Source organism: Lysobacter sp. Soil_N_23 (assembly GCF_057656135.1).
In genome coordinates this window covers 57672-113611 of sequence record NZ_JBDGKY010000015.1, presented here as the reverse complement: position 1 = coordinate 113611, position 55940 = coordinate 57672, and the positions used below count along the sequence as shown (strand labels likewise).

Genomic DNA, 55940 nt, shown 5'->3' with positions numbered 1-55940 from the left:
CAAGCTCGCTCCTGCCCCTGCCCGCAACCACATGCCATTGACGCCCGCGGGCGGAGGATGAACTTCCCCGTTCCCCCGCGGGCCGAAGATGAACACGCAGCCACGCCGGGTGGCGGCCTGGGTCTGGTTGTGGGCGCTACTGCTGGCGGCCCCGGCCCACGCCGTCGGCAGCTTCCATCGCTGCCAGGCCCGCGACGGCCAAGCCGTCTATACCGACACTGCCTGCGCAGCGCTGGGTGCTGCGCCTGCGCCGATGTCGGTCGAACTGGTCAATCGCCTCACCTTTGACGCGTCTTCATCGGCCAGCCTGGGGCTGCTGCAGGGCAATCCGCGCGGTGCCATTCCGATCCGCCGCCCGGCGGCCAGCGGCTGCGCGCGCAACGTCGGACAACTGTCGCTGGACCTGATGGGCGCCTTCGCCATGGGCGACGTCAATCGCATCGCCGAAAGCTTCCACTGGCCAGGGCTGCAGCACCAGCAGGCGCAGCTGGTGATGAATCGCCTGCAGCATCTGGCGCGGCAGTCGCTGGTCGACGCCAGCTTCTGGCCGTCGCTGGCCAGCGCCGACGATGGCGCCGGCGCCATGCAACTGGTCTTCTCCGAGCCGCAGCAGGTGCTGGAACTGGGCGTGGAGCGTTCTTCGGGCTGCTACTTCGTCCGCTTCTGAACTGCGGCCGGTATTGATCGGACTGCGATGGGCGTATCGTCGCGTTCCACCTGCCCCAGCTAGTCTGCACCGATGCCGATGTCGAAATGCCTGCTGATGACCGTGCTGCTCGTCGCGGCGGCATGGCAGCCCGTCGCCGCGCAGGTGCGCAGATGCACGACGCCGGAAGGCATGGACATCTTCACCGACCGACAGTGCCCGGATGTCGGCGCCGTCGAGCAGCCGCCCAAGGTCGCGCCGGCGGCAGGTTCGCGAGAACGCAGTGGCGGCTGCGCGCGCAGCCTTCGCGACCTGGTCCAGGAGCTCAACGGCGCCTTCGACGCCCGCGACGCCAATCGCCTAGCCGGCGTCTACAACTGGAACGGGATGTCGGGCAGCGCCGCCTACGCCGCGCTGGAGCGGCTCGATGCGCTGGTGCAGCGACCGCTGGTCGGCATCTACCCGGTCATGCCAGACGAGCCCGGCGACACGCCACCGGCGGAAGCCATCACCGAAGCCATCACCGAAGCCATCACCAGCGAGGATGGCACCGAGCCAGCGCCACCTCCCCGGCCCAGGCAGGCGCCGGTGGCGCTGCGCGTGGAGCAGACGCTGGCCAACGGCAGCACGCCATCGCGCACCGTGTTCGGCCTGCAGAAATACTTCGGCTGCTGGTGGATCAAGGGCTGACGCCTGGCGAGCGCCCAGGTCGCGACTTGGGCCCGGGACCTCGACGCAGGCACAATAGCCGTCTCCCCCTGACGGAAGACCGGCGATGCAATACCCCGAATGGATCTGGCAGAACGGCGTCATCAAGCGCTGGGCCGAAGCCACCACGCACGTGATGGCCCACGTGGTGCACTACGGCTCGTCGGTGTTCGAGGGCATCCGTTGCTACCAGACGCCTTCCGGCCCGGTGATCTTCCGCCTCACCGACCACAACACGCGCCTGTATGCCTCGGCCAAGATCTACGACATGGCGATTCCCTATTCGCTGGAGCAGATCAACGCCGCCTGCCGCGAAGTGCTCAAGGCCAACGACAACACCACCGACTACCTGCGTCCGGTGGCCTACCGCGGCCTGGGTGGCTTCGGCCTGTCGGCAGACACGCCGACCGACGTCGCCGTGGCGACCTGGAAGATGGGCCAGTACCTGGGCGCCAGCGTGCTCGACCAGGGCATCGATGCCTGCGTGTCGAGTTGGCAGCGCTTCGCGCCGAACACCCTTCCGGCGGGCGCCAAGGCCGGCGGCAACTACCTGTCGGGCCAGCTGGTCGCGCGCGAAGCTCGCCGCCTGGGCTTCGGCGAGGGCATCGCACTGGCCTCGACCGGCCTGCTCTCGGAAGGCGCCGGCGAGAACCTGTTCCTGGTGTTCGATGGCGCCCTGCACACCACGCCGGTCAGCGCCGCGCTGCTCAACGGCATCACCCGCAACACCATCATCACCCTCGCCCGCGACGCCGGCATCGAGGTGATCGAACGCGATCTTCCGCGCGAATACCTGTACCTGTGCGACGAACTGTTCATGTGCGGCACCGCCGCCGAGATCACGCCAATCCGTTCGGTCGACGGCCGCCAGGTCGGCAGCGGCAAGCCGGGCGCGGTGACGCGCCGGATCCAGGAGCTGTTCTTCGGTCTGTTCGACGGCAAGACGCCGGACAAGTACGGCTGGCTCGAGCCGGTCTGACCCGCACTCTTTGTAGGAGCGAGCTTGCTCGCGAAAGGCATCCCGGATCGCCGAGGTCCTTTCGCGAGCAAGCTCGCTCCTACATCCACAACGCGGACCTGGACGCGCGCGACGTCCATATCGGCGAACGCGCCGCGTCCTCGCCCGCATGCCCGGGTGACAAAGTCACTGACGCACTCCACGCGCCCTCCTATCGTTCGCTCCGACTGTCCGCGCGGGCATTTTCCCATCGGGCAATCCTTCGGACGAACTCAGAGGATGCAAGCATGTTCAACAGGAATGTCGGGGCGGCGGATCGTACGATCCGTCTGCTGATCGGAATTGCGCTCATCGCGCTGGTCTTCATCGGACCCAAAACACCGTGGGGCTGGATCGGAGTCATCCCCTTCGCTACTGCGTTGATTACCTGGTGCCCGCTGTATCAGCTTTTCGGCATACGCACCTGCGCCAGGAACGCATGCAAGTCATAGCTTGCGCAAGCCGCGTCGACAAGCACCCTGGGCGCTGGCTATAGCGTCCTGGGTGGACGCCCGGACCGGCTGGCCAGAATCATCGCCCCCAGCGGCAAGCGTCCTGCGGCAATTGACCGACGTCAGAAAGGCGGATCAGCCGCCTCGCAGCCTCGGGCCAGGAGGTCGTCCTCTACCGCGTCTCGCCTGGGGAGGCCTGTGCGATCACCAACGCCTGCGTGCTTGGCAAGCAGGTGTATCCGGTGGACGGCCATGCGGAGAGCGACATATCGGCGCTGGTTCTGCTACCGGACGTATTTCAACGCCGACTCAGCGAAAGCGAGCCGTTCCGTCGCTTTGTGTTCCGCGACCACGCCCAGCGCCTGGGGCACCTGATTGGACGAATCGAAAGCATCACCAGCGAACGCATCGACGTGCGCCTTGCACGTTGCATGCTCGCGCGCGCTGTCGACGGTGCGGTCATGGCCACTCATTGCCAGCTGGCCAGCGACATCGGCAGCGCGCGAGAAGTGGTAAGCCGGAACCTCAAGCTGTTCGAGCGCCAAGGTGGCGTGCGGCTGCATCGCAACTGGATCGAGATCCTCGATGAAGGATCCCTACGCGCTGTCGTTTCCAGCGGTTTGTAACGGGCAGGAGCGAGCTTGCTCGCGAAAGGGCCTCGGCGATCCGGGATGCCTTTCGCGAGCAAGCTCGCTCCTACAACCAGGTTGCCAGCTCAGACGTGCGGGAAGACGTCGTCGGCGAACGCGAGCGTGGCGACCACGCCGCGCTCCTCGCCCGGACGCACCTGCACTTCCCAGCCATACAGCGCGCACAGGCGGCGAACAATCGACAGGCCGATGCCGCCTCCCTGGGAATGCGCGGCATGCGTGCCGCGATAGCCGCGCTGGAACAGCTTGGCGGCATCCTCGGCGCTCAGTCCCGGACCCGAGTCGATCACCGCGACCGACTTCCTGCCCAGTCGCACCACCACTTCGCCTTCGTTGCTGTACTTGACGGCATTGCCGATCAGGTTGCCCAGCGCGACCGAGACGGCTGCTTCCGGCGCATCCACCATCAGGCCCTGCTCGCCTTCCACGCGCAGCTCCAGCGGCTTGCCGCCGAGCTGGGCACGGTGGGCGTCGAGCAACTGCTCGGCGACCCGGGCGACATCGGTGGCGCCATGGCCACGTTCGTTGCGCGACAGCAGCAGCAAAGCGCTGATCAGGTCGGTGCACTGCTGCTCGGCGCGCTGGATGCGCAGCAGGCGGTTGCGGGTCTTGTCGTCGACATCCGGGCGCGACAGCAGCAGTTCGACCGCGCCCTTCACCACCGCCAGCGGCGTGCGCAGCTCATGGCTGACGTCGGCGTTGAATTCGCGATCGCGCTGGACCACTTCGGTCAGGCGCTCGGCGTAATCGTCGAGCGCCTCGGCGAGCTGGCCGACCTCGTCGTCGGGGAAGTGCGATGCCAGGTTCTCCGGCTCCGAACTTCGCCCGGACAGCTTGAGGCGGTTGGCCAGCTCCGAGACCGGACTCATCACGCGTGAGGCCGACCACCAGCCGACCAGCAGCGACAACACCGTGAACAGGAACACCGACGCCCAGATCGCCCGCTGGAACTGGGCTTCGCCGCGCGTCGCCTGCGACATGTCGTAGGCGAGGAAGAACCATGCCTGGGGCGTCTTGCGCACCGCCAGCTTGTAGGAGAATGGCTCGCCGTTGGGGGCGACACCGGTCATGCCGTAGATGCCGTCGTTTAGCTCGTACCATTCCGGCCAATTGACGCGCACCGCGTCGAACTTGTCGGGCGTGTAGACGTAGGCGCGGATCTGCTCCACCGCGAAGGTGGTGTCGCCGCCTGCTTCGAACTGGCGCGCGGCCTGATCGATGTTGCGGTTCATCACGTCTTCGACGATCTGGTTCTCGACCCGGTTGCGGGTCCAGTTCGTCGCCCAGGCGAACAGCGCCGTCAGGCCGAAGCCGAGCAACACAAAGGCAAGGATGATGCGGCTGCGCAGCTGCCGCCGGAATCGGGTCCTGCGCGGCGGACGCTGGGGCTCTTCGGCGACCGCCATGGGCTCAACCGTTGTCTGGGGCGGCGATGCGGTAACCGATGCCATGGCGAGTCTGGATCAACGGAACTTCGAACGGCTTGTCGACCACCGCGCGCAGGCCATGGATGTGCACGCGCAGGCTGTCGGAGTCGGGCAGCTCCTCGCCCCAGACGCGCGTTTCCAGTTCCTGTCGCGTGACCACCGCCGGCGAGGCTTCCATCAGCGCCTGCAGGATCTTCAGCGCGGTCGGGTTGAGCTGCAGCAGCTTGCCTTGGCGACGGACTTCCAGGGTGTCGAGGTTGTATTCGAGGTCGGCGGTATTGAGCACGCGCGTCTGCACGCCGCGACCGCGTCGCGACAGCGCATTCAGTCGGACTTCGACCTCCTGCAGCGCGAACGGCTTGATCAGGTAGTCGTCGGCACCGGAGTCGAAGCCGGCCAGTTTGTTCTCGAGGCTGTCGCGCGCGGTCAGCATCAGCACCGGGGTCTGCTTGCGCGCTTCGTTGCGCAGCTTGCGGCAGACCTCCAGGCCATCCAGGCCCGGCAGGTTCAGATCGAGCACGATCGCGTCGAAGTCGTGGACCACGGCCAGGTGCAGGCCGGTGACGCCATCGGCGGCGAAATCCACGGTATGACCGCGGTCCTCGAGAAAGTCGCCTAGATTGGCGGCGATGTCCTGGTTGTCTTCGATGACGAGGATGCGCATGACTGGACCTTCCTGGGTAGTGGGGCTTTCGACCGTCGAACGTCTTTTAAGTTGCAGCGGCGACCAGGCGCCGGAGGGCCGCGGCGTTCCTGACTTAACGATCTTAACGATTCTGCCAGAGCCGTCGTGTGCTCCAGTCACCTGTTGCACACGCTGCGATGCGCGTCGCGCAGACAAACAAAGGCCCAAGCGCGGGGCCACCGCGCCTGGGCCAAAAGGGTATTGCCCCGATTACCGTAACCTGCATCGACCAGGTACTGACTTGGTAGAGCGGCAGTGCTGCGGTACCGACAGGCTACGCCGAATTCGATTAAACCGCTGTTAAAAACGCCCGTTAAAATTACGTTACGGGAAGGAGCGGCTTCCGATCTGTGTCGTCAATTTCGACAAATATCGGCCAATTTTCGGCCATCTCCCGTAAAAACACAGAATCAGCGCGAGGCAGCCTTTTTCGCGATTCTGCGTTTGAGCCGATCGGCGACGTAGCTGATGATCTCACCGGCCACGTCCACCCCGGTCGCATCCTCGATGCCTTCCAGGCCCGGCGACGAGTTGACTTCGAGCACCAGCGGGCCACGCGCACTGCGGATGAGATCGACACCGGCGACGCCCAGTCCGAGCACGCGTGCGGCGCGAATGGCGACATCCTGTTCGGCGGCGCTGGCGCGAACGCCCTTGGCCGAACCACCGCGATGGAGGTTGGAGCGGAAGTCGCCCTTGGGCGCCTGCCGCTTCATCGCCGCCACGACCCGACCGCCGACCACGAAGCAGCGCACATCGGCACCGCGCGCCTCCTCGATGAATTCCTGGACCAGGAAGTTGGCATAGAGGCCACGCAGGGCCTCGATCACGCCGCGCGAGGCCGACAGCTTCTCGGTCAGCATCACCCCTGCGCCCTGGGTGCCCTCGTTGAGCTTGATCACGTGCGGCGGCGCGCCGAGCATCGACAGCAGGTCGCCGGTGTCGTCGGGGTTGTCGCCGAACACCGTGGTCGGCAGGCCGATGTGCTCGGCCGCCAGCAGCTGGTGGCAGCGCAGCTTGTCGCGGGCACGCAGGATCGCGTCGGAGGAATTGGGCGTGACCGAGTTCATGAGCTCGAACTGGCGCAGCACCGCCGACCCGTAGCGCGTCACCGAGGCGCCGATCCGGGGGATCACCGCCTGGTAGCCGGCGATCGGCCGGCCCTTGTAGTGCATGCTGAATCCGTCGCTGGCGATGCGCATGTAGCAGCGCAGCGGGTCGAGCACGCGCACGCTGTGGTTCTGCTCACGCGCGGCCTCGACCAGGCGCCGGGTCGAGTAAAGCTTGCTGTTGCGCGACAGGATCGCCAGTTTCATTGCATTGATTTCACGATGGGCACGATCGCGCCCGAAATGGGCAGGCGGCCGTGCAGGAATGAGCGCGCGGGATCGACGGTGAACACCCTCGCCAGCGCAGTACGGCCCAGCAGCATCGGAAACAGCATGCCGCGCCGATCCGACAGATTGATTTCAACCACGCGCTCGACACCGGCCAGCGACAGCACCGTGCGGACGAACACCCGCCGGGTGCAGTGGCCGCCGGAATCGGTGACCTCGCGCTCGTCGTAAATCGGCGCAACCGCCTCGATGATGCCACCGCGCTCGCCCGGGCTGATCCTGAAGCCGACCCACGGCGCGCCGCCCTCGGAAAAGCGCCACTGCGCGTCCACGTGCAGCGCCGAACTGCGCGCGCCGCTGTCGACCTTGGTGCGCAGGCGCGCGATGCCAAGCTCCGGCAAGGAAGCCCACTCGCGCCAACCCAGTACGATCTTCGTTGCCATCGGGCCTCCGGGGCGGGCCGCTGGAAGGCAAAAGCGGCGGCCACTTTAAAGCAGGCCGCCGCTGCGAATGTTTGGAGCGGGTGATGGGAATCGAACCCACGCTAGCAGCTTGGGAAGCTGCAGTTCTACCATTGAACTACACCCGCGTGGCGGCAAGTCTATGCCGCGTCAGGATGGCGAGTCAAAGCGCTCGCGCGGGGGGCGACGGCGGGAGTGGGGAGCGGGAATAACAAGCGGGAAGAGGGAATGGACGGCAGCCGCAGCCAATGGCACCGCAACGCCGACACGCTACCGTTCCCTATTCCCTATTCCCGCTCTACAACCTCAGAACCCGCCACCAAGGCTGACGAACACGGTCGCGTCGTTGCCGCCCTTCTGACCGACCGTCACGCTGGTGCCGATGTTGGTCGCCAGGCCGAACAGCTGCGTGCGCGCGCCAAACACCAGCGTGCCGTAGTCCTGGTCGTACCGGGTACCGGGGACGGCGAACGGCGCCACGCCCGGCATCGAGCGCAGGCTGGCGAAGACTTCGTCGTCGTTGTCCTCGAACTCGTGGTCGTAGGTCAGCCTGGCGTACGGGCTCAGGTGCTCGTTGATGGTGTAGTCGACCTGCCAGCCGACGCTGCCGATCAGCGAGTCGTAGTCGCGGTCCATGAAGGTCAGGGCCGTGGCCTTGGTACTGTTCTCGTCATAGCCGTCGACCTCGATCGTCTGCGACAGCACCTGCACCACCGGGCCGTGCTTGAGCGAGCCCTCGCCGAAGTTCCAGCCTGCCGCGAAGCCGGCGCTGAGGTTGGTGCCGTCGGGCGAGCCGGTGTGGGTGCGCGAGGTCGGGCCAAGCTTGATCCGGCGCTCGACGTCGTAGGAGACCCAGCTGTAGCTCAGCTGGCCGTTGATCCACGCCGAGCCGCTGGTCCAGCCCAGGTAGCCGCCGAGGGTGGCGTCGTCCTGGTCGAACTCGCCGCGGTTGTTGCCCCAGTCCATCTTCTGCTGGCCGTAGCCGGCGAAACCGCCGTACACCAGGTCGCCGCTGGCCCAGTCGAGGCCGAAGCTCAGCGCCGGGCCCATGCCGTCGTAGTTGTCGCCGTCGCCGTAGCGCTGGAAGTCGCCGCGCACGTCGCCCCACCAGCGCATGCCCTCGCCTTCCGGACGCGCGCCGATCTGGGCGGCAACGCGGTCGGCGCGGGCGCGACCGATCACGGCTTCCGAATGCGGCAGCACGGCCAACTGGCGCGGGCCTTCGAGGATCGAGACGGCGTAGTCGCCGAGGATTGCGTGCGCCTTCGAGGACGGATGAACGCCATCGGCGAAGGCATACGTGTCCGGCGCGTTCGGCGCGGCATAGGAAGCCGGATTGCAGAACAGCGACGAGTCGCCAGCCGGTGCCGGTTGCGTACGGCAGGCCACGCCGGTGACGTTGGTGATGCCGTAGGGCGCCGGGTTGGCGATGATCTCGCCCAGCAGGTGGAAGGTGTCGAGCGGGATCACGCGCAGGTTGGCCGTGGCCAGACCGTTGAACAAGGCGGTGTTGTAGGCGGTCGCCAGGGCCGTGCCCTGTGCCTGCGCGACGGCGCCGCCGGCGCGCGACTGCGGCGTCAGGCCGAGGTCCGGCACGGTCGGCACCAGCACGTAGCGGGCGCCGGCGCTCTCCAGCGCGGCGACGTTGCCGACCTGGGCGGCTACCGCGCCGCCGATGATCGCTTGTGCCTGTGCCGGCGCCATGGCCGCCGCGAACAGGTCATTGGCGCCACCCCAGACGGTGTAGAGGGCATTGCCGTCGGCGCTGCCACCATTGCGGGTGAGGTAGCTGGCGATCTGCGTGCTCAGCGACGGAATCGGACCGAGGCCGCCGACGGCGTTGGTGCCGGTGCGGGCACCGCCGACGGCATAGTTGCTGCCACCCTGGTTGTCGCTCGCTGCGTTGGTGCCGTAGTAGTCGGCCACGTACTCGGCCCAGACCAGGCCCGGGTTGGTGGTGAAGCGTCCCAGCAACGCGCCGGACGGCCCCACTGCCTGCACCAGCGCAGGCCGGAAGTGACCGGAGTCGGTCAGGCTGTCACCGAAGAAGACGGTCTGCGAATACGGGTGGCTCTGGGCGAAGGCCGGTGCGGCTGCCAGCGCCAGTGCGGCGGCCAGCACGGAGCGAACGGGTGTCATCATTGAATCCCCTGAGAAGGCATCGGAAGGCGTGGGAAAGCGGTAGTTGGATGGCGACAGCAGTAGGTCCGCGGAGCCCACATACGCCCGCGGATGGACGCATCGAAACATGCGCGCCTGACACACTCACGCCGCAGTGCGTCAAAAAGCGTGCCGACACTGGCCTGGTGCCGTGGCCGCGGCGACAATAGCACCATGGAAATTCTCTTGAACGGCGAGCCGCGCGCGATTGCGGCCGACACCACGGTGCTGCAACTGTTGCAACTCGAAGGCCTGGGCGAGCGCCGGGTCGCGGTGGAAATCAACAGCGAGATCGTGCCGCGCAGCCGCCACGGCGAGCGTGCACTGGCCAACGGCGACCGGGTCGAGATCGTGCACGCGCTGGGCGGCGGCTGAATCGCCCCCCCTGTAGGAGCGAGCTTGCTCGCGAAGAGCCTTTCGGGCCCGGCCAAGGCTGTTCGCGAGCAAGCTCGCTCCTACACATACACGCGGCGCATGCAGGGCGCCTCGCGCGCGACTGCTAAACTGGCGCGATGACCGCCCCGCACCTCAACGACCCCCTCGTCATCGCCGGCAAGCCCTACGCCTCGCGCCTGCTTACCGGTACCGGCAAGTTCACCGGCCTGGAGCAGACCCGCTTGGCCACCCAGGCCGCCGGCGCCCAGATCGTCACCGTCGCCATCCGCCGCAGCAACATTGGCCAGAACCCGGGCGAACCGAACCTGCTCGACGTGCTGCCGCCGGACCGCTACACGATCCTGCCCAACACCGCCGGCTGCTACACCGCCGACGACGCCGTGCGCACCTGCCGCCTCGCGCGCGAACTGCTCGATGGCCACAACCTGGTCAAGCTGGAAGTCCTCGGCGACCAGAAGACCCTCTACCCCGACGTGGTGCAGACCCTCGCCGCCGCCGAGATCCTGGTCAAGGATGGCTTCGAGGTCATGGTCTACACCTCCGACGACCCGATCCTGGCCAAGCGCCTGGAAGAAATCGGCTGCGTCGCGGTGATGCCGCTGGCCGCACCGATTGGCTCGGGCCTGGGCGTGCAGAACAAGTACAACCTGCTCGAGATCGTCGAGAACGCCAAGGTGCCGATCATCGTCGACGCCGGCGTCGGTACCGCTTCGGACGCGGCCATCGCGATGGAGCTGGGCTGCGACGGCGTGCTGATGAACACCGCCATCGCCGGCGCCAGGGACCCGGTGCTGATGGCCCACGCGATGAAGCTCGCGGTCGAAGCCGGTCGCGCCGCGTTCAAGGCCGGACGCATCCCGCGCAAGCGCTTCGCCAGCGCCTCCAGCCCGGTCGACGGATTGATCGGCTGATGTCGGACCCCAGCACTCCTGCGCCCAAGGGCAAGGCGCCACCCAAGCCGTTCACCATCGAGGAAGGCCACCGCAAGGTGCGCAGCTTCGTGCTGCGGCAGGGGCGCTTCACCGAGGCGCAGCAGCGCGCGTTCGACCAGCTGTGGCCGCGCTTCGGCCTGGACTACGCCGGCGCACCCCGTGACTTCAACGCTACCTTCGGCCGCCAGGCCCGACGCGTGCTCGAGATCGGCTTCGGCAACGGCGAGGCCCTGCGCTTCGCCGCACAGAACGACCACGAGCGCGACCTGATCGGGATAGAAGTACACGCCCCCGGGGTCGGCCGCCTGCTCAATGCCCTGGCCGAGGACGGCAGCGACCACGTCCGCCTCTACCACCACGACGCGGTCGAAGTGCTGCACAACGAGATCGCCGACGGTTCGCTCGACGAGATCCGCATCTACTTCCCCGACCCCTGGCACAAGAAGCGCCACAACAAGCGCCGCCTGGTCCAGCCCGAGTTCGCCCGCCTGCTGGTATCCAAGCTCGCTGTCGGCGGACGCTTGCACCTGGCTACCGATTGGCAGGACTATGCCGAGCAGATGTGGGATGTGCTCGATGCGACGCCCGGCCTGGGCAACCGCGCCGGTCCGCGCGGTAGCGTGGAACGGCCGCAGTGGCGACCGCAGACCCACTTCGAGACCCGCGGCCAGAAGCTTGGCCACGGCGTGTGGGATCTTCTCTACGACCGCGTTCCATCGCGTGCTCCCTGAAAGCACGCGCCCCCTAAAAGCATGAGTCGCTAACGCCCCGGCATGGATACCGCGCTGACGCTCACCACCGACATGAAGCTCGTGCTCGGGCTGGTGGGCTTCACGATGGTGATGTTCCTGTTCGAGCGCATCCGCGCCGACGTCGTGGCCCTGGTCGTGCTGGTGCTGCTGGGCCTGTCGGGCCTGGTCGAGCCGGACGAGCTGTTCAACGGCTTCTCCGGCAACGCGGTGATCAGCATCATCGCCACGATGATCCTCGGTGCCGGCCTCGATCGCACCGGCGCCCTCAACCGACTCGCCGGCTGGCTGCTGCGGCGCGCGCACGGCGTCGAGCACCGGCTGCTGCTGCTGACCAGCGCGGTCGCCGGCATCAACTCCTCGATCATGCAGAACCCGTCGGTGATGGCGCTGTACATGCCCGTCGCCGCGCGCCTGTCCTCGCGCACCGGCCTGACCCTGCCGCGACTGCTGCTGCCGATCGCCTGCGCGATAGTGATGGGCGGTGCGCTGACCATGGTCGGCAATTCGCCGCTGATCCTGCTCAACGACCTGTTGATCGCCGCCAACAGCAACCTGCCCTCGGGCGCGGCCACGATCGAACCGCTGAAGATGTTCGCGCCGCTTCCGATCGGCCTGGCGCTGCTGGCTGCATCGCTGGCCTACTTCCACTTCTTCGGCGACAAGAGCCTGCGCGACGAGGACGGCAAAGGTGCCACGCCTGCGCGCACGCAGAGCTACTTCGCCAAGGCCTACGGCATCGACGGCGACGTCTACGAACTCACCGTCACCGCCGACAGCCCGCTGGTCGGCATGTCGCTGGGCGAGGCCGAGGCATTGCACAACGCGCCGCTGCTGCTGGCGCTCAAGAGCGACAACGAATCGCGGCTGGCGCCGCCGGCGGACACGCGCATCTGGGTCGGCAGCGTGCTCGGCGCGATGGGCCCGCGCCAGCAGGTCAGCGACTTCGCCCAGAACCATTTCCTGCGCCTGTCCTCGCGCCTGAAGAATTTCGGCGACCTGTTCAATCCCAGCCGCGCCGGCATTTCCGAAGCGGTGGTGCCGGCGACCTCGAAGTTCATCGGCAAGAACGGCCGCGACCTGCAGCTGCGCAAGCAGATGGGCCTGAGCCTGCTGGCGATCAACCGCGACAAGGCGGTGCTGCGCGAGAACGTCCGCGACGTCGCCCTGCGCGCCGGCGACATGCTGGTCTTCCACAGCATCTGGACCGACCTGGCGGTGGCGGCCGAAAGCAAGGACCTGGTGGTGGTCACCGACTACCCCAAGGGCGAGCAGCGTCCGCACAAGTTCAAGATCGCGATGGCGATCTTCGCCATCTCGATGCTGCTGGCGCTGTCCTCGCGACTGCCGGTGTCGATCGCACTGATGACCGGCGTGGCCGGCATGCTGATCGCCGGCGTGCTCAACATCGACGAGGCCTACGCGGCGATCAACTGGAAGACGGTGTTCCTGATGGCCTGCCTGATCCCGCTGGGGTGGGCGATGGACTCCAGCGGCGCGGCGGCGTGGGTGGCCGGTCACACCATCGAACGACTACCCACGGGCACGCCGGTGTGGCTGATCGAGATCCTGGTCGGCATCTTCACCACTGCGTTCTCGCTGGTGATCAGCCACGTCGGCGCGACCATCGTGACCGTGCCTCTGGCGATCAACCTGGCGCTGGCCGCGGGCGGCAACCCGGTTGCGTTCGCGCTGATCGTGGCGCTGTCGGCGTCGAACAACTTCATGACCGCGTCCAACCCGGTGATCTCGATGATCACCGGCCCGGCGGGCTACACGGGCAAGGAGCTTTGGAAGATCGGCGGGCCGCTGTCGTTGATCTATACGGTGGTGATCGTGGTGATGATCAACCTGATGTACTGATGGCCTGCTGTAGATGGCCTGTTGTACTGAAGGATGTAAGCTGCCACTCCGATGGCAGTACCTGACGCACCCGTCATGTCGGATTTGACCGCTCGCCCATTGCTCGACTCCGGCACCGTCGCGGTGAAGGACGTGCTGTGCCGGGGCCGCTGCCGCCACCGCAGTGCCGAGGAGTGCGCGGCGGTGACGCACCTGGTGTTCCCCTACCGCGGGCTGTACTTGCGTCATGTCGGCAACGACCAGTCGGTGGCCGACGCCAATCACGTGCTGTTCTTCAACGCCGGCGAGGCCTATCAGGTCAGCCATCCCGTGCAGGGAGGCGATGCCAGCCTGGTGCTGGCGACATCGCCGGCGCTGCTGCGCGAGTTGTCTCCGGCCACGCTGCTGCGACGACAGGACACCCCGGGCTTCCGCATGCAAGCGCTGCGGATCGACGCGCGGGCGCAGGTGCTGGTGGCGCTGCTGCGGCACAGCCTGCATCACGGCGTCATCGAGCCGCTGGAAGCCGAAGGCCTTGCGCTGACGCTGATCTGCCGCAGCCTGGGGCCGCGAACCGCGCATGCGACCACGGCCAGGCAAGGGCGACAACGGTTGGTGGACCGGGTGAAGGTGTTGTTGGCCAGCGATCTTGGCCGGCGCTGGAGCCTGGGCGAAATCGCCGAACAGATCGGCGGCTCGCCGGTGTACCTCACCCAGACCTTCCAGCAGGTGGAAGGCCTGCCGTTGCATCGCTATCACCTGCGCCTGCGTCTTGCGCGCGCGCTCGACCGCGTCGCCGATTGCGATGACATGTCGGCGCTGGCGATGGACCTGGGTTTCTCCAGCCACAGCCATTTCGCTGCTGCGTTCAAGCAAGCCTACGGCCGCACGCCGACCGAGTTCCGCGCCTCGGCACTGGCCAAGAGCGCGTGAACCGGGGCTTCGGCCTATTGCACGCATGGCGCGCGCATGGCCCGCGCATCGCTAAAGATTCCGACAGCGGCGACGTCTGTGCGGTGGTCTCCTGCACGTGCCCGGATGTCGGGCACGAACTGGAGAGCGTCATGAGCGAGAAGACCTGTGCGGTGTGCGACTACCCCCTGGACGGGAATGCCGTTGAGGTGACCATCGGCGGCCGCACCGTCGAAGTGTGCTGCGAGGAGTGCGCCCAGAAGCTCCGCGAAGCCGAGGCCAGTACCACCAAGTAATGGATGCCCAAGCGCATCCGTATACCGTCATCCCGGCAAACGCCGGGATCCAGGCCCTCACCGCTGCAGCCTCTTCACCGTCATCCCGGCGAACGCCGGGATCCATTGGCTCTTGCTCCCGCGCATGCGAAGCATGCGTCCATGGTTCCCCGCCTTCGCGGGGGTGATGGAGAGGGGTGGATAGGGGAAGTCGCTGGGTCCCCGCCTTCGCGGGGATGACGGTTTGCGGATGGTTCGCGGCTAACCACCGCCCTAAAGCCAGACCGCGCCGTCACGCACAGACACCGTCACCGCGCGCAGCGCTTCACCGCGGCACGGCCCTGCCACGCACTCGCCACCGCGCAGTTCGAAGCTCGCCCCATGGGCGGCGCAGACCAGCAGGCCGTCTTTGCTCTTGAGGAATTGGCCCGGCGCCCAGTCCAGGCGCCGGCCGGCGTGCGGGCAGATGTTGAGCCACGCACGCACGTGATCGCCGTCACGGTATAGCACCAGCGATTCAGCATCGCCGTCGATGACCGCCTCGACCTCGGCGAAAGTCCCGTCCGGCAAGCGTTCCAGTGGCAGCAGGGGTGACATCGGAACGGTGGCCTCGTGCGGAATGCTTAACGAAGTTCTCACACCTTCGCCCAACCCTGGCCCGATACTCGCTTGCCCGGCGTATTGCCGCATTGTGTCACGACGCCCCCGATGTTCGCCCAGACCTTCCGTTTCGACTCCGCCCAGTTCCAGCGCGTGCGCTCGGCTTTCGAGCCGCGCAAGCCCCGTCATCGCCTGCTGCGCTTCGCGGTCGGGGTGGTCGGGTTGGGCCTGTTGCTGGTGCTGGTGATGTTCAGCGTGGTCCTCGGCGCTGCGATGATCGCCGTCGGCATCGTCTACAAGCTATGGAAGGGGCGCGGCAAGGCTGCCGCCCGCGACCAGCGCATCGTCGAAGGCGAGTACCGCGTGGTCGACCAGCAGGTGCTGGAGGCCAACCGCACCCGCTCGCAGCGCGAAGCGCTGTAGTTCCCCATGGGCGACGTGATCGCGGTCCTGCCGCAACCCCGCGTTCCGGTTCACGGCAGCGCCGATCAGTTCTTCCCGGTTCACCGCATCTACTGCGTCGGCCGCAATTTCGCCGACCACGCCCGCGAGATGGGCGCCGCCGTGCCGGCCTCGGCGGCCGAACGCGGCAATCCGGTGTTCTTCCTAAAGCCCGCGGACGCCATCGCGCCCGGCGCGGACGTGCCCTACCCGCCCGGCACCCGCGACCTGCACCACGAGGTCGAACTGGTGGTGGCGATCGGCCGCGATGCGCCCGCCGGCGTGCTCGATCCGGCCGACGCCGGCACCCTGGTCTACGGCTACGCCGTCGGCCTGGACCTGACCCGGCGCGACCTGCAGGGCGAGGCCAAGGCCAAGGGCCTGCCCTGGGACACCGGCAAGGCGTTCGACCATGCCGCCCCGATCAGCGCGATCGTGCCGGCCGCGCAGGTCGGCGAACTCGGTCCGCGCAAGCTCACGCTGCAGATAAACGGCGAAACCCGTCAGGCCGGCTCACTGGCCGACCTGATCTGGACCGTACCGGAGATCCTGCACGAACTGTCGAAGCTGTACGCGCTGCGTGCAGGCGACCTGGTCTTCATGGGCACGCCCGCCGGCGTCGGCCCGCTGCAACCAGGCGACCGCTTCCATGCCGTGCTGGAGGGCGTGATCGAGCACTCCGGCCGCATCGTTGCGCGGACCGCCGACACCACGGCGGTATAGTCGGCCGCTACGGGCCTGCGCCCACAAGCCCTCGGGCAACCACGGAGACAGTGCAGCCATGGGAATGATCAGCGAGTTCAAGGAATTCATTTCGCGCGGCAACGTCGTCGACCTCGCGGTCGGTGTCGTGATCGGCGCGGCGTTCGGCAAGATCGTGACCTCGCTGGTCGACGGCATCGTCATGCCGGTGGTGGGCGCCTTCACCAAGGGTGCCAGCGTCACCGACTGGAAGTACGTGCTCAAGCCGGCGCAGCTGGATTCGGCCGGCAAGGAAGTCGCCGCCGAACTGGCCATCAAGTACGGCTTGTTCATCCAGACCATCATCGACTTCCTGCTGATCGCGCTGGTGATCTTCCTGGTGCTCAAGGCCTACAACCGGGTGCGCGCGCCGGCCGCGGCACCGGCGGTGCCGGAAGACGTGCTGCTGCTGCGCGAGATCCGGGATTCGCTGAAGAAGTAGTCGTTGTTCCCTTCTCCCGCACGCGGGAGAAGGTGCCCGGAGAGCCTGCCCCGTACTTGATACGGGGGCGGATGAGGGCTTGCCGTTGCTGCTGCCCTCACCCCAACCCCTCTCCCGCAAGCGGGAGAGGGGTTATTGACTGGTTCCGCCAAAGCGCGCACACCTGCGCGTGACCATAGGCACCCCACCGCGAACCGGCGAATTGCTACGCTCGCGGTTTCGACTTCGGGGAGTCCTTTTGATGCGTGCAACGTTGTCGGTGGCCATCGCCACCCTGCTTTCGGCCGCCGTGCTTTCCACCAGCGGCAACGCCGCAGCCGCACAAGCGACCACGCGCATCCCCGACAAGGCCATCGCCACCGCCGAGCAGCTGCGCGAAACCGCGCTGGCCAGCGACCTGGGTTACCGCATCACCGAATCGCTGACGACCGAAGTCGGCCCGCGCCTGGCCGGCAGCGAAGCCGATGCGCGCGCCGTCGCCTGGGCGGTGGCCAAGTTCAAGGAGCTGGGCTTCGACAAGGTCTGGACCGAGCCGGTCACCTTCCCCAAGTGGGAGCGTCGCGGCGAGAGCGCACGCGTGCTCGGCGCCAATGCGCAGCCGCTGCACCTGACCGCGCTCGGCGGCAGCCCGGCCGGCACGGTCGAGGGCGAGGTCGTGCGCTTCGCCGACCTGGCCGCGCTGGAGGCCGCCCCTGCCGGCTCGCTTAACGGCAAGATCGCCTTCATCGACTACAAGATGGAACGCGCCCGCGATGGCGCCGGCTACGGTCCCGGTTCGCGCGTGCGCAGCCGCGGCCCGTCGGCGGCGATCCGCGCCGGTGCAGTGGCCTACCTGATGCGTTCGGTCGGCACCGATTCGCACCGCAATCCGCACACCGGCATCACCCGCTTCGATGAAGGCCTGACGCCGATTCCGTCGGCCGCATTGGCCGTGCCGGACGCCGACCAGCTCGCGCGCCTGCTTGCACGCGGCCCGATCAAGGTGCGCGTCGCGCTGGACTGCGGCTGGGATGGCGAATACACCTCGGCCAATGTCATCGGAGAAATCCGGGGCGCCGGCAAGCCCAACGAAGTGGTGGTGATCGGCGGGCATCTGGACTCGTGGGACCTGGGCACCGGCGCGATCGACGACGGCGCCGGCGTCGGCCTGACCATGGCCGCCGGCAAGCTGATCGGCAACCTCAAGCAGCGCCCGGCGCGCACCATCCGCGTGGTCGCCTTCGCCAACGAGGAACAGGGCCTGCACGGTGGCAAGGCGTATGCGAATGCGCACATCGCCGACCTGCACAAGCACCAGATCGGCGCCGAGAGCGACTTCGGTGCCGGCCGCATCTACGAGTATTCGAGTTCGGCACCGGAGTACGCCAGCCAGGCGGACGAGCAGATCGCGCAGGCGCTGGCACCGCTCGGCATCGCGCATGCGCCCGGCAAGGGCGGTCCCGGCCCGGACATCAGTCCGTTCGCCGAGAAGGGCCTGGCCTGGGCGCGCCTTGCGCAGGACGGCAGCGACTACTTCGACCTGCACCACACGCCGGACGACACTTTCGACAAGATCGATCCGAAGGCGTTGGCGCAGAACGTCGCCGCCTATGCGGTGTTCGCTTATCTGGCGGCATCGGCGGAAGGCAGCTTCGGCAGCGAGCCGAAGGTGGAAGCGGGCAAGTAATTTGCCGAGCGGGGATTGAAGCGTGAGCGGTGCGTGTGGAGCGCTCGTGACGCCGATGTAATCCCCGCGTCAACGCGCCCAGCCGCTCGTCGGCTGGAAGCCCGGGGCAGCGCATTCAGCCGCCCGCAGCGACTGTTTGCCACGCCGAGGTAATGACGATGCGAGCGTGCGGGCGCAGACTCCACGCGTCTTCCCGGACAGGATGAAGCGATCGGAGCATCTCGATGAGAACTCCAACGATCGATGCGTCGCCGCGGGAGCACGCCGCCCGCGGCAGGCCGAGGGCATCCCGGGTCGACACGGTCTCGCGGGTGCTCGAACTCATTGACCAGCAGCATTGGCCGTTGCGCCTGGCCGACCTGTGCCGGGTGACCGGCATCAGCGAGCGCACGCTGCGCACCATCATCAAGGAACAGTTCGACCTCGGTCCGAGCCGTTACCTGCGCCTGCGCCGATTGCAGATGCTGCACGATGCGCTCGAACACGCCAGCCCCTACGACACTACGGTGGCGGCCATTTCGGCGCGCTTCGGATATGCGCACGGCGGCCGCATGGCCTCGGAGTACCACGAACTTTTCGGCGAGTATCCAAGCCAGACGCTGGGCCATCAGCTCGCGCAGGCACGCAGCGAGAGTTCGGCCGGCGCCATGTTCGCGACCTTGCCCGAGCCCGCGCCGGAGCATTCGCGCGATCAGCACTGACTGCGGCGAATGCGGTGCGGGTGCGAACCCCGGGCGCGCATGCAAGACTCAGGGTCCGCGATCAACCAGGACCCCGACCGTGCGCGACCTGTATCCGGAGATCGAGCCCTACCGCAGCTTCCGTCTTGCCGTGGACCCGATCCACGAGCTCCACGTAGAGGAATGCGGCAATCGCGACGGCATTCCGGTGGTGTTCCTGCATGGCGGGCCGGGCGCGGGCATCTCGCCCTACCATCGCCGCTTCTTCGATCCGGCCAGGTACCGGATCGTGTTGTTCGACCAGCGCGGTGCAGGCAAGTCGACACCGCATGCGGAGCTGCACAGCAATACCACCTGGCACCTGGTGGCCGACATCGAAACGATCCGCGAGCGCCTGGGCATCGAGCGCTGGGCCGTGTTCGGCGGCTCCTGGGGATCGACGCTGGCACTGGCCTATGCGCAGTCGCATCCCGACCGCGTCACCGGTCTGGTGTTGCGCGGCATCTTCCTCGGCCGTTCGTACGAACTGCGCTGGTTCAACGAACTCGACGGCGGCGCTTCGCAGATCTTTCCCGAGCGCTGGGCGCACTATCTGGCGCACATTCCGGAACACGAGCGCGGCGACATGATCGAAGCCTACTGGCGCCGCCTCGACAGCGAGGACGAGGCGACGCGCCTGGCAGCGGCGCATGCGTGGGGGCATTGGGAAGGCGGCAGCACCACGCTGCTGCATGACCCGGACGAACCGGGCAATTTCGCCGACCCGCAGCTGGCGCTGGCCGTGGCCCGCGCCGAGGCGCACTACTTCCGCCACGGCATGTTCCTCGAACACGACCAGCTGCTGCGCGACATCGACCGCATCCGCCACATTCCCGCCACCATCGTGCACGGCCGCTACGACATCATCTGCCCGGTGCGTGCGGCGTGCGACCTCGCTGCGGCGTGGCCGCAGGCGCTGCTGCGGATCGTGCTGGCCGGCCACAGCGCCGCGGATCCTGCAATCGTCGACGCGCTGGTGGAGGCCACCGACGCCCTGGCAACGGAAGCCTCGACGCAGCGCGCGGCGGTCACGGCACCATGATGATCACCTTGCCGCGGGCGCGACCGGTCTCGAGATAGCGGATCGCCTCGGGCAGTTCCGCCAGCGGATACGTGCGATCGATGACCGGGGTGACCTTGCCCGCCGCCATCAGGTCGGCGAGAACGGTCAGGTCTTTCTGGTTGAGCTCGGCCAGCACCATGCCCATGTCCTGCGGCACGAACCACGATGTCACCGCGGCGCCGATCGGCTTGATCATCGCTCCGACCCAGCGACCGTCGTCGGGCCCGCCACCGCCGATCAGCACGTAGTGGCCATCGGGCTTGAGCACGCGCCGGTTCTCGGCAAGGGAGCGGTTGCCGACGTTGTCGAGGATCACGTCGTACTTCTGCGTGCTCCGCGTGTAATCGGTGGTCTTGTAGTCGATCACCTGGTCGGCGCCGAGCGAGCGCACCAGCGCGACGTTGCGCGTGCTGCATACGCCGGTGACGTTGGCCCCCATCGACTTTGCGATCTGCACGGCAAAGGTGCCGACTCCGCCCGAGGCGCCATTGATCAGCACGCTCTGCCCGGCCTGCAGCTTTCCGCCGTCGCGAAGACCCTGCAGCGCGGTGATCGCGGCGATCGGTACGCCGGCCGCCTGTTCGAACCCGAGGTTGGTGGGCTTGGCGACGATCGCGCGATCCTGCTTGACCGTGACGTACTGGGCGAAGGCGCCGGTGCGGCCACCGAATACCTCGTCGCCGGGTTTGAACCGGGTTACGCCCTTGCCAACCGCTTCGACCGTGCCGGAAAAATCGACGCCCAGCCGGATCACTTCCGGTCGGCGCAGGCCGGTGCCGATGCGCATCAGATAGGGCGTTCCGCGCATGTAGTGCCAGTCGAGCGGGTTGGCCGCGGCGTTGCGCACGCGCACCAGCACTTCATCGTCCGCCGGGACCGGCGTTTCGACTTCGCCGTAACGCAAGGTCTCGGCGGTGCCGTAATCGCAATAGGTCACCGCCTTCATCGGATGCACCGGCAACGCCACCGGATCACTGCAGGCGTTGTCCGAACGCCACCAGGCGACCAGGAACGCCAGCATCGCAAGCACCACCGCGACAGCGCCGAAGCCTGCCACGCGCTTGAGTTTCATGTGGTCCCCTCCGCACCCGTGTCGCCCCGGTTGCCGGTGCGCTCCAGTGTCAGCGGACGATTGCACCAGAAAAGTTAAGTCGGCGTGACCGATCGCAGGGGAGGCCGCCGCTCAGCGGCGCGGCGGCGCCTCGCCGGTGGCCAGCGGCCGCACGTACTGCAGCAGGCTGGTGAGGGTCTTGCCCGGTTCCTCCCACGGCATCATGTGGGCGGAGCGCTCGAACCAGACACCGTGCTTGTACGGCGCCTTGAGCTGACGCAACCAGGCTTCGGTCGGTTGCGACGGGGTGGTGTAGTCGTGGCGCCCCATGAACATCACCACCGGTATCGGGAACGAACGCACGCCCTTGAAGTCGACCTCGAGGAACTCCGGCAGCAGCCGGCCGAGGCTGAAAACGCTGCCCAGGTTGATCGCGCAGCGATCCAGGTCGTTGTAGTCGGGCGACAGACGCGGGCCGCGATAGTAGTAGTCGGAGTCCTCGCGGAAGGCGGTCAGGCCACCGTAGAACTGCGGCCACTTGCGCGCCAGGACGATGCGGTCGCGGGTGATCGGCGTGTCACCCGGGTACGGCGCGATCGATGCCAGCTCGGCAATTGCCTCGTGGTTGTTGTGCGCCCTGGCCTGCTCGACGCCGTAGTCGTAGCTGATGCGCTCGTTGTCGCGGGTGTTGATGACCTGGCCGATGCCGACGTAGGCGTAGAAGAGGTCCGGACGCTTGAGGGCGGCACCCATGCCGACGATCGTGCCCCAGCTGTGCCCGACCAGGATCAGCTTGTCCTTGTGGTAGCGCTTGCGCAGGTACTCGGCCACCTCGATCGCGTCGTCGACGTAGCGCTGGATGTGGATGCTGTCACCGATCGACTCGGGCGGCGTGGTCTCGTTGTAGGTCTTGCCGGCGCCGCGCTGGTCCCAGTTGACGACCGTGAAGTACTCCTCCATCGGCCGCTGGAACTGCCAGGTCGTCGGCGTGATCGGCGCGGCCGGACCGCCGTGGACGAACAGGATCATCGGGTTGTCGCGGTCCTGGCCGCGCACGTTGAGCCACTGCTCGATGCCGCCGATGCGGGTCTTGTAGGACTCCTGCACACCGGTCGGCGCAACGATGTGCTGCATGTCGGCGATGATTTCCCGCGACGGTTCGTAGGACGAACGGTCCGGACATTCCTGTGCCTGCGCGGACAGGCAAGCGGCCATCAGGGCCGCCAATGCAAACGATCGCTTGATCATGAAAGCTCCTTGGGAAGGCCGGCGGAACGCCGCCGGCCTTGAGCCAAGGGATACGATCAGCGTCGCAGCGGTTGCAATGGAATGGGCCGGGTCGCGAGCGAGCTCGCTCCTACAAGGGCGGTGGTGCTAGCTGCGCGCGCGCCAGCTGGCCAGCAAGACCGCCGCAGCGGATGCGACATTGAGGCTCTCGACCGCGCCCGTTCCCGGAATCGACAGGCGCAGGTCGCACGCCGCGGCCAGCTCGCGATCCATGCCCTCGCCTTCCGCGCCGAGCACGTAGATCACGCGCTGCGGCAGCGGTGCCGAGAACAGGTCGCTGCCGCCCTGCACGACCGTGGCGGCCAGGGTGAATCCGGTGCTGCGCAGTTGCGCGATGGCGTTGTCGGTGCGCCCCAGGCGCACCATCGGCACGACCTCGGCGCCGCCTTCGGCGACGCGCGCCGCCGCGCCCGACAGCGACAGGGTCGAATGCTTCGGCAGCAGGATCGCGCCGACGCCGAAATGCGCGGCCGAGCGCAGGATCGCGCCGAAGTTGTGCGGATTGCCGACGCCGTCGAGCCAGATCGCGCACTGAGGACCCGCCGCCAGATCGCGCAGCCAGTTCGACAGTGCCAGCGGTTCCTCGCGCAGGACGTCGGCGACGACGCCTTCGTGGTGGGTACTGGCGGCCAGCTTGTGCAGGTCTTCCTCGTCGACCACGCGATAGCCGACGCGGTTGGCCGCGCACCATTTCAGGATCGGTTGCAACGCCGGGATACGCGCTTCGGCCAGGTACAGCTTGCGGATCGCCTGCGGGCGCTTGGCGAAGACGGCGCGCACGGCATTGAGCCCGTACAGGCGCAGCTCGACGTTGCGACGATCGCGCGCCGACGGACCCAGCTCATGGTCGCCTTCGTGTGAAGGTTCGGCCGGACGCGGCGCGTAGGGCGCCCGTGGTGCTCGCGCCTCACGTTCGGAAGGGGCTTCGCCGCGATCGCGCGGCGGGCGACCCCAGGGCTGGTCGGTAGGAGGCTGCCGCGGGCCACGCGGCGGTTTGCCCGGCGGATCATGTCGCATCTGTCTGCTTCCTTCTCATTGGCGGGCACACCTTCGCGAACACGCGCAGGTCATGCACCTCGCCGAACTTCACCACGGCGCAGCGTTGTGCGCCCTCTTCTTCGAATCCGTTCTTCTGCAGGACGCGCGCCGACGCGGGATTGCTGTCGAGCACGGTGGCCTGCAGGCGGTACAGCTCCAGTTCGCGCATCAGCCACGGGGCATACAGTGCCACGACCCGTGTCATCGTCCCGCGACCCCACAGGGCCTGGCCGAGCCAGTAGCCCATCTGCGCGCAGTGCCGACGATCGGCCTGGCCCACCACGGCTCCGATGCCGCCGCAGGCGCGGCCGTCGACTTCGATGGCGAAGACGGGGGCGTCCAGGTCGACCACTTCGCCGGCAAGGAAGCGCTCGCCGTCCTGGCGCGTGTAAGGGTGCGGGAAGCGATCGCTGAGGCCGCTGACGATGGCAGGATCGTCGGCATGGACCAGCAGGTCGTCGAGGTCGTCGCGGCGCCATGGCCGCAGTACGAATCCGTCACCGGTCAGGCGCACGTCGCGAAAATCGTGCCGGTGGGGAGGTGCTGCGGACATGCCGCAAGGGTAACGGTTGCGGCGGTGGCGAGCCATCACTTGTGCTGTGCGGGTTAGCGGCGGGGGCCGAACTTCTTGCGCTGTTGCGTGTCGGGCTTGCGTCTGCGGCACGGCGGACGACGCTTCAGTGTTTCGTTGCATTGTCTTCGGGGGCCCTCACCCCAACCCCTCTCCCGCAAACGGGAGAGGGGCTCCTACCGTCGCTGGAAGACCGTCATCCCCGCGAAGGCGGGGACCCAGCGACGTTGCTCCAATGACCGTCATTCCCGCGAAGGCGGGAACCCCTCAAGGCGATCGCTCGCTGAGGCGTCCACCGCTTAGTTCTTCAGCGCGGAGAACTCGATGCGCCGGTTCCGTGCGCGGCCTTCGTCGGTGGCGTTGTCGGCGATCGGCCTGTCCTGACCGAATCCGCGCGCATCCAGCGTGCCGGCAGCCACGCCCAACTCGACCAGCTTGGCCTTCACGGCCTCGGCACGTTGCAGGGACACTGCCATGTTGACCGCGGCGTCGCCCGAGTTGTCGGTGTGGCCACCGATCTCGATACGGGTGCCTGCGGGCGCGGCCTTGATCGCGTCGGCGGCCTTGACCAGCGTTTCCAGGCTGTCTCCAGTGATCCTGCTCGATCCGGTTTCGAAGTAGATCGTCGACAGGTTCAGGGCCTTGACCAGGTCATCGGATGTGAAGCCTGCCTTGAGCATGGACAACGCCGCCATCGCCTTGTCCCACAGGCCGGATATCTGCAGGCCGGCGAAATCGGCGCGCAGTTTCTGCGACAACGCGAACCGCTGGTCCTCCGGCAGCGCCGAGGTATCGAGTTGCAGCTTGTCGCCATCGAACCCGAGCTTGATGCCGCTGCGCTTGAGCTCCGGCAGCAACGCGATCAGCTTGTCCATCCAGCGGGCCGGTGCCGTGGTCATGTCCACCGTGATGTCGCCGCTGACGTTGCCGGCGCCGAAGGTGGCGCGCAGCGCATCCATCAGGCGCATCTTCTCCGGCTCGCTGGCCAGCTGGCCGTTGACTGCGACCTTGCCATCCACATTCTCGATCTGGAAGCGTGGATCGACCTGCTCGACGGCAACAGCAGGCACCGACGCGCGCGGTTCCACCTGCGCGCTCGCCGGCTGCTGCCTTGAGTAACCCAGGTACAGCAGCAACGCGCCGATAAACGCTGCCAGCAGGAGCAGCCAGACCAGCACGCCACTGGATCGCTTGCGCGGCGCCCGGGCATGCGTTTGTACGGTTCGATCGACCACCCGGATTCCGCCTGCCACCGCCGCGGTGCCTGCAGCGACTCCGCCCCAACCCCACTGACCCAGAGTGCCGACGAAATCACCGATGCCATCCACCAGGCCGCGCAGCGGTTCCGGCACGATCGAGCCGTGCGCCATCTGCCCGCTGCGAGCGAGCGCCCCGACCACCTCGGGCAGGATCTTCGCCGTCGCTTCCAGTGTGGCGCTCTGCGTCAGCGCCAGACGCGAGGCCATGGAGCCGAGCAGTGCCGGACCCAGCACGGATTCGAGCTGATTGCTGCTGATGGAACAATTGGCTTCCTTGCCCAGCCAGGTGGCGACCAGGTGCCCCAGGTTGGCGTTGCGAAACGCCTGGACAAAACCGCCCGGGCCGCCTCGCTTTTCGTTGAAGATCAGCGCCACCAGCATACCCACCAGCTGCGAGGCCTTCTTCCTGTCGCCGATCAGGACGGATGCTTGCTCAATGATGTTCTCGAACATCGACGATCCTTGATTGTTCACAGGACCACCACAGGATTGGATACGGCCATTTCTTTCTGCTCCGTTGAGTTGCGCTGCCAATAGGGCACGACGCTTGTTCGCCATCGTTCGCGGCGGCCCTGGAATGGCAACCTGCGAACCATGCGAACGCTATCTGCCTCAACAGACCGAATCCATGCGAATTGCCTCAAGGCAGGCGAATCAACGCCTCGATCGGCGAAGCCGGTTCGATCAGACGTTGATGGTGGCGCTCAGGTACAACGCGCACGGCGACAGCAACACTACGATGCCTTCCTGATGACCAGTTTCCTGGGAGCATCCTGGACAGAGATCACGAGCTGGTCGAACCGTTCGGATTCCGCGGTCCCGTCCGGTAACGGATTGGCCTGAACAGTGGCGTAGGAATAGACCTTGCCATCGACGCGGGCCAGTTCGATCTCGCCCGCACGATCGGCGTCATGCAACGTCTGCCAGCGTGCCTCGTCGTACACCCGAATCAGGGCCACGTGGTAATGCACCAGCGGATCCTCGTGCACAGGGTGGAACCGTGCGCCATACGCGCACTCGGGAGCGGTGACGCCCGCCATGGTCACCTTCTCGATGCTGACGTCACCTTCCTGCCACAGGTGGGGGATCGTCAGCGCCGTGCCGAGGTCGTCGAACACGAACAGCATTTCATCGGCCTTGGGGTTGTACACCAGCCTTCCCCCGGGTGCGTCGGGGTGGCCCGGCGTGGTTGACGGCGGCGTGGCTTGCGTCCTCGGGGCGGTGGCTTGCGTCACTGCGCGCCCTGCGTCATCACAGCCCGCCAGGACCCCCACGGCCAGCAGCATCGCCGCCGTCTTGCCAAACCATTGCTTGAACATGACGGTGGCGTCAGCCGCCCTTCCTGATCATGTCTTCGATCTTCTTCGTGCGCGTGGCAGACGCCGGGTGCGAGGACGTCAGGCCACCTGCACTGGGCATCTTCCTGAACAACGTCACCATCGCATTCGGGTCGTAGTGATGCCGGACCATGAAGCGGTAACCGTAAGCGTCGGCCGCGCTCTCTTCCTTCTGCGAGAACTGGGCGTTGATCACCGACTCGGCGATGTCGCCCAGTTGTCCTTTGGCGTACTCGCCCACCTTGCCGCTGAGCGCGGCACCGTCACGGGCCGCCGACGCCAGCAGTGCCGCGCGCTGCTTGGCCTTGCTGTGCCCAAGCTTGACGTGCCCGATCTCGTGGCCGATGACACCGCGAATCTCGTCATCGGTCGCCATGTCCATCAGGCCCGAGAACACGCGCACACACCCGTTGGCCATCGCGAATGCATTGATGTCCGGCGTCAGGTACGCTTTGAACGACAACTTCATGCCGTCCTCGTTGTCCAGCCCCTGGACGATCTTTGCCAGGCGGACCGCGTACTTGTCGCCGGCGGGCGCCACCTTGTTTTCCTTGTCCGAGTAGGCGCAGGCATCGTTGGCCGAGGCGACTACCTCGCTGTCCGACAAGGTGATGGCCTTGCCTGCCTTGGCTCCGGCACCGATCAGCTTTTCAAGGTCAATGCCAGCTGCATGGGACGTGGCGGCGGCGCCACATGAGAGCACTGCAGCAATCAGGACGTGAGTGTGTTTCTTGAACATGCGAGTCGATTCCCACGGGCCGTTTCATCAGTTTCCAGGCCGCGTCCAGCGACGCGGCAGCGGATATGAAATTCCCAGAAGAGGCGGCTCGCGTACATAGGACTGATCTGAGCGCCTGCGCGACGTTCAGCGATTCAGCTTGCGCAGGTGGACGGCCATGGCGATTTCGCCAACACCCTGATCCATGTCAAGTCGCAGCAAGGGCGAGTCGGCTAGATTGGGTGCGAGCGTCAACTGAAGCGGTCGAGAGCATGGCTAAGAACTTTCCATTGAATCCCAAGCATCCCGAGCGGATCTGCTGGGGCTGCGACCGCTACTGTGCGACCGATTCGCTGGCGTGTGGCAATGGCTCGGGACGCACGATGCATCCGGCCGAGACGCAGGGGGATCAGTGGTACCTGGATTGGGGCATCGAACCGGCGCCCGGGAGTCCGAAGAACGCGAAGCTCTGATGGCCCTGCTTGGTCAGACGTCACGTATGGCGTGGCCAGAGAGGAGCAACGGCAAAGTCAAAATGGATCCCGGCGTTCGCCGGGATGACGTATCAGGCCTGGATGACGTGACAGGGCTGATGGGGTGAGGGCCCGGATCCCGGCGTTCGCCGGGATGACGTGAGGAGGTCAGGCGTGGCCGCCCACCGACGGGGTCTGGGCTTCGAGCTTCTCCAGCTCCTGCGACACCGCCTCGGGTGACTTCGTGTACTTGGCCAGTAACACATAGAACGCCGGCACCACGAACAACGACAGCAGCGTCGAGAACGACACGCCGAAGATCACCACGATGCCGATCGTTGCCCGGCTCGCCGAGCCCGGGCCGCCGGCAACCACCAGCGGCACCGCGCCGACCACCGTCGCAATGGACGTCATCAGGATCGGACGCAGGCGCACCGCCGAAGACTCGACGATCGCCTGGTGGATGCTGCGACCTTCATCGCGCAACTGGTTGGCGAACTCGACGATCAGGATGCCGTTCTTCGCCGCCAGGCCCACCAGCATGACGATGCCGATCTGACTGAACAGATTGAGCGTGCCGCCGGTCAGCGCCAGTCCGATCAATGCGCCGAGCACGCCCAGCGGCACCGTCAGCATGATCACGAACGGATGGATGAAGCTCTCGAACTGCGCGGCAAGCACCAGGTACACGATCAGCAGCGCCAGGGTGAAGGTCAGCAACACCGCGCCGCCGGCCTTCAGGTATTCGCGCGACTCGCCCTTCCAGTCGATCTGGGCGTGGTCGGGCAGTTCTTCCTGCACCGTCTTCTCCAGCCACTGCATCGCCTCGCCCATGCGGTAGCCCGGCGTCAGGCCGGCGCTGATGGTGATCGCGCGCAGGCGGTTGAAGCGGTTGAGGCTGCCCGGCTCGGCCAGTTCGCGCAGCGTGACCAGGTTCGACAGCGGGATCAGCGCGCCATCGCGCGCACGCACCTGGATCGCCTCCAGGTCGGCCGGCGAGGCGCGCAGCTCGCGGTCGGACTGGACGATGACGTCGTACTCCTCGCCGTTCTGCACGAAAGTAGTCACGCGGCGGCTGCCCATCATCGTTTCCAGGGCGTGGCCGATGTCGGTCACCGGCACGCCGAGGTCGGCAGCACGCTGGCGGTCGATCTCCACGCGCATCTGCGGGCGGGTTTCCTTGTAGTCGGAGTCGGTCGAGAAGAAGCCCGGGTTCTGCTCCATCTTCGCCAGCAGCTTGTCGCGCCACTGCGCCAGCTCGGCATACTCGGGGCCGCCGAGCACGATGTTGATCGGCTGGCCGCGACCGCGCACCAGGCCACCGCTGACCTGCGGCATCGCGCGCACGCCCGCCAGGCTGCCGAGCTCGCCCTGCAGTTGCTTGGCGACGTCGGCGGTGCTGATGTCGCGCTCCTTCCAGTCCTTGAGGAACACGGCGATGCGGCCGGTATGCATCTCCTCGCTGGCGCCGAAGCCGCCGGGGACGCGCGGGTTGTAGCGCTGGATCACGCCGTCCTTGCCGGTATGCGCGGCGACGATCTTCTCGACCTGCTGCACCTGTCCGACCGTGTAGTCGAAACCGGCGCCTTCCGGGCCGAGGATGCTGATCTGGAACGAGCCGCGGTCTTCCGGCGGCGCCAGTTCCGACGGCACCACCTTGAACAGCACCAGGCTGATCAGGATCGCCACCACCATCACGCCACCGAACACCCAGGGATGGTCGACACTGTGGTCGAGGAAGCGGCGGTAACGCTTGCCGATACCGTCCAGGCGCGCGTTGACCCAGCGGTTGACCGGGTTGGATTTCTCTTCGTTGTGCGCACGCACCAGCTTCGACGACATCATCGGCGTCAGCGTCAGCGCGACGAACGCCGACAGTGCCACCGCGCCGGCCAGTGCCACCGACAGTTCGCGGAACAGGCGTCCGGTGTTGCCTTCCATGAAGCCGACCGGCAGGAACACCGCCACCAGCACCGCGGTGGTCGCGATCACGGCGAAGGCGACCTGCTTGGTGCCGCGCTTGGCCGCGACCAGGCGCGGTTCGCCCAGGTCGATGCGGCGCTGGATGTTTTCCAGCACCACGATCGCGTCGTCCACCACCAGGCCGATGCACAGCACCAGCGCCAGCAGCGTCAGCAGGTTGATCGAGAAGCCGAACAGGTACAGCGGAATGAACGCAGCAATCAGGCACACCGGCACCGTCACCGCCGGGATCAGGGCGGCCCGGATGCTGCCGAGGAACAGCCAGATCACCAGCAGCACCAGCACGATGGCTTCCACCAGCGTGTGGTAGACGCGCTCGACTGCCGATTCGATGAACACCGTGGTGTCGAAGGCGACGAAAATGTTGGTGCCCTGCGGCAGCGTCTTCTGCACCTGCTCGGCTTCGGCGCGGACGGCGCGGGCAACGTCGAGGCTGTTGGCGGTGGAGGTCTTGACGATGCCCAGGCCGATGTTCGGCTCGCCGTTGCTGCGGTAGTAGGCGCGGCGTTCCGCCGAGGCCAGCTCGATCCTGGCGACGTCCCCCAGGCGCACGACGTAGCCGTCCGTGCCCTTGCCCAGCGGGATCTGGGCGAAGTCCTCCGGCTTCTGGTAACTGCGCGCAACGCGCAGGGTGAAGTCGCGGGCGTTGGATTCGATGCGGCCGGCCGGCAGCTCGACGTTCTCGGCCTCCAGCGCGGTCTCGACATCGTTGACGGTGATGCCGCGCGCGGCAAGCGCATCGCGGTCGATCCAGACCCGCATCGCATAGCGCTGCTGGCCGCCGATGCGCACCTGGGCGACGCCGTCCACCGACGACAGCCGATCGACCACGTAGCGCTCGGCATAGTCGGACAGCTGCAGCGTGTCCATCTGCGTCGAGCTCATGTTGAGCCAGAGGATCGGATCGGCGTCGGTCTCGACCTTCTCGATCTGCGGCGGGTCGGCTTCGTCGGGCATGCGATTGCTGACGCGGCTGACCGCATCGCGCACGTCGTTGGCGGCGGCCTCGATCTCACGCGACAGGGTGAACTCGATGCTGATCGAGGCGCGGCCGTTGATGCTGCGCGACTCGATGGTCTCGATGCCTTCGATGCCGGCGAGCGCGTCCTCGAGGATCTGGGTGATGCGGGTTTCCACTACCGCCGCCGAGGCGCCGGGGTAGTTCACGTCCACTGACACGATCGGCGGGTCGATCGCGGGCAGTTCGCGCAGGGTCAGGCGCGAGAACGCCATCACGCCGAGCACGATGAGCAGCAGGCTCATCACCGTGGCGAACACGGGACGGCGGATGGACAGATCGGACAGGTTCATGACTCAGCCCCGCTTGGCCGTCGCGGCCCCATCGACCTGCGCGCCTGCCTTCTGGTCGGCCTTCAGATCGGTGATGCGGCTGCCGACGCGCAGCTTGCCGGTGCCGTCGACGACGATGCGGTCGCCGACCTTCAGCCCCTCCGCGATCTCGGCCTTGCCGTCGCGACGGCTGCCGACCTTGACGTCGGCGCGTTCGACCGACGAGTCCGGCTTGACGCGGTAAACGAAGCTGTCGGTGCCGACCTGGACGATCGAGATCTCCGGCACCAGCAACGCCTGCCGCTCCGGGCGCACCAGCGTCACCTGCAGCAGCATGCCCGGCCGCAGTTCGCGGCCGTCGTTGGCGAAATCGGCGCGCACGGTGACGGCACGGGTGGCTTCGTCGACACGTGCGTCGATCGTGCTGACCACGCCATCGAAGCGGCGTCCCGGGTAGGCGGTGCTGGTACCGCTGACCTGCTGGCCGACGGCGAGGCTGGCCAGCAGCGCTTCCTGGACCGGGAAGTCGACGTAGACGCGGGCGGTGTCGTCGAGCGTGGCGATCGGCGTGCCGGGCGTGACCAGCGCACCCGGGCTGACCTGGCGGATGCCGAGCACGCCGCTGAACGGTGCGCGGATCACGCGGTCGCCGATGTCGGCGCGCATCTGCGCGACGCGGGCGCGGGCGACATCGCGGGCGGCGCGCTGGGTGTCGAGGGTCGAGCTTGCGATGAGCTGCTGCGTGGCCAGTTCGGTCTGGCGCTTGTAAAGCTGCTCGGATTCGTTGGCCGCCGCTTCGGCCTGGGCCAGGGCGGCCTGTTGCTGGCGCCCGGTAAGCGTGACCAGCGGTGCGCCGGCAGCGACGATGTCGCCACTGTTGAAATGCACCTGCTCCACCGTCTCGCTGACCTTGGCACTGACCGTGATCGACTCGCGCGCCTTGACGTTGCCCAGCGCCATCACGGTATCGCTCCACGGCTGCATGCTCACCTGCTGGGTGGTCACCGGGATTGGCCTGTCGCCGCCGCCGTCGCGCTGTTTGGCGTCATTGCTGCCGCACGCGGCGAGCGCGAAGGCGAAAACCAGCAGGCAGCTGGCTTGGAATCCCGGGGTAAGTCGCATGCGGCTCTCTGAACATGGGGCAAGGTGCGCCCGAACCATTCGATTCTAGCGGTCCCGGGTTAACGCCCGCGTGGGCCATTGGTTGACAACACAGTCCGCACAGCCCGGGCGTCGTCCGATTAAGGCTGGCGTCCCGCTCCGCAGGCTCCCGGGGGGCCTGGACTATGGCAATCTGCGGCGGCGATCACCCTATGGCGCCGCCACGGCGCCCGGCCCTCGCCCACGACGGCCGGCACGACTTCCCTTCCCCAGCCAGGAGTCGAACGAAATGATCCACGACAGCATCCTCGACACCATCGGCCGCACCCCGGTGGTGCGCCTGCACCGCCTAGCCCCCGACCATGTGTCCCTGTACGCCAAGGTGGAAGCGTTCAACCCCGGCGGTTCGGTCAAGGACCGCCTGGCACTGGCGATCATCCTCGACGCCGAAGCGCGCGGCCAGCTCAAGCCGGGCGACACGGTGGTGGAGGCGACCTCGGGCAACACCGGCGTGGCGCTGGCAATGGTCTGCGCGGCGCGAGGTTACAAATTTGTGGCAACGATGTCGGAAACGTTCTCGATGGAGCGGCGCAAGCTGATGCGTGCCTTCGGCGCCAAGGTGATCCTGACCCCGGCCGCCGAACGCGGCAGCGGCATGGTGCGTCGCGCCGAGGAGCTGGCCAGGCAGCACGGCTGGTTCCTCGCCCGCCAGTTCGAGAACGAGGCCAATCCGGCCTACCACCGCCAGACCACCGCCGCGGAGATCCTGCGCGATTTCGCCGGGCGCAGGCTCGACCATTTCGTCACCGGCTGGGGCACCGGCGGCACGCTCACCGGTGTCGGCGAGGTGCTCAAGGTGGCGCGCCCGGAAGTGCGCGTGACCACGTGCGAGCCGGCCGGGGCGGCGCTGCTGTCGGGCAAGGAATGGCAGCCGCACAAGATCCAGGGCTGGACCCCGGACTTCGTTCCGGCGGTGCTCAACCGCGACGTCGCCGACGCGATCCTGCCGATCGACGACGTGCTGGCGCGCGATACCGCGCGACGCCTGGCCAGCGAGGAAGGCATCTTCGTCGGCATCTCCGCCGGCGCCACCGCGGCGGCAGCGCTGGAAGTGGCGCGCAATGCCGACAAGGGTTCGGTGATCCTGGCGATGCTGCCCGACACCGGCGAGCGCTACCTGAGCACGTTCCTGTTCGAGGGCGTGAACGAGGGCTCGGACGACGAGTGGCTGGCGGGGTTGTAAGTCGCTCGGTACCGCCACCCGTCGGTTCCTTTACTCCCACCACCCGTACATCCGCGTTATTCCCACCACCCGTCATTCCCGCGAAGGCGGGAACCCAGTGTCGTTCCAGCGTTTCAAGTCGCTGGGTCCCCGCCTTCGCGGGGATGACGAGTATCGGCGGGGATGACGAGTATTGTCGGGATGAACGTATTGGCGGTGATGACGAGCGACCTGGAGGCACTCCAGCCATGACCATGCATGTATTCGAAGGCGACATCACGGCCCTCGCGATCGACGCCATCGTCAACGCCGCCAACCAGACACTGCTCGGTGGCGGCGGCGTCGACGGTGCGATCCACCGGGCCGCCGGCCCCGGCCTGCTCGAGGAATGCCGGTCGTTGCCACAGGTACGCCCAGGTGTGCGCTGCCCGACGGGCGAAGCGCGCATCACCGGCGGGCATCGTCTTCCCGCACGGCACGTGATCCACACCGTCGGCCCGGTCTGGCACGGCGGCAATGCCGGCGAGCCCGCGCTGCTCTCCGCCTGCTATCGCAACAGCCTGGAGCTGGCACTGCAGCACGGTGTCGAGTCGATCACCTTCCCCGCCATCAGCTGCGGGGTCTATGGCTATCCGCCGGAACTGGCGGTGCCCCTGGCGGTGGCGACGGTGGATACATGGCAGGCCGCGCACAAGCAGCCGATCGCGGTCACCTTCGCCTGCTTCGGTGGCGAGATGGCGCAGCGCTACCGCGCACTCTTGTAGGAGCGAGCTTGCTCGCGACCCACCTTGCGGTGCCCTGATGCGTGGTTCGCGAGCAAGCTCGCTCCTACACATCTAGCCCTGCGGCACGCCCGCCATGTCCGGCAGGCGGTGCGCCACGCCCTTGTGGCAATCGATGCAGGTCTTCTCGCCCGTGAACAGCCAGCGCTTGTGGATCTGCGCTGCGCGCGATCCTTGGCGGGTCAGGTCCATCGAGTCGTAGTCGTGGCAGTTGCGGCACTCCAGCGAGTCGTTGGCCTTCAACCGCGACCATTCGTGCATCGCCAGCTCCAGGCGATGGTCGAGGAACTTCTCGCGCGTGTTGATGGTGCCGAAGAGCTTGCCCCACACTTCCTTCGATGCCTGCATCTTGCGCGCGATCTTGTCGGTCCACTGATGCGGGACATGGCAGTCCGGGCAGGTCGCGCGCACTCCGGAGCGGTTGCTGTAGTGGATCGTCGACTTGAGCTCCTGGAACACGTTGTCGTGCATCTCGTGGCAACCGGTGCAGAACTTCTCGGTGTTGGTCGCCTCCAGCGCGGTGTTGAACCCGCCCCAGAACAGGATGCCGGCGATGAACCCCGCCGCCACCAGGAAGCCCAGGCTGTAATGCACGCTGGGCGAGCGCAACGTGCGCAAATAGGGTTTGAGTCGCTCGAGCCAGCGCCGGAACATCACGGGCTCCCTTTCGCTTCAGCGGCCGCCAGGACCCGGTCGATGTCCTCGAAGGTATTGGTCACCAGCACCGGCGCGTCGGTCTGCACCACATGGCACTGGTTGCAGAAGTACCGGCGCGACGAGATCGAAGCCAGGAACTGGTCGTCGCGATCCATGTAGTGGGTCACGCTGACCGGCGGTGCCTGGAACTTCTCGGCGTTGGCGCGGGCGTGGCAGAGCATGCAGCGGTTGCTGTTCCTGTCGACCTGGTAGCCGTCGATGGCATGCGGGATGGTCGGCGGCTGCATCGGATAGGCGCGCTCGCGCTTGCGGTCGACGTTTTCCACGCGCGCCATCGGCAGCGGCGCCGCCTCCTGGTCGACCGGCACGCCGCGGCGCAGCGCATCGAGCTGGCGCGCGCCGGTGCGGCCGATCGCGGACTCCGCCGATGCCGCCGGCGCTGACGCCGCCACCCGCGGTTCGGCCGCGCGCTCGTGCTTGCCGACCATCCGGCCGAACAGCCAGCCGGCGAAGAAGATCAGGGCCATCAACCCGACGGTCATGCCGACGGCGATCAACAATGGCTTGTTGCGCATGGCGATGCCCTCCTAGGCGCCCAGGACCTTGACCGCGCACTTCTTGAAGTCGGTCTGCTTGGAGATCGGATCGGTGGCGTCGAGCGTGACCTTGTTGATCAGCTGCCCGGCATCGAACCACGGCACGAACACCACCCCGGGCGGCATGCGGTTGCGGCCGCGCGTCTCCACCCGTGTGCGCATCTCGCCGCGGCGCGAAACCACCCGCACGTCGTCACCGCGCTTGAGGCCGCGCGCCTTGGCGTCGTCGGGGTTCATGAAGATCACCGCGCTCGGGAAGCTGCGGTACAACTCCGGCATGCGCATCGTCATCGATCCCGAATGCCAGTGCTCGAGCACGCGCCCGGTCACCAGCCACATGTCGTACTCCTTGTCCGGCGACTCCGCGGGCGGCTCATAGGGCAGCGCCCAGATCACCGCGCGGTTGTCGGGATTGCCATAGAACTGGTAGCCGGTTCCGGCCTTGACGTAGGGATCGGCGCCTTCGCGGTAGCGCCAGCGCGTTTCCTTGCCATTGACCACCGGCCAGCGCAGACCGCGCGTGCGGTGGTAGTCGTCGAACGGGGCCAGGTCGTGGCCGTGGCCACGGCCGAATGCGGCGTATTCCTCGAACAACCCTTTCTGCACGTAGAAACCGAAGTGCTGCGACTCGTCGTTGGCGTAGCCTTTCTCGATGTCGGCCAGCGGGAACTTGTCGACGTTGCCGTTGCGGTACAGCACGTCGTACAGGGTCTTGCCCTTGAAGCCCGGGTTGGCGGCGAGGATGTCCGCCGGCCAGCACTCGTCGGTGGTGAAGCGCTTGGAGAACTCCATCAGCTGCCACAGGTCCGAGCGTGCCTGCGCCGGCGCACTGACCAGCTGGTGCCAGAACTGGGTGCGGCGCTCGGCGTTGCCGTAGGCACCTTCCTTCTCCACCCACATCGCCGCCGGCAGCACAAGGTCGGCGGCCTGCGCGGTCACGGTCGGATAGGCATCGGAGACGACGATGAAGTTGTCGGGATTGCGGTAGCCCGGCCAGCCTTCCTCGCGAAGGTTGGCCGCGGCCTGCATGTTGTTGTTGACCTGCACCCAGTAGGCATTGAGCTTGCCGTCCTTGAGCGCGCGGTTCTGCTCGACCGCGTGGTAGCCGGGCTTGGCCTTGATGATGCCGTGCGGGATCTTCCAGATCTCCTCGGCATGCTTGCGGTGCTCGGGGTTGGTCACGACCATGTCGGCCGGCAGGCGGTGGCTGAAAGTGCCGACCTCGCGCGCGGTGCCGCAGGCGGAAGGTTGCCCCGTCAGCGAGAACGGGCTGTTGCCGGGCGTGGCGATCTTGCCGGTCAGCAGGTGCAGGTTGTAGACCATGTTGTTGGCCCACACGCCGCGCGTGTGCTGGTTGAAACCCATGGTCCAGAACGAGGTGACCTTGATCTTCGGATCGGCGTAGAGCTCGGCCAGCTTCTGCAGCCAGCCGGCTTCCACGCCGGTCATCTCGACCGTCTTCTCCAGCGTGTATGGCGCCACGAACGCGGCGAACCGGTCGAAGTCGATCACCTTGCCGCCGTTGGCATCCTTGGCATTCTTGGCCTTGACCTCCAGCGGATGCTCCGGGCGCAGGCCGTAGCCGATGTCGTCATTGCCCTGCTTGAAGCTGGTGTGCTTGTCGACGAAGTCCTTGTTGACCTTGCCGCTCTTGATGATGTGGTTGGCGATGTAGTTGAGGATGACCAGGTCGGTCTGCGGCTTGAACACGATCGGGATGTCGGCCAGCTCGAAGCTGCGATGCTCGAAGGTGGACAGCACGGCGACCTTGACGTTGGGATTGGTCAGGCGACGATCGGTCACGCGGGTCCACAGGATCGGGTGCATCTCGGCCATGTTCGAGCCCCACAGCACGAACGCATCGGCCTGCTCGAAGTCGTCGTAGCAGCCCATCGGTTCGTCCATGCCGAAGGTGCGCATGAAGCCCATCACCGCCGAGGCCATGCAATGGCGCGCGTTCGGATCGATGTGGTTGCTGCGGAAGCCGGCTTTCATCAGCTTGTTGGCGGCGTAGCCCTCGAAGATGGTCCACTGGCCGGAACCGAACATGCCGATCGCGTCGCCGCCCTTGTTCTTGAGCACTCGCTTGAACTGCGCGGCCATGACGTCGAAGGCCTCGTCCCACTCGACCTCGACGAAGTCACCGTCCTTGGCGTAGACCCCGTCCTTCTTGCGCAGCAGCGGTTTGGTGAGGCGGTCGCTGCCGTACATGATCTTCGACAGGAAGTAACCCTTGATGCAGTTGATGCCGCGGTTGACCTCGGCATGGACATCGCCGTGCGTGGCGACGACATGGCCGTCCTTGACTGCAACATTCACGCCGCAGCCGGTGCCGCAGAACCGGCACGGCGCCTTGTCCCACTTCAGCGCGGTCAGGTCGCCTTCGGTGACGATGTTGGCGGCGCCGCCCGGCAGGGACATGCCGGCGGCGGCCGCGGCGGTGGTGACCGCGGTATTGCGGATGAACTCGCGACGGGTGGTCATGGCGCGACTCCGGTGACGGTAGGTGTGGGCATGGGCGCGTCGAGCGCTTCGCCCGGTTCGGCGTGGTGGTAGACCAGCAGCACGTTGAGAACGCCCGGGACGGCGCGCAGGGCTTCGATGCGATCGAGCAGCGCGTACTGGTCGGCGCATTCGCACAGCACGATGCTGCGGGTGCCCTCGCTGCGCGCCAGCTCCATGTCGTCGCTGGCGGCGATCCAGGTGGCGAGTGCGGCCGCGGCCTCCTCCCGGTGCTGGACGACGAAGCTGGCGATGTGGACTTCGGTGGCGGGCGTGTCGGTGCTCATGCCGGCTCCAGGTGCATCAGTGTCAGTGCGTCGACCGGGCACACGCTCACGCACGCACCGCAGCCGTTGCAGCGCGCGGGGTCGATGACGGGCGTCGGCACGGAAATCGACAGGGGGAATGCGATCGCCCGCTCCGGACAGGCATCGCGACAACTCGAACAGACCACGCCATGACGCGGCAGACAGGCATCGCCGGCGCTGGCCAGCGTGCGCCACGGAACGTCGGCCGCCGTGCGGTCGATCGCCCGCGGCTCGCAGGCGTCGGCGCAATCGCCGCAGAACGTGCACTCACCCAGGCGCGGGTCGAACTGCGCGTAGCCGGCAGCGCCGCGCACGAGCACCTGCTCCTGGCAGCGCTCGACGCAGGCGCCGCAGGCGGTGCAGGCGTCGAGGAAGTCGGCTTCGGCCAGCGCCCACGGCGGGCGCAACGGCGCGCGGGCCTGGCTGCGGCCCAGCAGCAGGGCGCGACGCGAGCGGTTCGGCGCGACTGACACGTCAGTGCCCCGTCGGCGGGCCGGCGAACATCTGCCAGATCCAGACCAGGAAGCCGTAGCCCGCGACGATCATCACCGTCAGCAGCGGGAATACGACCGCAGTCAACAGCAGGAAAGCGATGCGCTCGCGCCGCTTGATGACCGCGTGGTCTGGCTGGCCCATGGCTGGCTCCGTCACGAAAATCCATTCCGTTCACGGCGAGGATGACGCCCCGCCCCATCGACTTCCTTGATCCAGCTCAAAACAGGTCAGGGAAGCGACGCATCAACGCCGGGGCATTGGTAACCCAAGGCGTGTTAAGGCGTCGTGTTAACGCAGCGTAAAACGGCCCTCGTTTTCGTCTGCGGTGCGGCGTCCGTCTGCGGTGCGGCGTTTCGTTGCATGGTCTTCGGCGGCCCTCACCCCAACCCCTCTCCCGCAAGCGGGAGAGGGGCTTTATGCCGTCATCCCCGCGAAGGCGGGGACCCAGTGACGTTGCTTCGATGCCAGTGCAAAGGCAAATGGATCCCGGCGTTCGCAGGGATGACGGTCAAGAGCGACAGGATGTCCGACTAAGGGGCGTAGCAATCCCAGGACCGGCGGACGACGCCTTTCCGAAGCCGGCAACGCAACCGGCACGCAGCCAATCAGCACACCACAACGCAACAAAAAAGCCGGCACAAGGCCGGCTTCTCTGCTGGTTGGCAAACGCGACGCTTACGCGGCCTGCTTCCACTGGCCAAGCGCGGCCAGGCCGTTGTCGCGAGCGCGCTCGTACACCGTCTGCTGGGCCTTGGCGAAGTTGTTGACCAGGTCCTGCGACCACAGCTTCAGAGCCGCCTGCTGCATGGCGCGACCGTAGGAGAACGACAGCGGCCACGGGTTCGGGCCCATCTGGTTCATGGCGTTGAGGTGCGCGGTGGCGGCCTCGTCGGCCTGGCCACCGGACAGGAACACGATGCCCGGCAGGGTCGCCGGCACGGTCGACTTCAGGCACTGCAGGGTCGCCGCGGCGACATCCTCGACGCTGGCCGTCTCGCCGCTGGTGGTGCCCGGCAGGATCATCGACGCCTTCAGGATCGTGCCTTCCAGCATCACGTTGTGCTCGTACAGCGAAGCGAACAGCGAACGCAGCGTGACCTCGGTGACTTCGTAGCAGGTCTCGATGTCGTGCGAGCCGTCCATGATCACTTCCGGCTCGACCATCGGCACCAGGCCCTGCTCCTGGCACAGCGCCGCGTAGCGGGCCAGCGCGTGGGCATTGGCATCGATGCAGGTGCCCGACGGAATGTCGTCGCCGATGTTGATCACCGCGCGCCACTTGGCAAAGCGCGCGCCGAGCTTGTAGTACTCCTCCAGGCGCGCACGCAGGCCGTCGAGGCCTTCGGTGACGACTTCGCCCGGGAAGCCGGCCAGGGCATGGGTGCCCTTGTCGACCTTGATGCCCGGGATCATGCCGTTGTCGGACATGTACCTGGCGAACGGAATACCACTCTTCGTGGACTGGCGGATGGTCTCGTCGAACAGGATCGCGCCGGAGATGTAGTCGCTCAGCTTGGGCGTGGCCAGCAGCAGCTCGCGGTAGGCGCGGCGATTCTCTTCGGTGTTCTCGATGCCCACGCCGGCAAAGCGCTTGGCAATGGTGCTGGTGGACTCATCGATGGCGATGATGCCCTTGCCCGGGGCCACCATGGCCTGGGCGGTTTCGGCAAGCTGTTCGATGCTCATGAGACGTCCTGCGGGAGCGGTGGGAAGCCCGGCATTATAGCGGCAGCGCAGCGTTCCCGCCCGGAGTCGGCCACGGTGAATCAATGACTTGCGCGATTTACACCCCGGATTTCAATACCAGTTTCAGGCCGTTGGCGGCCCGCACCGGGTTACTGCCCGGCGATGGCCTCGCGCAACGTGTGATTGGCCGCGTCCCGCGTCTTCAGGGGCTGGCCGTACTCGTCCACGCCCGGGAAGAAATCGGCGGCCGGATCGATGCTGCGCTTGAGTGCCGCGATCTGCGTGTAGCAATCGGTCAGCGCACCGGCATGCGGGCAACCGAGCAGATGGTAGAACTCGTGAACGGTCGCCTTGCCCGGCGGCGTGAACACCTGGTTGAGCGACACCTGCGTGGCCACTACATAACCGCGCGTGTGCGTCGGATCATCGACACTGCCCAGTACCTCGGGCATCAGCAGGCCCCAGAGGAAGTCGCCGGCGTTGCGGTCGACGAAGGCGACCAGACGGTCGCACGGCGCTTCCAGTTCGTGCGCGATGACATCGTCGAACAGGCTGCGATGGGCAAATCCCGCGCGTGTCCACGGCCGCACCCAGGGCACCACCACTTCGATGCCGTAGGGCTCGAATTCCTGGTTGACGGCGGCGATGAGCTTGTCGACGCGCTGCTCGCTGACGTCGGCCGTGCGCAGCACGCACACGCGCATCTGCACCGGCGGCCCGTACTCGATGGCGAATCGCTCGTGGGTGTGCATGCCCACGGTCGTGCACGCGCACAGCAGAAGGCTGGCGGCGATCGTCGCGATGCCATGCAACAGCGACGACGAGCGGCTGGGACCACCGGACCTGACGGTTGTCACGGCACTTCCCGCGGGGAGGGATTGCTATCGCCAACGCGCCCGGGATGAACCGGCGGCCATCACGCCGCCTTCGCAGGATTTACATCTATTTGTAGGAGCGAGCTTGCTCGCGATCAGGCCTGTGGCGGCTCGGACGCCTGATCGCGAGCAAGCTCGCTCCTACAGGGGGTGAGGTTAGAGCTCGCCCAGACCTTCGGCGGTCCCGTCAGCACCGACCTGCAACAGGCGCAGCGTATTGGTCGCGCCGTGCTGCTCCATGTGATCGCCGCTGGTGAACATGACGCGGTCACCGATGCTGAGACGGTCCTGGTCGTACAGTTCCTTGATGGCGCTGCGCGCGGCATCGCGCGAGCTCAGGCCACGGCTGTCGAAGGCATAGGCGACGACATCGCGCATCATCGTCATGCGGCGACGCGCGCCGTCATGCCGCGACATCGCGAAGATCGGCACCTGCGAGCGGAACCGCGACAGGAAGCGCGCGGTGCCGCCCGATTCGGTCATCGCCACGATCGCGCGCACGCCGATGTGCTCGGACAGGAACATCGCCGCCATCGCGATGGCCTGGTCGGCACGCTCGAGGTTGCGCGGCGCGGCCTCGAAATCGGTGTCGCGGTTGAACTGGCGTTCGGCACCCAGGCAGATGCGCGCCATCGCCTCGACCGCCTTCACCGGATAACGGCCGGCGGCCGATTCCTGCGACAGCATGACCGCGTCGGTGCCGTCGATCACGGCGTTGGCGACATCGAGCACTTCGGCGCGGGTCGGGATCGGGCTGTCGACCATCGATTGCAGCATCTGCGTGGCGGTGATCACCACGCGGTTGCGCTCGAGTGCCTCGCGGATGATCTTCTTCTGCAGGCCGGGCAGCTCGGCATCGCCGATCTCCACGCCCAGGTCGCCACGCGCGACCATGACCACGTCGCTGGCGTCGACGATCTCCGACAGGTTCTCGATCGCCTCGGCGCGCTCGATCTTCGACACCAGCGCGGCGTCGCAACCGGCGGCGCGGGCGATGCGGCGCGCCTCGTTCATGTCTTCGGCGTTGCGGCAGAACGACACCGCGATGAAGTCGGCGCCCAGTTCGGCGGCGACCAGGATCAGTTCCTTGTCGCGCTCGGTCAGCGCGCCCAGCGAGAGGCCGCCGCCCTGCTTGTTGAGGCCCTTGCGGTCCGACAGCGCGCCGTCGTTGAGAACGGTGGTGATGATGCGCTCGCCCTCGATCGCACCCACGCGCAGTTGCAGCAGGCCATCGTCGAGCAGCAGCACGTCGCCGGGACGCACATCGTCAGGCAGGCCGAGGTAGCTCACGCCGACCTCGCGCAGGTTGCCCGGAGGCGCATCGGCACTGGCAACCAGGTCGAAGCGGTCACCGGCCTTGAGCAGCACCTTGCCTTCGGCGAACCGTTCGATGCGGATCTTCGGACCGGGAAGATCGGCGAGGATGCCGACCTCCACGCCGACACGCTTGGCGGCTTCGCGCACGGCTTCGGCGCGGGCGACCTGCGAAGACGGATCGCCGTGCGAGAAATTGAGTCGGACTACGTCGACGCCGGCGCTGAGCAGTGCGTCGAGGACGCCCGGCGGATCAGTGGCCGGGCCGAGGGTGGCGAGGATCTTGGTGCGGCGCTGGTTGGTCGTCATCGAATGCTGCTTTCGCCTGGTGCGGCTTTTGCCGGGTGCGGCTTTTTGCCGGGTGAGATTCCATTGATCCCGGCGACGCTAGCACAGCTGTGCAGTCATTCGAATTGAATACGCATGCAATTGCGCATCCGGTCGTCCGTACCGCGGCGGATGCGGGGAAGTGGTCTGGAAAGACCCGTCCAAAAGCAGACCAGCGGAGTTGGCCGCGGCGGCGGCCCTCACCCCAACCCCTCTCCCGCAAGCGGGAGAGGGGCTTTATCCAACTGCCCTTCTCCCGCTTGCGGGAGAAGGTGCCCGGAGGGCGGATGAGGGCAAGCGCGGCGCAGCCGCGCTCAGGCCGCCAGCAATCCCTGCAATTCCCGCGGCGCACTGACCAGGTGCAGCGCCCCTGCCTCACGCAGTTCCGCTTCGCCACCAAATCCCCACAGCACCCCGACATTGCGCATGCCGTGATGACGCGCGCCTTCGATGTCCATGCGCCGGTCGCCGATCATCCAGCACTCGCCGGCGGCGATGTCGAAGCGCCGTAGCGCCTCCGCGATCAACTGGTCCTTGTGGCTGATCTGTCCGTCCAGGGTCGCGCCGACGATGTCGTCGAAGCGATGCCCGAACGGCAGGTGCCCGGCGATCTTGCGTGCGTGCGGCTCGTTCTTGGCGGTGACCACCGCCAGACGGTGCCCGGCCGTGTGCAGCGCCTCGACAGTCTCGCCGATGCCGGCATAGACCTCGTGCTCGGCCCAGCCGTGGCTCTCGAAGCGGTCGCGATAGTGCAGCACCGCCTGCTCGACGTCCTGCGGATCGTCGAGCAGCGGGCCAAAACTGGTGCGCAAGGCCGGACCGATCCAGCGCCGCAGTTCCGACTGCGGCGGCACCGGCAGACCCATCTTCACCAGCGCGTACTCGACGCAGCGGGTGATGCCGACGGCCGAGTCGATCAGCGTGCCGTCCATGTCGAAGAAGACGGTTGCCATTGCCGTAACGGCCTCAGCCCCGCGCCTTGAGCGCGGTCACTGCCGGCAGTTCCTTGCCTTCGAGGAACTCGAGGAAGGCGCCGCCGCCGGTGGAGATGTAGGACACGTCCTGCTCGATGCCGTACTTGTCGACCGCGGCCAGGGTGTCGCCGCCGCCGGCGATCGAGAACGCCTTGCTGGAAGCGATAGCACGCGCCAGCGTTTGCGTGCCCTTGCCGAACGCGTCGAACTCGAACACGCCGACCGGGCCGTTCCAGACCACGGTGCCGGCGGCCTTGATCAGCTCGGCGTAGCGCGCAGCGGTGTCCGGGCCGATGTCGAGGATCATGTCGTCGGCACCGACGGCGTCGACGGCCTTGACCGTGGCCGGCGCATCGGCGGCGAAAGCCGGCGCGACCACGACATCGGTCGGCACCGGGATGTCGGCGCCGCGCGCCTTGGCGTCGGCCATGATCTTCTTCGCGGTGTCGATCAGGTCCTTCTCGACCAGCGACTTGCCGACGCCGTGACCCATCGCGGCGATGAAGGTGTTGGCGATGCCGCCACCGACGATCAGCTGGTCGACCTTGCCGACCAGCGACGACAGCAGCTCAAGCTTGGTCGACACCTTGGAGCCGGCGACGATCGCCAGCAGCGGTCGCGCCGGGTTGTCGAGCGCTTTTGCCAGCGCATCGAGCTCGGCCATCAGCAGCGGGCCGCCAGCGGCGACCTTGGCGAAACGGATCGCGCCGTGCGTGGAGGCCTGCGCGCGATGGGCGGTACCGAACGCGTCCATGACGTAGACGTCGCACAGCGCGGCGTACTTCTTCGACAGCGCCTCGTCGTCCTTGCCTTCACCGACATTCATGCGGCAGTTCTCGAGCAGTACCAGCTGGCCCGGGGCGACGTCGACGCCGTCGACCCAGTCCTTGACCAGCGGCACGTCGATGCCGAGCAGCTCCGACAGTCGCTTTGCGACCGGCGCGAGCGAGTCGGCCTCACTCCACACGCCTTCCTTCGGCCGCCCCAGGTGCGAGGTGACCATCACCGCAGCGCCCTTCTCCAGCGCCAGCTTCATCGTCGGCACGGCCGCGGTGATGCGCTGCTCGGAGGTGATGCGACCGTCGTCGATGGGCACGTTGAGGTCTTCGCGGATCAGCACGCGCTTGCCGGCGAGGTCGAGGTCGGACATGCGGACGATGGACATGGGGCATTGGCCTCTTGAGCCCTCCCCTTCAAGGGGAGGGTTGGGTGGGGATGGGTTTCCGAGCAGCCGCGACACAATCAAAACCGCATCGGCAAGCCACGCATTGTCCCTTCGATGCCCCCGCACGGCAAATCCACGCCACCACTCGCTCACAACTTATCCACAACATTTAGCGTTGACGTATCCCCCAACCCCCACTATGTTGTGGCCGTCGGTGCCGACCTCGCGGTCGGCTTAAAAGGGAAGTCCGGTGCGGCCACGCTCAGAATCGAGCGGCCAACTCCGGCGCTGCCCCGCAGCGGTAGTGGAAACGAACGCCGTCATGGCACTGGGCATGGGCCTGGGAAGCGACGGTCAGTAGGTGAGGCACCAGCGGCACACGCCCGGTCCTCTCGTCCAGAGCCCGAAGACCTGCCGACAGCCGCGCGTTGCACACCGCGCGGTGACCGGCCAGCGAGTCTTCGGAGGGAAGACGGTCGGTGTCGCACGGTGGCGCCCGTTTGCTGTCAAAGAACGCGCTCGCCACCACAGGCCCGTCTCGGCCTGCGCGACGCCGCAACCGCAATCTCCGAATCCCGCGCCACGCCGCCCTTCGAGGGAAGGACGACGAGCCGTGCGCCCACGCACCGGAGCCATCGCCATGACCACCACCACCGACGCGCCTGCCGTGAGCAAGCCCGCAGCCAACCTTCCAGCAGCGTCTTCCGCGCAGGCCGGCTCTGCGCTGTCTGAGCCCGCCGGCTTCACCCTGACCCCGCCAGCCGCCAACCTCACCATGACGGTGACCAAGCGCAACGGCCGCCGCGACCCGGTCGATCTCAACAAGATCGTGCGCGCGGTGACGCGCAACTGCGAAGGCCTGTTCGCCGTCGATCCGATGCGCGTGGCCACCCGCACCATCTCCGGCCTCTATGACGGCGCGACCACGCGCGAGCTCGACGAACTGTCGATCCGCACCGCTGCCCTGCTCACTGCCGAAGAACCCGAGTACGGCCGCCTCGCCGCACGCCTGCTCGCCGGCGTGATCGAGAAGGAAGTCGCCGGCATCGAGATCCACGCGTTCTCGCAGTCTGTGCAGCGCGGCTTCGACCTGGGCCTGATCAACGAGCGTCTGCTGAGCTTCGTCCAGGCCAACGCGCGCAAGCTCAACGACGCGATCGACCCGAGCCTCAACCAGCGCTTCGACTACTTCGGCCTGCGCACGCTCTACGACCGCTACCTGCTGCGCCACCCGACCGCGCGCACGGTGATCGAGACGCCGCAGCAGTTCTTCCTGCGCATCGCCTGCGCACTGAGCGAGGACGTCAGCGACGCGCTGGCGCTGTACCGGCGCATGGCGCAGTTGGACTACATCCCCAGCTCGCCGACGCTGTTCAACTCCGGCACCACGCACGAGCAGCTGTCGAGCTGCTTCCTGCTCGACTCGCCGGAAGACTCGCTGGAGAGCATCTACAAGCGCTACATGGACGTCGCCAAGCTGAGCAAGTTCAGCGGCGGCATCGGCCTGAGCTATACCCGCATCCGTTCGCGCGGCTCGCTGATCCGGTCGACCAACGGCCTGAGCAACGGCATCGTGCCGTGGCTGAAGACGCTCGATGCCTCGGTCGCCGCGGTGAATCAAGGCGGCAAGCGCAAGGGCGCGGCCTGCGTGTACCTGGAACCGTGGCACGCCGACGTCGAGGAGTTCCTGGAACTGCGCGACAACACCGGCGACGAAGCGCGGCGCACGCACAACCTCAACCTGGCCAACTGGATCCCCGACGAGTTCATGCGCCGCGTCGAGGCCGATGGCGACTGGTCGCTGTTCGACCCGGCCAAGGTGCCGCAGCTGACCGACCTGTGGGGCGAGGCCTTCGACCGTGCCTACCACGCCGCCGAAGTGGCCGGTCTGGCGGCGCGCCAGGTCAAGGCACGCGAGCTGTACAGCCGCATGGTGCGGACGCTGGCGCAGACCGGCAACGGCTGGATGAACTTCAAGGACAAGTCCAACCGCGCCTGCAACCAGACCCTGCGCGAAGGCAACGTGGTGCACCTGTCGAACCTGTGCACCGAGATCCTGGAAGTCACTTCGCAGGACGAGACCGCGGTGTGCAACCTGGGGTCGATCAACCTGTCGCACCACGTCAAGCTGTTCGCCGAAGGCCCGGTGCACGGCGAAGACGGTCGCTTCGATTTCGAGAAGCTCGCAGAAACCGTGCGCCTTGCCGTGCGCCAGCTCGACCGCGTGATCGACCTCAACTTCTACCCGATCGAGACTGCGCGCCGCGCCAACCTCAAGTGGCGCCCGGTCGGCCTCGGCGTGATGGGCCTGCAGGACGTATTCTTCAAGCTGCGCATGCCGTTCGATTCCGAGCAGGCGCGGGCGCTGTCGAAGCAGATTGCCGAAGCGGTGTATTTCCATGCGCTGTCCGCCTCGAACGAGCTGGCGATGGAACGCGGTCGTCATCCTTCTTTTGCCGACACGCGCGCGTCGCAGGGCGAGCTGCAGTTCGAAGCCTGGGGCGTGACGCCGTCCGAGGCCCACGGCTGGGACAGCCTGCGTGCCCGCATCGCCGAACACGGCCTGCGCAACTCGCTGCTGATCGCGATCGCGCCTACCGCGACCATCGCCTCGATCGCCGGCTGCTACGAGTGCATCGAGCCGCAGGTGTCGAACCTGTTCAAGCGCGAGACGCTGTCGGGCGACTTCCTCGTCGTCAACCGCTACCTCGCCGAGGAGCTCAAGACGCTCGGCCTGTGGACGCCGGAGCTGCGCGACCGCATCAAGATGGCCGAAGGTTCGATCCAGGGCATCACGCAGATTCCCGAGTCGCTGCGCGCGGTCTATCGCACCGCGTGGGAACTGCCGATGCGTTCGCTGATCGACATGGCCGCCGACCGTGGTGCCTTCATCGACCAGAGCCAGTCGCTGAACCTGTTCATCGAGAGCCCGAACATCGGCCAGCTGTCGTCGATGTACATGTACGCGTGGAAGAAGGGGCTCAAGACCACCTACTACCTGCGCTCGCGTCCGGCGACGAAGATCGCCAAGGCCACCGTCAGCGGCGTAGTCGAGGCGGCCAAGCCGGAGTACAGCGCGGTCGAAGCGGTGGCGTGCTCGCTGGAGAACCCGGAAAGCTGCGAAGCCTGTCAGTAACCCTCCGACGTAGCCCCTCTCCCGCTTGCGGGAGAGGGGTTGGGGTGAGGGCAGCTCCACCCGCACCGCGAAGAGCGCCCTCATCCGCCCTTCGGGCACCTTCTCCCGCCAGCGGGAGAAGGGAACCCACAAGAAAACCTTCCCTTCAGCCGGCGTGCGACGCGCGAACTGCCTCCCTCCCCTCGCGGAACGCAGCGTCGCCCGCCCCTGAAGGGCAAGGTCCACCGAGGCAACACCATGTCCGACACCCGCCTGCTCGACCCCGGCTTCGACCTCACCCTGCGGCCAATGCGCTACCCGCAGTTCTACGAGATGTACCGCGACGCGATCCGCAACACCTGGACCGTGGAAGAGGTCGATTTCTCGCTCGACGTCAACGACCTCAAGCACAAGCTCGGACCGGCCGAGCGCCACCTGATCGAGCGCCTGGTGGCCTTCTTCGCCACCGGCGACAGCATCGTCGCCAACAACCTGGTGCTTAACCTGTACCAGCACATCAACGCGCCCGAGGCGCGCATGTACCTGTCGCGGCAGCTGTACGAGGAAGCGCTGCACGTGCAGTTCTACCTGACCCTGCTCGACACCTACCTGCCCGACCCGGTCGCGCGCGCCAAGGCGTTCGATGCGGTGCAGAACATTCCCTCGATCCGCGCCAAGGCCGAGTTCTGCTTCAAGTGGATCGATTCGATCCAGGACATCCGGCGCATCGAAACCGCGGAGCAGCGTCGCCAGTTCCTGCTCAACCTGATCTGCTTCGCCTGCTGCATCGAAGGCCTGTTCTTCTTCGCCGCCTTCGCCTACGTCTACTACCTGCGTTCGCGCGGCCTGCTGCACGGCCTGGCGTCGGGCACCAACTGGGTGTTCCGCGACGAGAGCTGCCACATGGCCTTCGCCTTCGAAGTGATCCGCACCGCGCGCAGCGAGCAGCCGGAACTGTTCGACGACGAGTTGCAGCGCCAGGTCGTGCAGATGCTGGAGGAAGCAGTGGAGTGCGAGATGCAGTTCGCCCAGGACGTGCTGTCGGGCGGCGTCGCCGGCCTCTCGCCCAAGGACATGCGCCAGTACCTGCAGTACTGCGCCGACCAGCGCCTGGCGCAACTGGGCATGCCGCGCCATTTCGGCGCGACCAATCCGTTCGCGTTCATGGACCTGCAGGACGTGCAGGAAGTGACCAACTTCTTCGAGCGGCGCGTCTCGGCCTACCAGGTGGGCGTGCAGGGCGAGGTCGCCTTCGATGCCGCGTTCTGACGCGGCTTCGCTCCCTCTCCCGCGCGCGGGAGAGGGCCGGGGTGAGGGCAAGGCCGCGCCCGCGCCCCCCACCGAAGCCCGCATGACCGAAATAGTCTTCCCCGACCACACCAACCACCTCGGCACCCTGTTCGGCGGCCAGGCCCTGGCGTGGATGGACAAGGCCGCCTTCGTCGCCGCCTCGCGCTATGCGCGCAGCACGGTGGTCACCGCACGATCGGAACAGATCGACTTCCACGTCGCCGTGCCCAAGGGCGCGCTGGTCGAACTGGTCGCGCGCGTGGTCGCCACCGGACGCAGTTCGCTGCAGGTGGAAGTCGACATGTACCGCGAGGACCTGATGACCGGCGACACGCAACTGGCCACGCGCGGCCGCTTCACCATGGTCGCGCTCGACCTGCACGGCCAGCCGACACCGGTCCCCGCGCTGAAGCCATTCGACGATTGACGCCTCCTGCCTGCAGGGCTAACGTAGCGGCGTCGTGGTGATCATCGCTTCATAAAGATGGAGCGATGTGACAAGTACCGCCGGGCAACCGGCGGCGCCAGAGGGAATCCGGTACGGACGCCAGTCCAATTCCGGAGCTGCCCCGCAGCGGTATATGGGAACGACCGCCATCCATGCACTGGGCGCTGAGCCCGGGAAGCGATGGTCAGTAGATGAGGACCTGGTGTCCTCGCGCCCACAAGCCCGAAGACCTGCCCCGACCGGAGGGTACGCCCTCCGCCCGACCCCCGACCGCACGGCTCGCGCCGCGCGGCCGGTTCGCCCGCGGGGGCGAAGGTCGAAGGCAGGTCCCGGTCCCGACGCCGCTTGCGGCAGCGGGCGCGTGCCCATGCCCTCCTTCGTTGCCCTGCGTCATGCATAACGCATCGCAGGTACATCACCATGATCCAGGTAACCCATCTCGGCTTCTCGCGCATCGGCGCGCGACGCGAACTCAAGCAGGCCCTCGAATCGTTCTGGAAAGGCCAGACGACATCGGCGGACCTTCACGCAACCGCACGCGAACTGCGTGCCCGGCACTGGCAGCTGTCACGCGATGCCGGCGTCGACGTCGTTCCCTGCAACGACTTCTCCCTGTACGACCACGTGCTCGACACCGCGGTCCTGTTCGACGCCATCCCGCCCTCGCACCGCGACGTGTTCGAGGCAGACCCGCTGGCGGGCTATTTCGCCCTCGCCCGCGGCCTGCAGGACAGCCAGCACGACCTCCACGCGCTGGAGATGACCAAGTGGTTCGACAGCAATTACCACTACCTCGTGCCGCAGTTCCAGGTCGACCAGACGTTCCGCCTGCGCGGCGACAAGCCGCTGGCCGAACTGCGTGAAGCCCAGGCGCTGGGGCTGGAGGCGCGCCCGGTGCTGCTCGGCCCGGTGTCGTTCCTCAAGCTGGGCAAGCGTGAAGATGGCGGCTGCCCGCTGGAACTGCTCGACTCGCTGCTGCCGGCCTATGTGCAACTGCTGCAGCAGTTGAAGAGCGCCGGTGCATCGTGGGTGCAGATCGACGAACCCTGCCTGGTACTCGACCTGGGCGACGCCGACCGCGACGCCTATCGTCGGGCCTTCGCCGCACTGGCCGCGGCCGACGTTCCGCAGATCCTGCTCGCCACCTACTTCGGCGATCTGGGCGACAACCTGGAGCTGGTCGCCGGGCTGCCGGTCGGCGCACTGCACATTGATCTTGCACGCGCGCCGCAGCAGCTCGGGCGCGTACTGGCAGCGTGGCCGGCCGAGCGATCGCTGAGCCTCGGCATCGTCGATGGGCGCAACGTGTGGCGCACCAACCTCGATGCGGCGCTGGCGCTTGTACGCACGGCTGGACCGCGCGTGCGATGGCTGGCGCCCTCGTGCTCCCTGCTGCACGTGCCGATCGACCTGGAGCTCGAGCGCAAGCTGCCACAGCCCCTGCGCGGCGGCATGGCGTTCGCGCGCCAGAAGCTGGAAGAGCTGCGACTGCTCGCCGATGCCCACGCTGACAATGCAGCCGCGGCGACAGCGATCTCCACCGCACAGGCGGCCCGCGCCGCACATCGCAACGCGCCGGAACTGCGCAACGCAGGTGTGCGCTCGCGGATGGCCGACCTTGTGCCGGCGATGAGCCGGCGCATCACCCCCTATCCGCAGCGCGCGCGACTGCAGCACGAGCGCCTGTCACTGCCGCCGCTGCCGATCACCACGATCGGTTCGTTCCCGCAGCTGTCGCTGGTGCGCAAGGCACGCGCCGACCACAAGGCCGGCAAGCTCGATGACGCCGGCTACCGCCAGTTCCTGGAGCGCGAGATCGACAACTGCCTGCGCGAACAGGAAGCCATCGGCCTGGACGTGCTGGTGCACGGCGAGTTCGAACGCAACGACATGGTCGAGTACTTCGGCGAGCAGCTCGACGGCTTCGCCTTCACTTCCCACGGCTGGGTGCAAAGCTACGGCTCGCGCTGCGTGAAGCCGCCGGTGCTGTACGGCGACGTCAGCCGGCCGCGCGCGATGACCGTGGAGTGGACCTCCTACGCGCAGTCGCGCACGCAGTATCCGGTGAAGGGCATGCTGACCGGGCCGGTCACCATCCTGCAGTGGTCGTTCGTGCGCGACGACCAGCCGCGCGCCGACACCTGCCGGCAGATCGCGCTGGCCCTGCGCGATGAAGTGCTGGAGCTGGAAGCGGCCGGCATCGCCATCATCCAGATCGACGAACCGGCCTTGCGCGAAGGCCTGCCGTTGCGACGCGAGGACTGGCCGCACTACCTGGCCTGGGCAGTGGAGGCGTTCGGCCTGGCCGCCGGTGCGGTGGCCGACACCACCCAGATCCACACCCACATGTGCTACGCCGAGTTCAACGACATCATCGACGCGGTCGCCGCGCTCGATGCCGACGTGATCTCGATCGAGACCTCGCGCTCGCGGATGGAACTGCTCGATGCCTTCGCCAGGTTCCGCTACCCCAACGGCATCGGCCCGGGCGTGTATGACATCCACGCCCCGCGCGTGCCGTCGCCGGCGGAGATCGGCGAACTGCTGGACAAGGCGTTGCAGGTGATCCCGGCGGCGCAGCTGTGGGTCAACCCGGACTGCGGCCTGAAGACGCGCGCCTGGCCGGAAGTGCGCAAAGCGCTGAGCGCGATGGTCCAGGCCACGCGCGAACTGCGCCTGGGGCTGGCCACGGCCTGACAGCGATGGAGCCGCCCGCCCGGCACCACGGGCGGGCGGCCTGCGACACACCCTTGCATCCGGCTCCATTGCATCCGGGCCGGACGCAGGCCTAAATAGCCGAAATCCTTGACGGGAATCGTCGCTGCCATGTCGCCAATGCGCTTACCCCGCAGCCATGTCGTCTGGCTCGCCCTGATCGCGATCGCGCTGTTCGTCCTGCGGCTCTTCAGCAACCAGCACTATGGCTTCCATCGCGACGAGCTGGCGCTGCTCGACGATGCGCGCAGCCTGGCCTGGGGCTACGTCGCCTACCCGCCGCTGACGCCGGCACTGGCGCGGATCTCGCTGGAGCTGTTCGGCGATTCGCTCAGCGGCTTCCGTGTGTTCGCGGCGCTGGCGCAAAGCATCGCCGCCGTGCTCGCCGGCCTGATTGCGCGCGAGATGGGCGGCACCCGCGCCACGCAGATAGTCGCTGCGCTGTTCGCCGCACTGGCGCCGTTCTCGATGGTCGCCGGCGGGCTGATGCAGTACGTCAGCATCGACTACCTGTGGTGGGTGCTGCTGGCCTGGCTGGTGCTGCGACTGGTCAACAGCGGCGACGCGCGGTGGTGGCTGGCGATCGGCGCGGTCATCGGCCTGGGCATGCTGACCAAGTACACGATGGTGTTCTTCGTCGCCGGGATAGTGGTGGCGACGCTGGCAACGCCGCTGCGCGCGCACCTGCGCAGCCGCTGGCTGTGGCTCGGTGCGGTGCTGTCGCTGCTGCTGTTCCTGCCCAATGCACTGTGGCAGTGGCGGTACGACTTCATCTCGCTGGATTTCCTGCAGTCGATCCATGCGCGCGATGTGCGCATCGGCCGTACCAAGGACTTCCTGATCGAGCAGCTGTACGGCAACGCTGGGCTCATGGCCCTGCCAGTCTGGTTGGCCGGGCTGGCGTGGCTGGTGCTGTCCAAGGCAGGCCGGCGCTACGCGGTGGTCGCATGGATGTACCTGGTACCGCTGCTGCTGTTCGTGCTCGCCCAAGGCCGCTCCTACTACCTGGCCGGCGCCTATCCGATGCTGCTTGCGGCCGGTTGCGTCGCGATCGAGCAGTTCCTGCACCGGCAGGGTCCGTTGCGCGCAGGCTACGCGCTCACCGGCACCGCCCTGCTGACCGTGTGGGTCGTGGCGATGGCCATAGGCAGCGGATTGATCGGCCTGCAGTTTGCCAAAGTCAATTCAACCGGCTGGCGAATCAGCCGGGCGGCGCACGACAACTTCGCCGAGCAGATCGGATGGCCGGAGCTGGTGGAGGAAGTCGCGCGCATCTACCACGAACTGCCGCCAGCCGAGCGCGAGCACACCGCGGTGTTCACCAACAACTACGGCGAGGCCGGGGCAATCAACCTGTATGGACCGAAGCTGGGATTGCCGATGGCGATCAGTCCGGTCAATTCGTACTGGTACAAGGGCTATGGTGCGACGCCGCCGCAGACGGTGATAGTGCTCGGCGATTCACCCGCGGACATCGCCGATGCACCGGCCCATTGCGTGTTCGCCGGTCGGGTCCGCAATCGCTACAACGTGCCTAATGAGGAAACGCGCGACCACCCCGACATCTTCATTTGCCGCGACCTGCGCATTCCGTGGCAGCAGGCGTGGCCGAAGATGCAGAAGTTCGGTTAGGCGCTTCCGGCAATGGGTACGCCGAGCGGCAGGGCGCCCTTGCGTTCCTGCAGGCCGAGGCCGTAGCGCAGGCTGTAGCCGATCTTGCTGGCGTGTTCGCAGGCCAGCGCGGCGTGCTCGGGTGCAAGCAGCGACTCCGCGGTCTTCTGCCACAGCGACAGCCATTGGTCGAAATGCTCGGGGCGGATCGGGTGTGGCCGATGCGCGGCCATGGGCTGGCCGCGGTAGCTGCGCGTGCCGAGCAGGACCGACGACCAGAACGACGTCAGCAGCCGCTTGTGCTCGGGCCAGTCGTCGATGGCGGCATTGAAGACGGGGCCGAGTTCCGGATGGACGCGGACCTGCTCGTAGAAGCGGTCTACGAGGGTCGCCAGCTGTTGCTCGTCAAGCTGTCTGGATTCGCTCATTGCGGCCATAGCTGGGGGCGTTCCGTTCGGAAAACAAGGTGAGCCGCGCCTTGCTGGCGGAGAACCGAAGCAACGTCCATGGGTTCCCGCCTTCGCGGGAATGACGAGCATCAGAGCAACGACGCTGGGTCCCCGCCTTCGCGGGGATGACGGTCTTCTTTAGCCCCTCTCCCGCTTGCGGGAGAGGGGTTGGGGTGAGGGCCCCCGAAGACCATGCAACGAAACTACGAAGCGTCGTCCGCCGGGCCGGGGATTGCGCAGCAGCGGGCCATGGATGGCCCGCGCCCCGCATTCGGACAGGATGTCCGACCAAGGGGCGGAGCAATCCCCGGCCCGGCGGACGACGCCGCTCCGCAGACGCAAGCCCGACACGCAACACGCAAAAGCACCAGCAGGTCCCTCACTACGTTCGGGACGACAAGCACCGAGAGCCTTCACGCAGGGGCAGGGAGAACCAAAAAAACAAGGCCGGCAAAATGCCGGCCTTGTCCGTGATGCAGCAGGTGCGCGCCTTACTTGCCGGCGACAACCTTGACCATCTCGAGGCACTTGTTCGAGTAGCCCCACTCGTTGTCGTACCAGCTGACCAGCTTGACGAAGGTGCCGTCGAGCGCGATGCCGGCTTCGGCGTCGAAGATCGAGGTGCGCACGTCGCCGCGGAAGTCGGTCGCCACGACCTTGTCCTCGGTGTAGCCCAGGATGCCCTTGAGCGCGCCTTCCGACTGCGCCTTCATCTCCGCGCAGATCTCGGCGTAGGTCGCCGGCTTTTCCAGCTCGACCGTCAGATCGACCACCGACACGTCAGAAGTCGGCACACGGAAGGCCATGCCCGTGAGCTTCTTGTTGAGCTCCGGGATCACCACGCCAACGGCCTTGGCCGCACCGGTGCTGGACGGAATGATGTTCTCCAGGATGCCGCGGCCGCCGCGCCAGTCCTTGTTGGACGGACCATCGACGGTCTTCTGCGTCGCCGTGGCAGCGTGCACCGTGGTCATCAGGCCGCGCTTGATACCCCACTTGT

53 protein-coding genes, 1 tRNA gene and 2 riboswitches (1 of these 56 only partly in view) are annotated in these 55940 nt (G+C 67.0%); of the genes, 25 read left to right on the top strand and 29 right to left on the bottom strand.

The window, feature by feature from the left end; translation table 11 throughout:
* The first annotated feature begins 88 nt into the window (after positions 1 to 88).
* The 5 genes from AC3A3X_RS12660 (at position 89) to AC3A3X_RS12640 (ending at position 3429) form a co-directional block, all read left to right on the top strand.
* Positions 89 to 667, top strand: coding sequence for a hypothetical protein (locus AC3A3X_RS12660; protein ID WP_487583378.1), 579 nt, complete (start codon positions 89 to 91; stop codon positions 665 to 667).
* 78 nt (positions 668 to 745) lie between these two features.
* Positions 746 to 1336 carry a hypothetical protein gene (locus tag AC3A3X_RS12655; RefSeq protein WP_487583377.1) on the top strand — a complete coding sequence of 197 codons (591 nt, stop codon included), beginning with the start codon at positions 746 to 748 and terminating at the stop codon, positions 1334 to 1336.
* 85 nt (positions 1337 to 1421) lie between these two features.
* Positions 1422 to 2333: a branched-chain amino acid transaminase gene (locus AC3A3X_RS12650; protein WP_487583376.1), complete on the top strand. Its 912-nt coding sequence runs from the start codon at positions 1422 to 1424 to the stop codon at positions 2331 to 2333.
* Between the two features lie 266 nt (positions 2334 to 2599).
* Positions 2600 to 2803 (top strand): YgaP family membrane protein, encoded by a 204-nt coding sequence (locus AC3A3X_RS12645; RefSeq protein WP_487583375.1) that lies wholly within the window; start codon positions 2600 to 2602, stop codon positions 2801 to 2803.
* Between the two features lie 218 nt (positions 2804 to 3021).
* Positions 3022 to 3429 carry a Crp/Fnr family transcriptional regulator gene (locus tag AC3A3X_RS12640; RefSeq protein WP_487583374.1) on the top strand — a complete coding sequence of 136 codons (408 nt, stop codon included), beginning with the start codon at positions 3022 to 3024 and terminating at the stop codon, positions 3427 to 3429.
* A gap of 89 nt (positions 3430 to 3518) precedes the next feature.
* Here AC3A3X_RS12640 and AC3A3X_RS12635 read toward each other — a convergent pair whose 3' ends face one another.
* From AC3A3X_RS12635 to AC3A3X_RS12610, 6 genes are all read right to left on the bottom strand, one after another.
* On the bottom strand, positions 3519 to 4859 hold the full coding sequence (locus AC3A3X_RS12635) for a sensor histidine kinase (RefSeq protein ID WP_487583373.1): 1341 nt from the start codon (positions 4857 to 4859) through the stop codon (positions 3519 to 3521).
* A gap of 4 nt (positions 4860 to 4863) precedes the next feature.
* Positions 4864 to 5544 carry a response regulator transcription factor gene (locus tag AC3A3X_RS12630; protein ID WP_158733826.1) on the bottom strand — a complete coding sequence of 227 codons (681 nt, stop codon included), beginning with the start codon at positions 5542 to 5544 and terminating at the stop codon, positions 4864 to 4866.
* 431 nt (positions 5545 to 5975) lie between these two features.
* Positions 5976 to 6881 (bottom strand): 30S ribosomal protein S6--L-glutamate ligase, encoded by a 906-nt coding sequence (rimK, locus tag AC3A3X_RS12625; protein ID WP_487583372.1) that lies wholly within the window; start codon positions 6879 to 6881, stop codon positions 5976 to 5978.
* Entirely contained in the window at positions 6878 to 7345 is a 468-nt protein-coding gene (locus AC3A3X_RS12620; RefSeq protein WP_487583371.1) for an ATP-dependent zinc protease family protein, read from the bottom strand. The genes rimK and AC3A3X_RS12620 overlap by 4 nt, the downstream gene beginning before the upstream one ends.
* 72 nt (positions 7346 to 7417) lie before the next feature.
* Positions 7418 to 7491: transfer RNA gene (locus tag AC3A3X_RS12615), tRNA-Gly, on the bottom strand.
* Positions 7492 to 7669: 178 nt separating this feature from the next.
* Positions 7670 to 9481, bottom strand: a complete 1812-nt coding sequence (locus AC3A3X_RS12610; RefSeq protein ID WP_487583384.1) for an autotransporter outer membrane beta-barrel domain-containing protein — start codon at positions 9479 to 9481, stop codon at positions 7670 to 7672.
* A 216-nt stretch (positions 9482 to 9697) separates the two neighbouring features.
* On the opposite strand from AC3A3X_RS12610, the gene thiS reads away from it, so the two are divergent.
* The 6 genes from thiS to AC3A3X_RS12580 all read left to right on the top strand — a co-directional run bounded on the left by thiS (position 9698) and on the right by AC3A3X_RS12580 (position 14650).
* Positions 9698 to 9898, top strand: a complete 201-nt coding sequence (gene thiS, locus AC3A3X_RS12605; protein ID WP_487583370.1) for a sulfur carrier protein ThiS — start codon at positions 9698 to 9700, stop codon at positions 9896 to 9898.
* A 137-nt stretch (positions 9899 to 10035) separates the two neighbouring features.
* Positions 10036 to 10830, top strand: a complete 795-nt coding sequence (locus AC3A3X_RS12600; RefSeq protein ID WP_487583369.1) for a thiazole synthase — start codon at positions 10036 to 10038, stop codon at positions 10828 to 10830.
* The gene (trmB, locus tag AC3A3X_RS12595; RefSeq protein ID WP_487583368.1) at positions 10830 to 11582 is read left to right on the top strand and encodes a tRNA (guanosine(46)-N7)-methyltransferase TrmB; all 753 of its coding nucleotides are present in this window, start codon (positions 10830 to 10832) and stop codon (positions 11580 to 11582) included. The genes AC3A3X_RS12600 and trmB overlap by 1 nt, the downstream gene beginning before the upstream one ends.
* Positions 11583 to 11624: 42 nt before the next feature.
* A complete protein-coding gene (locus AC3A3X_RS12590; protein WP_487583367.1) occupies positions 11625 to 13463 on the top strand; it encodes an SLC13 family permease in 1839 nt (612 codons plus the stop codon).
* A gap of 75 nt (positions 13464 to 13538) precedes the next feature.
* Complete coding sequence (locus tag AC3A3X_RS12585; protein ID WP_487583366.1) at positions 13539 to 14375, top strand: helix-turn-helix transcriptional regulator; 837 nt, start codon at positions 13539 to 13541, stop codon at positions 14373 to 14375.
* A gap of 131 nt (positions 14376 to 14506) precedes the next feature.
* On the top strand, positions 14507 to 14650 hold the full coding sequence (locus AC3A3X_RS12580; RefSeq protein WP_487583365.1) for a hypothetical protein: 144 nt from the start codon (positions 14507 to 14509) through the stop codon (positions 14648 to 14650).
* 252 nt (positions 14651 to 14902) lie between these two features.
* Here AC3A3X_RS12580 and AC3A3X_RS12575 read toward each other — a convergent pair whose 3' ends face one another.
* A complete protein-coding gene (locus AC3A3X_RS12575; RefSeq protein WP_487583364.1) occupies positions 14903 to 15226 on the bottom strand; it encodes a Rieske (2Fe-2S) protein in 324 nt (107 codons plus the stop codon).
* A 111-nt stretch (positions 15227 to 15337) separates the two neighbouring features.
* Here AC3A3X_RS12575 and AC3A3X_RS12570 point away from each other — a divergent pair, with 111 nt between their 5' ends.
* The 6 genes from AC3A3X_RS12570 to pip all read left to right on the top strand — a co-directional run bounded on the left by AC3A3X_RS12570 (position 15338) and on the right by pip (position 20280).
* Positions 15338 to 15652, top strand: a complete 315-nt coding sequence (locus tag AC3A3X_RS12570) for a hypothetical protein (protein WP_487583363.1) — start codon at positions 15338 to 15340, stop codon at positions 15650 to 15652.
* A 6-nt stretch (positions 15653 to 15658) separates the two neighbouring features.
* On the top strand, positions 15659 to 16393 hold the full coding sequence (locus AC3A3X_RS12565; protein WP_487583362.1) for a fumarylacetoacetate hydrolase family protein: 735 nt from the start codon (positions 15659 to 15661) through the stop codon (positions 16391 to 16393).
* Between the two features lie 58 nt (positions 16394 to 16451).
* Positions 16452 to 16853, top strand: coding sequence for a large-conductance mechanosensitive channel protein MscL (gene mscL / locus AC3A3X_RS12560; RefSeq protein WP_487583361.1), 402 nt, complete (start codon positions 16452 to 16454; stop codon positions 16851 to 16853).
* A 241-nt stretch (positions 16854 to 17094) separates the two neighbouring features.
* Positions 17095 to 18519 (top strand): M28 family peptidase, encoded by a 1425-nt coding sequence (locus AC3A3X_RS12555; protein ID WP_487583360.1) that lies wholly within the window; start codon positions 17095 to 17097, stop codon positions 18517 to 18519.
* Positions 18520 to 18743: 224 nt separating this feature from the next.
* Positions 18744 to 19220 (top strand): helix-turn-helix domain-containing protein, encoded by a 477-nt coding sequence (locus tag AC3A3X_RS12550; protein WP_487583359.1) that lies wholly within the window; start codon positions 18744 to 18746, stop codon positions 19218 to 19220.
* Positions 19221 to 19299: 79 nt separating this feature from the next.
* Positions 19300 to 20280: a prolyl aminopeptidase gene (pip, locus tag AC3A3X_RS12545; RefSeq protein WP_487583358.1), complete on the top strand. Its 981-nt coding sequence runs from the start codon at positions 19300 to 19302 to the stop codon at positions 20278 to 20280.
* Here pip and AC3A3X_RS12540 read toward each other — a convergent pair.
* From AC3A3X_RS12540 to AC3A3X_RS12510, 7 genes are all read right to left on the bottom strand, one after another.
* Positions 20267 to 21373 (bottom strand): NAD(P)-dependent alcohol dehydrogenase, encoded by a 1107-nt coding sequence (locus tag AC3A3X_RS12540; protein WP_487583357.1) that lies wholly within the window; start codon positions 21371 to 21373, stop codon positions 20267 to 20269. The two genes, pip and AC3A3X_RS12540, sit on opposite strands and share 14 nt — an antisense overlap.
* 111 nt (positions 21374 to 21484) lie before the next feature.
* Entirely contained in the window at positions 21485 to 22600 is a 1116-nt protein-coding gene (locus AC3A3X_RS12535) for an alpha/beta fold hydrolase (protein WP_487583356.1), read from the bottom strand.
* A 126-nt stretch (positions 22601 to 22726) separates the two neighbouring features.
* Positions 22727 to 23656 carry a TrmH family RNA methyltransferase gene (locus AC3A3X_RS12530; RefSeq protein ID WP_487583355.1) on the bottom strand — a complete coding sequence of 310 codons (930 nt, stop codon included), beginning with the start codon at positions 23654 to 23656 and terminating at the stop codon, positions 22727 to 22729.
* Positions 23646 to 24230, bottom strand: a complete 585-nt coding sequence (locus AC3A3X_RS12525) for a GNAT family N-acetyltransferase (protein WP_487583354.1) — start codon at positions 24228 to 24230, stop codon at positions 23646 to 23648. Before AC3A3X_RS12525 ends, AC3A3X_RS12530 begins: the two co-directional genes overlap by 11 nt.
* A 317-nt stretch (positions 24231 to 24547) precedes the next feature.
* Complete coding sequence (locus tag AC3A3X_RS12520; RefSeq protein WP_487583353.1) at positions 24548 to 25960, bottom strand: OmpA family protein; 1413 nt, start codon at positions 25958 to 25960, stop codon at positions 24548 to 24550.
* Positions 25961 to 26241: 281 nt separating this feature from the next.
* Entirely contained in the window at positions 26242 to 26826 is a 585-nt protein-coding gene (locus AC3A3X_RS12515; RefSeq protein ID WP_487583352.1) for a hypothetical protein, read from the bottom strand.
* 10 nt (positions 26827 to 26836) lie between these two features.
* Positions 26837 to 27583: a M48 family metalloprotease gene (locus tag AC3A3X_RS12510; RefSeq protein ID WP_487583351.1), complete on the bottom strand. Its 747-nt coding sequence runs from the start codon at positions 27581 to 27583 to the stop codon at positions 26837 to 26839.
* A gap of 251 nt (positions 27584 to 27834) precedes the next feature.
* Between AC3A3X_RS12510 and AC3A3X_RS12505 the strand changes: the two genes are divergently transcribed.
* Positions 27835 to 28035 carry a DUF3079 domain-containing protein gene (locus AC3A3X_RS12505; RefSeq protein WP_487583350.1) on the top strand — a complete coding sequence of 67 codons (201 nt, stop codon included), beginning with the start codon at positions 27835 to 27837 and terminating at the stop codon, positions 28033 to 28035.
* A gap of 168 nt (positions 28036 to 28203) precedes the next feature.
* Here the strand turns inward: AC3A3X_RS12505 and AC3A3X_RS12500 are convergent, their stop codons facing one another.
* Positions 28204 to 31329 carry an efflux RND transporter permease subunit gene (locus AC3A3X_RS12500; protein ID WP_487583349.1) on the bottom strand — a complete coding sequence of 1042 codons (3126 nt, stop codon included), beginning with the start codon at positions 31327 to 31329 and terminating at the stop codon, positions 28204 to 28206.
* 3 nt (positions 31330 to 31332) lie between these two features.
* Complete coding sequence (locus AC3A3X_RS12495) at positions 31333 to 32430, bottom strand: efflux RND transporter periplasmic adaptor subunit (protein ID WP_487583348.1); 1098 nt, start codon at positions 32428 to 32430, stop codon at positions 31333 to 31335.
* Between the two features lie 268 nt (positions 32431 to 32698).
* On the opposite strand from AC3A3X_RS12495, the gene cysK reads away from it, so the two are divergent.
* Positions 32699 to 33652: a cysteine synthase A gene (gene cysK / locus AC3A3X_RS12490; protein WP_487583347.1), complete on the top strand. Its 954-nt coding sequence runs from the start codon at positions 32699 to 32701 to the stop codon at positions 33650 to 33652.
* 227 nt (positions 33653 to 33879) lie between these two features.
* Entirely contained in the window at positions 33880 to 34395 is a 516-nt protein-coding gene (locus AC3A3X_RS12485) for an O-acetyl-ADP-ribose deacetylase (protein WP_487583346.1), read from the top strand.
* A 72-nt stretch (positions 34396 to 34467) separates the two neighbouring features.
* On the opposite strand, the gene AC3A3X_RS12480 is transcribed toward AC3A3X_RS12485, so the two are convergent.
* From AC3A3X_RS12480 to AC3A3X_RS12430, 11 genes are all read right to left on the bottom strand, one after another.
* Positions 34468 to 35067: a NapC/NirT family cytochrome c gene (locus AC3A3X_RS12480; RefSeq protein WP_487583345.1), complete on the bottom strand. Its 600-nt coding sequence runs from the start codon at positions 35065 to 35067 to the stop codon at positions 34468 to 34470.
* Positions 35067 to 35645, bottom strand: a complete 579-nt coding sequence (locus AC3A3X_RS12475) for a nitrate reductase cytochrome c-type subunit (RefSeq protein WP_487583344.1) — start codon at positions 35643 to 35645, stop codon at positions 35067 to 35069. The genes AC3A3X_RS12480 and AC3A3X_RS12475 overlap by 1 nt, the downstream gene beginning before the upstream one ends.
* Positions 35646 to 35657: 12 nt before the next feature.
* Positions 35658 to 38150 (bottom strand): periplasmic nitrate reductase subunit alpha, encoded by a 2493-nt coding sequence (gene napA / locus AC3A3X_RS12470; RefSeq protein WP_487583343.1) that lies wholly within the window; start codon positions 38148 to 38150, stop codon positions 35658 to 35660.
* Positions 38147 to 38455 (bottom strand): chaperone NapD, encoded by a 309-nt coding sequence (locus AC3A3X_RS12465; protein ID WP_487583342.1) that lies wholly within the window; start codon positions 38453 to 38455, stop codon positions 38147 to 38149. The genes napA and AC3A3X_RS12465 overlap by 4 nt, the downstream gene beginning before the upstream one ends.
* Positions 38452 to 38949: a ferredoxin-type protein NapF gene (gene napF / locus AC3A3X_RS12460; RefSeq protein ID WP_487583341.1), complete on the bottom strand. Its 498-nt coding sequence runs from the start codon at positions 38947 to 38949 to the stop codon at positions 38452 to 38454. The genes AC3A3X_RS12465 and napF overlap by 4 nt, the downstream gene beginning before the upstream one ends.
* Before the next feature lies 1 nt (position 38950).
* Positions 38951 to 39112 carry a periplasmic nitrate reductase, NapE protein gene (napE, locus tag AC3A3X_RS12455; protein ID WP_487583340.1) on the bottom strand — a complete coding sequence of 54 codons (162 nt, stop codon included), beginning with the start codon at positions 39110 to 39112 and terminating at the stop codon, positions 38951 to 38953.
* A gap of 534 nt (positions 39113 to 39646) precedes the next feature.
* The gene (locus AC3A3X_RS12450; protein WP_487583339.1) at positions 39647 to 40657 is read right to left on the bottom strand and encodes a class I fructose-bisphosphate aldolase; all 1011 of its coding nucleotides are present in this window, start codon (positions 40655 to 40657) and stop codon (positions 39647 to 39649) included.
* Between the two features lie 149 nt (positions 40658 to 40806).
* Positions 40807 to 41514: a hypothetical protein gene (locus AC3A3X_RS12445; RefSeq protein ID WP_487583338.1), complete on the bottom strand. Its 708-nt coding sequence runs from the start codon at positions 41512 to 41514 to the stop codon at positions 40807 to 40809.
* A 174-nt stretch (positions 41515 to 41688) separates the two neighbouring features.
* Positions 41689 to 43155 (bottom strand): pyruvate kinase, encoded by a 1467-nt coding sequence (pyk, locus tag AC3A3X_RS12440; RefSeq protein WP_487583337.1) that lies wholly within the window; start codon positions 43153 to 43155, stop codon positions 41689 to 41691.
* Positions 43156 to 43487: 332 nt separating this feature from the next.
* Positions 43488 to 44126 (bottom strand): HAD hydrolase-like protein, encoded by a 639-nt coding sequence (locus AC3A3X_RS12435; protein ID WP_487583336.1) that lies wholly within the window; start codon positions 44124 to 44126, stop codon positions 43488 to 43490.
* Between the two features lie 13 nt (positions 44127 to 44139).
* Positions 44140 to 45312 carry a phosphoglycerate kinase gene (locus AC3A3X_RS12430; protein ID WP_487583335.1) on the bottom strand — a complete coding sequence of 391 codons (1173 nt, stop codon included), beginning with the start codon at positions 45310 to 45312 and terminating at the stop codon, positions 44140 to 44142.
* Positions 45313 to 45507: 195 nt separating this feature from the next.
* Positions 45508 to 45745: riboswitch (cobalamin riboswitch) on the top strand.
* A 342-nt stretch (positions 45746 to 46087) separates the two neighbouring features.
* On the opposite strand from AC3A3X_RS12430, the gene AC3A3X_RS12425 reads away from it, so the two are divergent.
* The 5 genes from AC3A3X_RS12425 (at position 46088) to AC3A3X_RS12405 (ending at position 54512) form a co-directional block, all read left to right on the top strand.
* Positions 46088 to 48448, top strand: a complete 2361-nt coding sequence (locus AC3A3X_RS12425) for a ribonucleoside-diphosphate reductase subunit alpha (RefSeq protein ID WP_487583383.1) — start codon at positions 46088 to 46090, stop codon at positions 48446 to 48448.
* A gap of 237 nt (positions 48449 to 48685) precedes the next feature.
* Positions 48686 to 49696 (top strand): ribonucleotide-diphosphate reductase subunit beta, encoded by a 1011-nt coding sequence (locus AC3A3X_RS12420; protein ID WP_487583334.1) that lies wholly within the window; start codon positions 48686 to 48688, stop codon positions 49694 to 49696.
* Positions 49697 to 49778: 82 nt separating this feature from the next.
* A complete protein-coding gene (locus AC3A3X_RS12415) occupies positions 49779 to 50144 on the top strand; it encodes an acyl-CoA thioesterase (RefSeq protein ID WP_487583333.1) in 366 nt (121 codons plus the stop codon).
* 74 nt (positions 50145 to 50218) lie between these two features.
* Positions 50219 to 50399, top strand: a riboswitch (cobalamin riboswitch).
* Positions 50400 to 50585: 186 nt separating this feature from the next.
* Complete coding sequence (gene metE / locus AC3A3X_RS12410) at positions 50586 to 52862, top strand: 5-methyltetrahydropteroyltriglutamate--homocysteine S-methyltransferase (RefSeq protein WP_487583332.1); 2277 nt, start codon at positions 50586 to 50588, stop codon at positions 52860 to 52862.
* A gap of 138 nt (positions 52863 to 53000) precedes the next feature.
* Positions 53001 to 54512, top strand: a complete 1512-nt coding sequence (locus AC3A3X_RS12405; RefSeq protein ID WP_487583331.1) for a glycosyltransferase family 39 protein — start codon at positions 53001 to 53003, stop codon at positions 54510 to 54512.
* On the opposite strand, the gene AC3A3X_RS12400 is transcribed toward AC3A3X_RS12405, so the two are convergent.
* On the bottom strand, positions 54509 to 54919 hold the full coding sequence (locus AC3A3X_RS12400; RefSeq protein WP_487583330.1) for a group III truncated hemoglobin: 411 nt from the start codon (positions 54917 to 54919) through the stop codon (positions 54509 to 54511). The genes AC3A3X_RS12405 and AC3A3X_RS12400 overlap by 4 nt on opposite strands.
* Before the next feature lie 512 nt (positions 54920 to 55431).
* Positions 55432 to 55940, bottom strand: the 3' portion of a protein-coding gene (gene gap, locus AC3A3X_RS12395; protein ID WP_487583329.1) for a type I glyceraldehyde-3-phosphate dehydrogenase. Its footprint extends 496 nt past the window's final position; only the last 509 of its 1005 coding nucleotides appear in the window; its start codon lies beyond the right edge, outside the window; it ends in the stop codon at positions 55432 to 55434.

Bases quoted from the DNA above. Each gene is read 5' to 3' on its own strand.
- AC3A3X_RS12430 (WP_487583335.1), bottom strand. From the start codon at position 45,312: ATGTCCATCGTCCGCATGTCCGACCTCGACCTCGCCGGCAAGCGCGTG.
- AC3A3X_RS12525 (WP_487583354.1), bottom strand. From the start codon at position 24,230: ATGTCCGCAGCACCTCCCCACCGGCACGATTTTCGCGACGTGCGCCTG.
- AC3A3X_RS12480 (WP_487583345.1), bottom strand. From the start codon at position 35,067: ATGTTCCGGCGCTGGCTCGAGCGACTCAAACCCTATTTGCGCACGTTG.
- AC3A3X_RS12520 (WP_487583353.1), bottom strand. From the start codon at position 25,960: ATGTTCGAGAACATCATTGAGCAAGCATCCGTCCTGATCGGCGACAGG.
- AC3A3X_RS12415 (WP_487583333.1), top strand. From the start codon at position 49,779: ATGACCGAAATAGTCTTCCCCGACCACACCAACCACCTCGGCACCCTG.
- AC3A3X_RS12635 (WP_487583373.1), bottom strand. From the start codon at position 4,859: ATGGCGGTCGCCGAAGAGCCCCAGCGTCCGCCGCGCAGGACCCGATTC.
- AC3A3X_RS12620 (WP_487583371.1), bottom strand. From the start codon at position 7,345: ATGGCAACGAAGATCGTACTGGGTTGGCGCGAGTGGGCTTCCTTGCCG.
- AC3A3X_RS12495 (WP_487583348.1), bottom strand. From the start codon at position 32,430: ATGCGACTTACCCCGGGATTCCAAGCCAGCTGCCTGCTGGTTTTCGCC.
- AC3A3X_RS12655 (WP_487583377.1), top strand. From the start codon at position 746: ATGTCGAAATGCCTGCTGATGACCGTGCTGCTCGTCGCGGCGGCATGG.
- AC3A3X_RS12575 (WP_487583364.1), bottom strand. From the start codon at position 15,226: ATGTCACCCCTGCTGCCACTGGAACGCTTGCCGGACGGGACTTTCGCC.
- AC3A3X_RS12535 (WP_487583356.1), bottom strand. From the start codon at position 22,600: ATGATCAAGCGATCGTTTGCATTGGCGGCCCTGATGGCCGCTTGCCTG.
- AC3A3X_RS12400 (WP_487583330.1), bottom strand. From the start codon at position 54,919: ATGAGCGAATCCAGACAGCTTGACGAGCAACAGCTGGCGACCCTCGTA.
- AC3A3X_RS12585 (WP_487583366.1), top strand. From the start codon at position 13,539: ATGTCGGATTTGACCGCTCGCCCATTGCTCGACTCCGGCACCGTCGCG.
- trmB (WP_487583368.1), top strand. From the start codon at position 10,830: ATGTCGGACCCCAGCACTCCTGCGCCCAAGGGCAAGGCGCCACCCAAG.
- napE (WP_487583340.1), bottom strand. From the start codon at position 39,112: ATGGGCCAGCCAGACCACGCGGTCATCAAGCGGCGCGAGCGCATCGCT.
- AC3A3X_RS12485 (WP_487583346.1), top strand. From the start codon at position 33,880: ATGACCATGCATGTATTCGAAGGCGACATCACGGCCCTCGCGATCGAC.
- AC3A3X_RS12450 (WP_487583339.1), bottom strand. From the start codon at position 40,657: ATGAGCATCGAACAGCTTGCCGAAACCGCCCAGGCCATGGTGGCCCCG.
- AC3A3X_RS12435 (WP_487583336.1), bottom strand. From the start codon at position 44,126: ATGGCAACCGTCTTCTTCGACATGGACGGCACGCTGATCGACTCGGCC.
- AC3A3X_RS12540 (WP_487583357.1), bottom strand. From the start codon at position 21,373: ATGAAACTCAAGCGCGTGGCAGGCTTCGGCGCTGTCGCGGTGGTGCTT.
- AC3A3X_RS12630 (WP_158733826.1), bottom strand. From the start codon at position 5,544: ATGCGCATCCTCGTCATCGAAGACAACCAGGACATCGCCGCCAATCTA.
- AC3A3X_RS12475 (WP_487583344.1), bottom strand. From the start codon at position 35,645: ATGCGCAACAAGCCATTGTTGATCGCCGTCGGCATGACCGTCGGGTTG.
- AC3A3X_RS12510 (WP_487583351.1), bottom strand. From the start codon at position 27,583: ATGTTCAAGAAACACACTCACGTCCTGATTGCTGCAGTGCTCTCATGT.
- AC3A3X_RS12500 (WP_487583349.1), bottom strand. From the start codon at position 31,329: ATGAACCTGTCCGATCTGTCCATCCGCCGTCCCGTGTTCGCCACGGTG.
- AC3A3X_RS12650 (WP_487583376.1), top strand. From the start codon at position 1,422: ATGCAATACCCCGAATGGATCTGGCAGAACGGCGTCATCAAGCGCTGG.
- AC3A3X_RS12530 (WP_487583355.1), bottom strand. From the start codon at position 23,656: ATGCGACATGATCCGCCGGGCAAACCGCCGCGTGGCCCGCGGCAGCCT.
- AC3A3X_RS12505 (WP_487583350.1), top strand. From the start codon at position 27,835: ATGGCTAAGAACTTTCCATTGAATCCCAAGCATCCCGAGCGGATCTGC.
- napA (WP_487583343.1), bottom strand. From the start codon at position 38,150: ATGACCACCCGTCGCGAGTTCATCCGCAATACCGCGGTCACCACCGCC.
- AC3A3X_RS12420 (WP_487583334.1), top strand. From the start codon at position 48,686: ATGTCCGACACCCGCCTGCTCGACCCCGGCTTCGACCTCACCCTGCGG.
- AC3A3X_RS12425 (WP_487583383.1), top strand. From the start codon at position 46,088: ATGACGGTGACCAAGCGCAACGGCCGCCGCGACCCGGTCGATCTCAAC.
- rimK (WP_487583372.1), bottom strand. From the start codon at position 6,881: ATGAAACTGGCGATCCTGTCGCGCAACAGCAAGCTTTACTCGACCCGG.
- pyk (WP_487583337.1), bottom strand. From the start codon at position 43,155: ATGACGACCAACCAGCGCCGCACCAAGATCCTCGCCACCCTCGGCCCG.
- AC3A3X_RS12570 (WP_487583363.1), top strand. From the start codon at position 15,338: ATGTTCGCCCAGACCTTCCGTTTCGACTCCGCCCAGTTCCAGCGCGTG.
- AC3A3X_RS12590 (WP_487583367.1), top strand. From the start codon at position 11,625: ATGGATACCGCGCTGACGCTCACCACCGACATGAAGCTCGTGCTCGGG.
- AC3A3X_RS12405 (WP_487583331.1), top strand. From the start codon at position 53,001: ATGCGCTTACCCCGCAGCCATGTCGTCTGGCTCGCCCTGATCGCGATC.
- metE (WP_487583332.1), top strand. From the start codon at position 50,586: ATGATCCAGGTAACCCATCTCGGCTTCTCGCGCATCGGCGCGCGACGC.
- AC3A3X_RS12555 (WP_487583360.1), top strand. From the start codon at position 17,095: ATGCGTGCAACGTTGTCGGTGGCCATCGCCACCCTGCTTTCGGCCGCC.
- AC3A3X_RS12515 (WP_487583352.1), bottom strand. From the start codon at position 26,826: ATGTTCAAGCAATGGTTTGGCAAGACGGCGGCGATGCTGCTGGCCGTG.
- AC3A3X_RS12660 (WP_487583378.1), top strand. From the start codon at position 89: ATGAACACGCAGCCACGCCGGGTGGCGGCCTGGGTCTGGTTGTGGGCG.
- AC3A3X_RS12465 (WP_487583342.1), bottom strand. From the start codon at position 38,455: ATGAGCACCGACACGCCCGCCACCGAAGTCCACATCGCCAGCTTCGTC.
- AC3A3X_RS12550 (WP_487583359.1), top strand. From the start codon at position 18,744: ATGAGAACTCCAACGATCGATGCGTCGCCGCGGGAGCACGCCGCCCGC.
- AC3A3X_RS12565 (WP_487583362.1), top strand. From the start codon at position 15,659: ATGGGCGACGTGATCGCGGTCCTGCCGCAACCCCGCGTTCCGGTTCAC.
- mscL (WP_487583361.1), top strand. From the start codon at position 16,452: ATGGGAATGATCAGCGAGTTCAAGGAATTCATTTCGCGCGGCAACGTC.
- AC3A3X_RS12580 (WP_487583365.1), top strand. From the start codon at position 14,507: ATGAGCGAGAAGACCTGTGCGGTGTGCGACTACCCCCTGGACGGGAAT.
- cysK (WP_487583347.1), top strand. From the start codon at position 32,699: ATGATCCACGACAGCATCCTCGACACCATCGGCCGCACCCCGGTGGTG.
- thiS (WP_487583370.1), top strand. From the start codon at position 9,698: ATGGAAATTCTCTTGAACGGCGAGCCGCGCGCGATTGCGGCCGACACC.
- AC3A3X_RS12645 (WP_487583375.1), top strand. From the start codon at position 2,600: ATGTTCAACAGGAATGTCGGGGCGGCGGATCGTACGATCCGTCTGCTG.
- AC3A3X_RS12600 (WP_487583369.1), top strand. From the start codon at position 10,036: ATGACCGCCCCGCACCTCAACGACCCCCTCGTCATCGCCGGCAAGCCC.